This is a genomic window from Fontimonas thermophila, assembly GCF_900113085.1.
GTDB lineage: Bacteria > Pseudomonadota > Gammaproteobacteria > Nevskiales > Nevskiaceae > Solimonas > Solimonas thermophila.
In genome coordinates this window covers 1-57,038 of sequence record NZ_FOOC01000013.1, presented here as the reverse complement: position 1 = coordinate 57,038, position 57,038 = coordinate 1, and the positions used below count along the sequence as shown (strand labels likewise).

At 64.6% G+C, this 57,038-nt stretch carries 46 protein-coding genes, 2 tRNA genes, 1 other RNA gene and 2 pseudogenes; 27 read left to right on the top strand and 24 right to left on the bottom strand.

Translation table 11 applies throughout. From position 1 onward, the window contains the following. Window positions 1-306, top strand: a 306-nt coding sequence (locus BMZ48_RS11250) for an integrase core domain-containing protein (protein ID WP_143383688.1), incomplete at its 5' end; no start/stop codon positions are given. Window positions 307-358: 52 nt separating this feature from the next. Then, window positions 359-446: transfer RNA gene (locus tag BMZ48_RS11245), tRNA-Ser, on the top strand. 310 nt (window positions 447-756) lie between these two features. Here BMZ48_RS11245 and BMZ48_RS11240 read toward each other — a convergent pair. Next, window positions 757-832 (bottom strand) — tRNA-Ala (locus BMZ48_RS11240). A 59-nt stretch (window positions 833-891) separates the two neighbouring features. On the opposite strand from BMZ48_RS11240, the gene BMZ48_RS11235 reads away from it, so the two are divergent. Both BMZ48_RS11235 and BMZ48_RS11230 read left to right on the top strand, forming a co-directional pair. Further along, complete coding sequence (locus BMZ48_RS11235; RefSeq protein ID WP_091535210.1) at window positions 892-3,102, top strand: S8 family peptidase; 2,211 nt, start codon at window positions 892-894, stop codon at window positions 3,100-3,102. A gap of 120 nt (window positions 3,103-3,222) precedes the next feature. After that, window positions 3,223-3,450: a hypothetical protein gene (locus tag BMZ48_RS11230; RefSeq protein ID WP_091535208.1), complete on the top strand. Its 228-nt coding sequence runs from the start codon at window positions 3,223-3,225 to the stop codon at window positions 3,448-3,450. A gap of 56 nt (window positions 3,451-3,506) precedes the next feature. Here the strand turns inward: BMZ48_RS11230 and BMZ48_RS11225 are convergent, their stop codons facing one another. From BMZ48_RS11225 to BMZ48_RS11210, 4 genes are all read right to left on the bottom strand, one after another. After that, entirely contained in the window at window positions 3,507-5,648 is a 2,142-nt protein-coding gene (locus tag BMZ48_RS11225; protein ID WP_091535203.1) for a DUF1631 family protein, read from the bottom strand. Between the two features lie 172 nt (window positions 5,649-5,820). Beyond that, window positions 5,821-6,384: an HNH endonuclease gene (locus BMZ48_RS11220; protein ID WP_091535198.1), complete on the bottom strand. Its 564-nt coding sequence runs from the start codon at window positions 6,382-6,384 to the stop codon at window positions 5,821-5,823. Between the two features lie 156 nt (window positions 6,385-6,540). Next, a complete protein-coding gene (locus BMZ48_RS11215; RefSeq protein ID WP_091535196.1) occupies window positions 6,541-7,698 on the bottom strand; it encodes an undecaprenyl-phosphate glucose phosphotransferase in 1,158 nt (385 codons plus the stop codon). Then, window positions 7,699-7,923, bottom strand: coding sequence for a hypothetical protein (locus tag BMZ48_RS11210; protein WP_143383687.1), 225 nt, complete (start codon window positions 7,921-7,923; stop codon window positions 7,699-7,701). Between the two features lie 312 nt (window positions 7,924-8,235). Between BMZ48_RS11210 and clpB the strand changes: the two genes are divergently transcribed. Beyond that, window positions 8,236-10,839, top strand: coding sequence for an ATP-dependent chaperone ClpB (gene clpB, locus BMZ48_RS11205; protein WP_091535191.1), 2,604 nt, complete (start codon window positions 8,236-8,238; stop codon window positions 10,837-10,839). Between the two features lie 191 nt (window positions 10,840-11,030). Here the strand turns inward: clpB and BMZ48_RS11200 are convergent, their stop codons facing one another. Beyond that, the gene (locus BMZ48_RS11200; RefSeq protein WP_234981622.1) at window positions 11,031-12,941 is read right to left on the bottom strand and encodes a cytochrome c/FTR1 family iron permease; all 1,911 of its coding nucleotides are present in this window, start codon (window positions 12,939-12,941) and stop codon (window positions 11,031-11,033) included. Between the two features lie 185 nt (window positions 12,942-13,126). Here BMZ48_RS11200 and mfd point away from each other — a divergent pair, with 185 nt between their 5' ends. The 11 genes from mfd to BMZ48_RS11145 all read left to right on the top strand — a co-directional run bounded on the left by mfd (window position 13,127) and on the right by BMZ48_RS11145 (window position 26,894). After that, on the top strand, window positions 13,127-16,579 hold the full coding sequence (mfd, locus tag BMZ48_RS11195; protein ID WP_436198147.1) for a transcription-repair coupling factor: 3,453 nt from the start codon (window positions 13,127-13,129) through the stop codon (window positions 16,577-16,579). Window positions 16,580-16,597: 18 nt separating this feature from the next. Next, window positions 16,598-17,203 (top strand): CsiV family protein, encoded by a 606-nt coding sequence (locus tag BMZ48_RS11190; RefSeq protein ID WP_091535187.1) that lies wholly within the window; start codon window positions 16,598-16,600, stop codon window positions 17,201-17,203. Continuing rightward, entirely contained in the window at window positions 17,200-17,721 is a 522-nt protein-coding gene (locus BMZ48_RS11185; RefSeq protein ID WP_091535184.1) for a hypothetical protein, read from the top strand. Before BMZ48_RS11190 ends, BMZ48_RS11185 begins: the two co-directional genes overlap by 4 nt. A gap of 64 nt (window positions 17,722-17,785) precedes the next feature. After that, window positions 17,786-18,436 carry a TetR/AcrR family transcriptional regulator gene (locus BMZ48_RS11180; RefSeq protein WP_159431162.1) on the top strand — a complete coding sequence of 217 codons (651 nt, stop codon included), beginning with the start codon at window positions 17,786-17,788 and terminating at the stop codon, window positions 18,434-18,436. Then, a complete protein-coding gene (locus BMZ48_RS11175; RefSeq protein ID WP_091535179.1) occupies window positions 18,433-19,449 on the top strand; it encodes a 3-oxoacyl-ACP synthase in 1,017 nt (338 codons plus the stop codon). Before BMZ48_RS11180 ends, BMZ48_RS11175 begins: the two co-directional genes overlap by 4 nt. 125 nt (window positions 19,450-19,574) lie before the next feature. After that, window positions 19,575-21,062 carry an acyl-CoA synthetase gene (locus BMZ48_RS11170; RefSeq protein ID WP_091535176.1) on the top strand — a complete coding sequence of 496 codons (1,488 nt, stop codon included), beginning with the start codon at window positions 19,575-19,577 and terminating at the stop codon, window positions 21,060-21,062. Continuing rightward, on the top strand, window positions 21,050-22,273 hold the full coding sequence (locus BMZ48_RS11165; protein WP_091535173.1) for a transporter: 1,224 nt from the start codon (window positions 21,050-21,052) through the stop codon (window positions 22,271-22,273). The genes BMZ48_RS11170 and BMZ48_RS11165 overlap by 13 nt, the downstream gene beginning before the upstream one ends. After that, entirely contained in the window at window positions 22,252-23,457 is a 1,206-nt protein-coding gene (locus BMZ48_RS11160; protein ID WP_091535170.1) for a transporter, read from the top strand. The genes BMZ48_RS11165 and BMZ48_RS11160 overlap by 22 nt, the downstream gene beginning before the upstream one ends. Continuing rightward, window positions 23,454-24,911, top strand: a complete 1,458-nt coding sequence (locus BMZ48_RS11155) for a chitobiase/beta-hexosaminidase C-terminal domain-containing protein (RefSeq protein ID WP_091535168.1) — start codon at window positions 23,454-23,456, stop codon at window positions 24,909-24,911. The genes BMZ48_RS11160 and BMZ48_RS11155 overlap by 4 nt, the downstream gene beginning before the upstream one ends. Then, the gene (gene phbB, locus BMZ48_RS11150) at window positions 24,908-25,672 is read left to right on the top strand and encodes an acetoacetyl-CoA reductase (protein ID WP_091535165.1); all 765 of its coding nucleotides are present in this window, start codon (window positions 24,908-24,910) and stop codon (window positions 25,670-25,672) included. The genes BMZ48_RS11155 and phbB overlap by 4 nt, the downstream gene beginning before the upstream one ends. Before the next feature lie 4 nt (window positions 25,673-25,676). After that, window positions 25,677-26,894, top strand: coding sequence for an MFS transporter (locus BMZ48_RS11145; protein WP_091535162.1), 1,218 nt, complete (start codon window positions 25,677-25,679; stop codon window positions 26,892-26,894). Window positions 26,895-26,980: 86 nt separating this feature from the next. Here the strand turns inward: BMZ48_RS11145 and BMZ48_RS11140 are convergent, their stop codons facing one another. From BMZ48_RS11140 to cysM, 9 genes are all read right to left on the bottom strand, one after another. Beyond that, window positions 26,981-28,345 (bottom strand): DUF1329 domain-containing protein, encoded by a 1,365-nt coding sequence (locus BMZ48_RS11140; protein ID WP_091535212.1) that lies wholly within the window; start codon window positions 28,343-28,345, stop codon window positions 26,981-26,983. A gap of 185 nt (window positions 28,346-28,530) precedes the next feature. Beyond that, complete coding sequence (locus BMZ48_RS11135; RefSeq protein WP_234981620.1) at window positions 28,531-29,316, bottom strand: S-methyl-5'-thioinosine phosphorylase; 786 nt, start codon at window positions 29,314-29,316, stop codon at window positions 28,531-28,533. Next, a complete protein-coding gene (locus BMZ48_RS11130; RefSeq protein WP_091535157.1) occupies window positions 29,313-29,870 on the bottom strand; it encodes a hypoxanthine-guanine phosphoribosyltransferase in 558 nt (185 codons plus the stop codon). Before BMZ48_RS11130 ends, BMZ48_RS11135 begins: the two co-directional genes overlap by 4 nt. 13 nt (window positions 29,871-29,883) lie before the next feature. Beyond that, entirely contained in the window at window positions 29,884-30,864 is a 981-nt protein-coding gene (gene nagZ / locus BMZ48_RS11125; protein WP_234981619.1) for a beta-N-acetylhexosaminidase, read from the bottom strand. Continuing rightward, window positions 30,848-31,324 (bottom strand): L,D-transpeptidase, encoded by a 477-nt coding sequence (locus tag BMZ48_RS11120; protein ID WP_091535152.1) that lies wholly within the window; start codon window positions 31,322-31,324, stop codon window positions 30,848-30,850. The genes nagZ and BMZ48_RS11120 overlap by 17 nt, the downstream gene beginning before the upstream one ends. Beyond that, entirely contained in the window at window positions 31,314-31,793 is a 480-nt protein-coding gene (locus tag BMZ48_RS11115) for a CYTH domain-containing protein (RefSeq protein ID WP_091535149.1), read from the bottom strand. Before BMZ48_RS11115 ends, BMZ48_RS11120 begins: the two co-directional genes overlap by 11 nt. Before the next feature lie 38 nt (window positions 31,794-31,831). Continuing rightward, window positions 31,832-33,151, bottom strand: a complete 1,320-nt coding sequence (gene rlmD / locus BMZ48_RS11110) for a 23S rRNA (uracil(1939)-C(5))-methyltransferase RlmD (protein ID WP_091535146.1) — start codon at window positions 33,149-33,151, stop codon at window positions 31,832-31,834. Further along, window positions 33,151-33,930 carry a 3'-5' exonuclease gene (locus BMZ48_RS11105; RefSeq protein ID WP_091535144.1) on the bottom strand — a complete coding sequence of 260 codons (780 nt, stop codon included), beginning with the start codon at window positions 33,928-33,930 and terminating at the stop codon, window positions 33,151-33,153. The genes rlmD and BMZ48_RS11105 overlap by 1 nt, the downstream gene beginning before the upstream one ends. A gap of 8 nt (window positions 33,931-33,938) precedes the next feature. Beyond that, window positions 33,939-34,829, bottom strand: coding sequence for a cysteine synthase CysM (gene cysM / locus BMZ48_RS11100; protein ID WP_091535142.1), 891 nt, complete (start codon window positions 34,827-34,829; stop codon window positions 33,939-33,941). Window positions 34,830-34,862: 33 nt separating this feature from the next. On the opposite strand from cysM, the gene BMZ48_RS11095 reads away from it, so the two are divergent. From BMZ48_RS11095 to BMZ48_RS11085, 3 genes are all read left to right on the top strand, one after another. After that, window positions 34,863-37,136, top strand: a complete 2,274-nt coding sequence (locus BMZ48_RS11095) for a hybrid sensor histidine kinase/response regulator (RefSeq protein WP_091535140.1) — start codon at window positions 34,863-34,865, stop codon at window positions 37,134-37,136. Window positions 37,137-37,267: 131 nt separating this feature from the next. After that, window positions 37,268-39,007: an acyl-CoA dehydrogenase family protein gene (locus BMZ48_RS11090; protein WP_091535137.1), complete on the top strand. Its 1,740-nt coding sequence runs from the start codon at window positions 37,268-37,270 to the stop codon at window positions 39,005-39,007. Between the two features lie 34 nt (window positions 39,008-39,041). Next, window positions 39,042-39,521, top strand: coding sequence for a glutathione peroxidase (locus BMZ48_RS11085; protein ID WP_091535134.1), 480 nt, complete (start codon window positions 39,042-39,044; stop codon window positions 39,519-39,521). A gap of 71 nt (window positions 39,522-39,592) precedes the next feature. Here BMZ48_RS11085 and cysC read toward each other — a convergent pair whose 3' ends face one another. Further along, window positions 39,593-40,201 carry an adenylyl-sulfate kinase gene (gene cysC, locus BMZ48_RS11080; protein ID WP_091535132.1) on the bottom strand — a complete coding sequence of 203 codons (609 nt, stop codon included), beginning with the start codon at window positions 40,199-40,201 and terminating at the stop codon, window positions 39,593-39,595. 87 nt (window positions 40,202-40,288) lie between these two features. Further along, window positions 40,289-40,933 carry a TetR/AcrR family transcriptional regulator gene (locus tag BMZ48_RS11075; protein ID WP_091535130.1) on the bottom strand — a complete coding sequence of 215 codons (645 nt, stop codon included), beginning with the start codon at window positions 40,931-40,933 and terminating at the stop codon, window positions 40,289-40,291. An 80-nt stretch (window positions 40,934-41,013) separates the two neighbouring features. Between BMZ48_RS11075 and BMZ48_RS11070 the strand changes: the two genes are divergently transcribed. The 3 genes and pseudogenes from BMZ48_RS11070 (at window position 41,014) to ggpS (ending at window position 47,642) form a co-directional block, all read left to right on the top strand. Further along, on the top strand, window positions 41,014-43,431 hold the full coding sequence (locus BMZ48_RS11070; protein ID WP_159431161.1) for a glycerophosphodiester phosphodiesterase: 2,418 nt from the start codon (window positions 41,014-41,016) through the stop codon (window positions 43,429-43,431). 111 nt (window positions 43,432-43,542) lie between these two features. Further along, complete coding sequence (locus BMZ48_RS11065; RefSeq protein ID WP_091535125.1) at window positions 43,543-45,069, top strand: flavin monoamine oxidase family protein; 1,527 nt, start codon at window positions 43,543-43,545, stop codon at window positions 45,067-45,069. Window positions 45,070-45,382: 313 nt separating this feature from the next. Next, window positions 45,383-47,642: pseudogene (ggpS, locus tag BMZ48_RS11060) on the top strand (glucosylglycerol-phosphate synthase). Between the two features lie 171 nt (window positions 47,643-47,813). Here ggpS and BMZ48_RS13305 read toward each other — a convergent pair. Genes BMZ48_RS13305 through BMZ48_RS11050 form a run of 3 tightly spaced genes read right to left on the bottom strand, consistent with a single transcriptional unit; the run spans window position 47,814 to window position 49,241 of the window. Next, window positions 47,814-48,146 (bottom strand): sodium:solute symporter family transporter, encoded by a 333-nt coding sequence (locus BMZ48_RS13305; protein WP_091535123.1) that lies wholly within the window; start codon window positions 48,144-48,146, stop codon window positions 47,814-47,816. Further along, entirely contained in the window at window positions 48,131-48,325 is a 195-nt protein-coding gene (locus BMZ48_RS13395; protein WP_366450616.1) for a sodium:solute symporter family transporter, read from the bottom strand. Before BMZ48_RS13395 ends, BMZ48_RS13305 begins: the two co-directional genes overlap by 16 nt. Then, window positions 48,234-49,241: a sodium:solute symporter family transporter gene (locus BMZ48_RS11050; RefSeq protein WP_091535121.1), complete on the bottom strand. Its 1,008-nt coding sequence runs from the start codon at window positions 49,239-49,241 to the stop codon at window positions 48,234-48,236. Before BMZ48_RS11050 ends, BMZ48_RS13395 begins: the two co-directional genes overlap by 92 nt. 47 nt (window positions 49,242-49,288) lie before the next feature. Here BMZ48_RS11050 and BMZ48_RS13085 point away from each other — a divergent pair, with 47 nt between their 5' ends. Continuing rightward, window positions 49,289-49,645 (top strand): hypothetical protein, encoded by a 357-nt coding sequence (locus BMZ48_RS13085; RefSeq protein WP_200769604.1) that lies wholly within the window; start codon window positions 49,289-49,291, stop codon window positions 49,643-49,645. Window positions 49,646-49,663: 18 nt separating this feature from the next. Then, on the top strand, window positions 49,664-50,632 hold the full coding sequence (locus tag BMZ48_RS11045) for an MFS transporter (RefSeq protein ID WP_200769603.1): 969 nt from the start codon (window positions 49,664-49,666) through the stop codon (window positions 50,630-50,632). A gap of 55 nt (window positions 50,633-50,687) precedes the next feature. On the opposite strand, the gene tgt is transcribed toward BMZ48_RS11045, so the two are convergent. From tgt to BMZ48_RS11025, 4 genes are all read right to left on the bottom strand, one after another. Then, window positions 50,688-51,824: a tRNA guanosine(34) transglycosylase Tgt gene (tgt, locus tag BMZ48_RS11040; RefSeq protein ID WP_091535118.1), complete on the bottom strand. Its 1,137-nt coding sequence runs from the start codon at window positions 51,822-51,824 to the stop codon at window positions 50,688-50,690. Window positions 51,825-51,909: 85 nt separating this feature from the next. Further along, complete coding sequence (queA, locus tag BMZ48_RS11035; RefSeq protein ID WP_091535116.1) at window positions 51,910-52,944, bottom strand: tRNA preQ1(34) S-adenosylmethionine ribosyltransferase-isomerase QueA; 1,035 nt, start codon at window positions 52,942-52,944, stop codon at window positions 51,910-51,912. A 33-nt stretch (window positions 52,945-52,977) separates the two neighbouring features. Next, a complete protein-coding gene (locus BMZ48_RS11030; protein WP_091535114.1) occupies window positions 52,978-53,280 on the bottom strand; it encodes an RnfH family protein in 303 nt (100 codons plus the stop codon). Window positions 53,281-53,367: 87 nt separating this feature from the next. Then, window positions 53,368-54,756, bottom strand: a complete 1,389-nt coding sequence (locus BMZ48_RS11025; protein ID WP_091535111.1) for a sodium-dependent transporter — start codon at window positions 54,754-54,756, stop codon at window positions 53,368-53,370. Window positions 54,757-54,885: 129 nt separating this feature from the next. Here BMZ48_RS11025 and smpB point away from each other — a divergent pair, with 129 nt between their 5' ends. The 3 genes and pseudogenes from smpB to BMZ48_RS11010 all read left to right on the top strand — a co-directional run. Next, window positions 54,886-55,365: an SsrA-binding protein SmpB gene (gene smpB, locus BMZ48_RS11020; RefSeq protein WP_091535109.1), complete on the top strand. Its 480-nt coding sequence runs from the start codon at window positions 54,886-54,888 to the stop codon at window positions 55,363-55,365. 101 nt (window positions 55,366-55,466) lie between these two features. Beyond that, window positions 55,467-55,821: a transfer-messenger RNA gene (gene ssrA / locus BMZ48_RS11015) on the top strand. 264 nt (window positions 55,822-56,085) lie between these two features. Then, window positions 56,086-57,038 (top strand): annotated as a pseudogene (locus BMZ48_RS11010) (IS3 family transposase); the annotation flags it as partial.

Here is a 57,038-nt window from a genome sequence, read left to right as displayed (position 1 = left end):
ACCGACAACGGCAAAGAGTTCTGCGGCAAGGCCATGGTCGCCTGGGCGCACGCGCGTGGCGTGCAGCTGCGTCTGATCCAACCAGGCAAACCGAACCAGAACGCCTACGTCGAGTCGTTCAACGGCCGCCTGCGCGACGAGTGCCTGAACGAGCATTGGTTCACCCACCTGCTGCACGCCCGTGCCGTGATCGAAGCCTGGCGCCGGGAATACAACGAGGAGCGGCCGAAGCAGGCATTGGGCGGGCTGACACCGAGCGCCTATGCCAGGCAACTGGCATCGGCTACCATCCAACCCGGACTCTAGATCGAACCGCTACTGAAGGTGGGGGGATGTCGGGCCCTCCACAAAATCTTCCGGAGGCGTGGCAGAGTGGTTGATTGCACCGGTCTTGAAAACCGGCAACGGGCAACCGTTCGTGAGTTCGAATCTCACCGCCTCCGCCAAAACGCGCGCACAAAGCATGTGGGGCGTGAAATGCCAGCCGCCGCACCCACAGCCGGCGGTGCGCTAAAAGCGACTGCGTACCCCGCCGACGATCGTATCAATCTAACTGCCGGGGTTCGACCTGCCGAGGTTCAACACGTTTGTGCAGTGCACTGCGACTGAGGGGGCCGCGACAGGGTTTGCTGCGGTCGGTGATTTATCGCGGATCCGGGACGATGAGGATCAGATTCACACCGTCCACCCAACCCGCTGCGGCCAGCCCTGCGCGGGGCGATAAAAAAGCCAGCGCGTAACCAGCCTTGCAGTGAGTGGTGGAGCGGAGGAGGATCGAACTCCCGACCTTCGCATTGCGAACGCGACGCTCTCCCAGCTGAGCTACCGCCCCACGCGAGGCCGGCTATTCTACCGATCACGGCGTAAAACGCCAGCGGCGAGGAACCGGGCATGAACACTCAGACTTTGATGCGCCATCCGACCGACATGCTCCTGGTCATGGCCGTGGTGGCATTGCCGATCGGGTTTGCCGAGGCAGCGCAGTACGCACCGTATCAGGGCTATGTGCCTGACGAGGTCATCGTCCAGTATCGCGATGGCGCAAACATGCTGCACGCGAAATCGGCACGACAGAGGCTGGGTTTGCGGGTCCGGCGCACGCTGGCGCAGGGGCAGATCGAATTGCTCGAAGTCCCAGCTTTCACCGATGTCCCTGGCGTGATCGCGGCCTTGCGCCAGCAAGCGGAGGTCGCATGGGCCGAACCCAATTACATCCGCAAACGGCATGCGGCATTTCCGAATGATCCGCTCTTTACCCATCAGTGGGGGTTACACAGCACCGGCCAGGCGAATTTCGCGACCGACGACCCCGAGTTGGCGAGCATCGTCGGCGCCGACATGAATCTCCCCCAGGCCTGGGATCGCGATGGCGATGACGTGGCCGACCGCACCGGCAATGGCAACGTCATCGTTGCCATCATCGATGATGCGATCGATACCGGACATCCCGATCTGGCCGCGAACATCGTGCCCGGCGCCGATCTCGCCGGAGATGACGCCGATCCGAACCCCGAAAACCCGATCCTGGACCACGGCACGCTGGTCACCGGCGCGCTTGGCGCCATCGGTGACAATGGCATCGGCGTCGCCGGCGTAGCCTGGAACGTCAAGCTGATGCCGCTCAAAGTCGGACGCATCCGGGATGGCGAGGTGATCCTCGACTCGGCTTCGATTCTCGCCGCCTACGATTACGCACGCACCCACGGCGCGCGCATCATCAATGCCAGTTATGGCGGCCCGGATTTCTCGCAGGCCGAGTTCGACGCGATCCGCAGGCTGGAGCAAGCCGGTGTGCTGCTGGTGACCTCAGCCGGCAATTCCGATTCCAATCTGGACTATTCGGTCGCTGCCTACCCGGCGAATTACGATGCCTCCAACATCGTGACGGTGGCAGCGACGAACCGTCAGGACAATATCGCCAGCTTCAGTCAGTACGGACCGATCGCCACCGACGTCGCTGCGCCCGGCTTACAGATCGTGACGACCACCGTCGGGGGCGGCTGGAGCACGCCAAACGACTGCATGAACGGCGGCAGTTGTGGCGTCAGTGGCACCTCGTTCGCCTCGCCATACACGGCCGGAGTCGCCGCCCTCATCGCGATGACACATCCCACTGCCACCTACCGCGAGATCAAGGCCCGTCTGATCGAGGGCGCGGAGGATGGCGTCAACGGCGGTGATGCCGGCCTGCTGACGGCCGGCGGACGGATCGATGCCGACAATAGCCTGGATCTCACCCCTGGGCCGTCCCTGGTGGTGCACGCGGTCCGGCTCATCGACGATGGCAACCACCGGCTGGACCCTGGCGAATCGCTGACGCTCGAAATCGACATCGAGAATCTGTGGCAACCAGCCACGAACATCGAAGCGACCCTGTCGGTGAGCGGCATTCCGGTGACCATCACGTCTGCACCACCCCCGCTCGCCGAGCTGGGAACCGGCGGGCGCGCCACGCTGAGATTTCCGGCGCGCGTCGGCACACCGACGGTACCCCATGCCGAGGGTGATTTCGCACTCGAGCTGCGCGCGAATGCCGGCGGCTACCAGACACAGCGGCATTTCCGCTTGGAACTGGCGAAACTCGCACTCGGCATGCCGCGATCGGCCCGGCTCTCCACCGGTCTGCATGATGAGTTCCACACCTATCACCTGGATCTCACCACCGTTCCCGCCGACAACCGTTTGGTGTTCTGCACCGCGGCACCCGCGGACATCGACATCCTGGTCAAGCGCGGCACACCGCCACAGTACAACATCGATCTCGGCGCACCACCCGAGGACGATCCCACTTACTTCACCGACGCGGATCACATCGGTGGCGCCGAAGACGGCGCCGAGCGCGTCGTCATCGATAGGCCCGTCGCCGGAACTTATTACGTCACCGTGCTCAACTATGCGCTCGAGGATCAGCTTGAGTACACGCTCGAGACCTTCCTTGCCCCGGCGGGGCAAGACGTGCGCGGTGCAACCTGCAGCGTCGAAGCCCAGCACCGCGGCAGCAGCAGCGGCGGCGGCGTGATCGGCTCCGGCGCACTGGTCTGGGCGATGGTCCTGCTCGCCGCACGGCTGCGCATGAGCCGCCGGAAAACCCGACAACCATGATGCATCTCCATGATTTTTAATATGTTTCATCAAGGGCTTCCCGTCGTCGGCAAAGCCTGCTAAAAACGCGCGCGAATGCTGGCGGCAGACGTCCGCCATTCGTCGAGGAAGTACGCAGCAATGCCGCGCAAACCCAAAAAAACGCAAACCCAGACCGAAGCTCCCAAAGCATTTGACGAGTTCGTCGACGAAGCCGAGACCGTAGACGAGGAAGTTCTGAGCGTCGAGGAACCGATCGCCAGTCCGGCGACGACCAAACTACGTGACTGGCGCGACGTCGAGAAATACAAAGAAGAACGCGAACTGCGCCGCCTGGTCGACGACGATCTCGACCTAGACGACCTGTAACTCAGGGACACGGGCCTGCCGATCTCGGCAGGCCGTGCATGGTCCGTTGTGGGCGGTTATACGGGACGCCCCTCAGCGGTCGTCCAGACGATGGAGTCTGTCGTTCGCTCGAACGGCAACTCCGCCAGGCGAGCGATGGCGCTCTGCAGCTCTGGCGAAGGATCGATGGCCGATGCGTGGCCCTCGACCAGAGCCGTCGCGAACGCCGTGGCCCGCATGCGCAGATACCGCTCTTCCATGTAGTGGCCGAACATGACATTGTCCTGCGCCGGGTAATAACCCCTGACCCGCACCCAGTGTTTGGTCTGTGCCGCGGGATCCCAGAGGGTGAACCAAGCACCCGGCACCAGGAGAATCGACAGCAAGCCCTGCAGTTCTTGTTCGAGCGGTAACTTCGGGGGCTCGGCGGAAGACGGACTCGTGACATCGGCCGCAGGCGCGGCTGGACGGGGCGGATGCTTGGCGAGTTCGAGATAAGCCTGCAGCAGGCCGGAAATGATTTCTTCCAGGCGTTCTTCGGAGAACCCGATGTTGGCGAGCCGGCGTGAGATCGTGGCCACGATCTCGGCCTCCTCGGCCGCACGTGCTTCGGCCGTGGCGTGCGTCGGCTCCAGGCTTGCGAGCACGCGGTCCACCAAACGCATGGTCTGGGTCCACGATGCCCCCTCGATGCCATTGCGGATGTAATCGAGGCACAGCAGCGGGCCGAAACCGGACAGCATGAGCCGCATCACGCCTGGCGCGATCCGGCGGTCGCCGATACGGCGTTTGAGTTCATACGACACGATCCGGCGCACACGCTCGATGCGTGCGCGGTTCTTTTTCTGCTGTTGTTCTTCCTGCTCGCGCAGGAAGCTTTCGGCCGTACGGTCATCGACCGGATCACGCGATTCGGCGCGCAGCCGCGCTGGGTCGAGATTGAAGGCCTGCCCGACGGCATCGACCAACCCCTGCAGTTCATTGACCATCTGCGGCGATGGTGCGGCCTCGGCGGCACCGAATTGCAGCAGCATCTCGAAGAGATCGTTGATCGTGCGCCGCGCCGGATGCTGGGGATCGGTAAAAAAGCGGGGATCGGCAAGCGCCATCTTCATCACCGGCATCTGCAGCTTGGCCAGCATCGGCTTGAGATTGTCGGGCAGCCGCGGATCCCGGTAATAACCGTCGAACATGCGCGCGACCAACGCGACATTCTCCGGCGGCAGCCATGCCGGCGCCTGCGGCCGCCGGCCCTGCGCATAAGCGCTGAGGATATGCGTGACCTCCTGAGCCAGGATGCCGTCCGTATAGGCGCCAGTGGATGTCGCCGGCGCAAACGCGGGCGCTGCTGCCCAGTTGCCTCCCGGCACGCCCAGGCTTCCATATGAAGTATCGGCGGCAACCCCGCCAGGCAGCGCGGCAAAACGGTTGATCATCGTGCTGTCGAAACCTGCCGCCCAGGCCGGCACCCCCGCCTCCGGCGGCAGGCTGCGCGCCTGCCGCGGCGGGAGCGGACGTGGGCGTGGTAGAGCATCGGCCTGCGGCTCGATCCCGTGTACGGCCAGTAACTGGTTGGCGCCGACAAACACTTCGGACAGCCGACCGACGACGACGCGGTCGAACAGCTTGTAGATCACGAGCTTGATCGGGAAATCGACGCTCAGATCACGCATCGAGTTCTGGAAGGCGCGAATGATGCGCGCCGGCGACATCGAATCGGGCGACAGCCCACCACCACTCAGATCGGCCAGACGCGCGAGCCGGCGTTGCAGCTCGACCAGCTCGTGCGCGTGCAGCGAAGCCGCCTTGGTCTGCATGTTGCTGACCGCAATGCGCTCCTCGAGGGCGTCACCGTCCTGCAACGACCATTGGCTGATGTCGTCAAGCCGCGCTGTTTCCTCGGCGTCGTCTGCGCTGTCCAGACCGGCGAGCGCGCTGCGCAGCGACTCCTGGAAGGCCTGGATGATCTTGTTGCGCTGGACACGCACGATCCGCATGGTGTCCAGGTACAGACGCTGCTCGTCGCTGGCACGGGCTTTTTCGGCCGAATCGAACAGAATGTCGTCGGCTTTTTCGAACATCTCGCGCAGCTGCTCGCTGAGCACCGAGACGGCCATCTCATGCAATGCTGCGATGATCGGGTTGGGCGTTCCCGTTGCGCCAGAACCCGGTTGCGACGCACTCCCCCCGGCGGTCTGCGTCTGCGCTTTTGCCATCATCGTTCTACCCCCATCGGTGCCGAGCGACGGCGCTGCCGCCGTTCTTCTGAAAAACTGTGCACCAGTTCACATCTCATGTCGAACGATACGTCACTTCTGGCACCGCCGCCTAGCCCATTCTGCCGATGTCGATGCCACAGCACCATTCCCCTGATCGGGTGGAAGCGGCCGTTCACAGCATGCGCGCATGCGTTGGCGCGTGGGCCAGCAGGAATTCCATCTGGTCGGCCAGAATGCGGCGATTGGACAGAATCAGATACTCGGCCAGATTCGGGGTATAGGGCACGGCCAGAAGCTTCATGTTGGCCTCCTCCGGCGTGCGGTTGTCCTTGCGCTGGTTACAGGCACGGCAGGCCGTGACGCAATTCTCCCAGACCGAACGCCCCCCACGCGAGGCGGGCACGACGTGGTCGCGCGTCAATTGGGCCGGTGGAAACTGCCGGCCGCAATACAGGCATAGATGGCGGTCGCGCTGGAACAGCGTGCGGTTGGTCAGCAGAGGAACCCCGCGCAGATGGCGATGGGAACGATCGGCCACGGCGATGATCGAGCCGATTTCGATGGACGACCGCCGGCCCGTGCGAGCATTGATGCCACCCCGGATCACGAAACGCTTCGCGCCGGCTTCCCAGCGCACACGCTCACGCGCATATAGCACGACCGCCGTCTGCCAGTGAATCCACGCCACCGGCATGCCACTGGCATCGACTTTCAGGATGGCCGGAAGATGATCCATCGGTCCGATTCGCATGCACGCGCCCCGCGACGTTCAGCCGCCGGCACCGCAATAGCCTTTCGTCAAGCTGACACGGCACTGACAATATCGCCGCAAGCCATTGGCTGGCAAGGAGAGAACGAGTTTGACAGCGCCAATCGCGCGGACCCCAGCCCGCTAGAACGCGTTGCGATCACGCAGAATCATCAGCAGGGTCATGAAGATGATTTTGATGTCCAGCCAAGGCGTCCAGCGGCGGATGTAGTCGAGATCGTAGCGCAAGCGCTCTTCCATGCTGGCCAGTTCCGCGGTCGGCCCCCGCAAGCCGTTGACCTGGGCCCAGCCGGTCAGGCCCGGCTTGACCTTGTGGCGCAGCATGTAGCGCTTGACAGCCTTGCGGTAGTACTCGTTGTGCTGCACGGCGTGCGGGCGTGGCCCGACCAGGCTCATGTCGCCGCGCACGACGTTCCACAACTGTGGCAGCTCGTCGATGGATGTGCGCCGGAGAAAACGCCCGACCCGGGTCACCCGCGGATCGTCACGCGACACCTGAACGATTCGATCCTCCGGATCGTTGATGCGCATCGTCCGGAATTTATAGACGACGAATTCCTGGCCGTTGAGCCCGTAGCGTTTCTGTCGGTAGAGAACCGGCCCTGGTGAATCCAGGCGCACCGCGAGTGCCACGAGCAAAAAGACCGGCGAGAGCACCAGCAGACCGAAGAAAGCCGCGGTGAAGTCGAAGACATGCTTGTACAGCCCATCGACGCCGAACAGCGGCGTCTCCGCCACCTTCAGGACCGGCACTCCCTCGATCTCGGAGAGCTCGGCACCGAGAATGTCGTACATTGCGAAGTTGGGCACGAAATAAACCGAGGCCGTGGTATCGCCAAGCTCGTCTGCGATTTCCAGCGCCCGTCCGATCCCCTGCTCCGGCAACATCACGAACACGACATCGATACCTTTGGCGCGGATGTATGGCGTGAGATCCGCGATTCTGCCGAGGTGTGGTGCCATGCGTGATGCCACCCCGATGCGGGCATCGCCGCGGTCATCGAAAAATCCTTCGAGCCGGTAGAAGTCCGATTCCTGCAGACTGCGTGCGAGTAGCTGCGCCGACTCATTGGCAAAGACGATCACCGCGCTGCGCTGGGCGATCGCATGCGGCACGAACCGGCGTGCGAAGCCACGCGCAAGCAGATTCAGAGCGGCAAGCGCGGCCGGTGTCATCACGATCCAGGCGGTCATGATCACACGCGAAAAGTAGCTCGAATACTTGGCGACGTAGGCGATAAACAGCAGCAGACCGACGATCACCGCCCAGGTGTAGAGCACCTATGTACCAATCGAGCCGGGGCGCCCCATGTGCCAGGCGGCGAGCAGATCGAACCGCCCCAGCATCAAGAACGAAAACGCAGCAGCGAGCAGAGCCAGTACCCGGTACGGGGTCGATAGCTGTTCACCGTAGGCGCGGACGATCAATACGAGCAAACCGGTGACCACACCGCTGTACAGCAAGCCCTGAAACAGGGTCGCCGCCGTCCCACTCCTTGCCGTCACTGCCGATGTTCCGCGAATCCCAACACCCGACCACGCTTCGCTCACGTACCGATCCTCCACCATGCGTATCCCGGTCACAACCGCTCCGGGGGGCGGGAGCAGTGGTCTTTCCTCGATTGATCGGCCCTCCGCGGGGCCCCGTTATTCTGGTCATGCCGCACAGGGTGCCGACTCTTTTAGCGGCAAATCCCATACGGTACCGCCTGACTGTACGCCTTTCCGCGCACGCCGACAATTTGGCCCGGTCATACTTGAATTGCCGCCGCCCACCCGCATCTGTCGGGGCAAGATTGGTTTTTACGGAAACTCCCCATGCGAATGGACAAACTCACCCACCGCTTCCAGCAGGCGCTGGCCGATGCGCAGTCGCTGGCCGTTGGTCGCGATCATCCGGCGATCGAGCCGGTGCATCTGCTCACCGCCCTGCTCCAGCAGGACGGGGGTTCGACGTTGCCGCTGCTGCAGAACGCAGGCGTCAACATCGACCTGCTGCGCACACGCCTGGCCCAGGCTCTGGAACATCTGCCCCGGCTCGGCGAGGCCACGGGCGAGGTCACGATCTCACCCGAGCTCGCGCGGCTGCTCAATCTCACCGACAAGCTCGCGCAGCAGCGCAAGGATCAGTTCATCTCCACCGAGCTGTTCGTGCTCGCGGCCGTCGATGACAAAGGCCCGGCGGGCGAGGCCCTGCGCGCGGCTGGTGCGCGCAAGGAACTGATCCTCAAAGCCATCGAAACCGTGCGCGGCGGCCAGAGAGTGGACAGCCAGAATGCCGAGGAGCAGCGGCAGGCCCTCGATAAATACACCATCGACCTGACCGCGCGCGCCGCCAGCGGCAAGCTCGATCCGGTGATCGGGCGCGACGAGGAAATCCGGCGCGTCATCCAGGTGCTGTCCCGTCGCACCAAAAACAACCCGGCTTTGATCGGCGAACCCGGCGTTGGCAAGACGGCGATCGTCGAGGGTCTGGCCCAACGCATCGTCAACGGCGAGGTACCGGAGTCCCTCAAAAACAAGCGCCTGCTGTCGCTCGACCTGGGCGCACTGATCGCCGGCGCCAAGTTCCGTGGCGAGTTCGAGGAGCGCTTGAAAGCCGTACTCTCCGACCTCGCCAAGCAGGAAGGCAACGTCATTCTGTTCATCGACGAGATCCATACGCTCGTCGGCGCCGGCAAGGCAGAAGGCGCGATGGACGCGGGCAACATGCTCAAACCCGCGCTCGCGCGCGGCGAGCTGCACTGCATCGGTGCCACCACGCTCGATGAGTACCGCAAATACATCGAAAAAGACGCCGCGCTCGAACGCCGCTTCCAGAAAGTGTTCGTCGGCGAGCCGAGCGTGGAAGACACGATTGCGATTCTGCGCGGCTTAAAAGAGCGCTACGAAGTCCATCACGGCGTCGACATCACCGACGGTGCACTGGTTGCGGCGGCCAAGCTCTCGCACCGTTACATCACCGATCGCAACCTGCCGGACAAGGCCATCGACCTCGTCGATGAGGCGGCATCGCGTATCCGCATCGAGATCGACTCCAAACCGGAGGCGCTGGACCGGCTGCATCGCAAACTCATCCAGCTCAAGATCGAGCGCGAAGCACTCAAAAAAGAATCCGATGAGGGCGCCAAACGCTCGCTCGCCGCGCTGGAAGAGGAAATCGCCAAACTCGAACGCGAGTACGCCGATCTCGAGGAGAAATGGAAGGCCGAGAAAGCCCAGGTAGCCGGCAGCGCCGGCGTCAAGGAAGAGCTCGAGCGCGCGCGCATCGAGCTCGAGGCGGCGCGCCGCGGCGGCGATCTCGCGCGCATGGCCGAGCTGCAATATGGCCGTATCCCGGAGCTCGAGAAGCGCCTGGCGCAAAGCAGCAGCAATGGTGCGCCCAAACCCAAATTCGAACTGCTGCGCAACAGCGTAACCGAGGACGAGATCGCCGAGGTCGTCTCGCGCTGGACCGGCATCCCGGTTTCCAAGCTCATGGAGGGCGAGCGCGAGAAACTGTTACGGATGGAGAGTGCGCTGCACGAGCGGGTGATCGCCCAGGACGAGGCGATCACCGCCGTTTCCAACGCGATCCGGCGTTCGCGCGCGGGGCTCTCCGACCCCAACCGGCCGATCGGCTCCTTCCTGTTCCTCGGCCCCACGGGCGTGGGCAAGACCGAGCTGTGCAAGGCACTCGCCGCTTTTTTGTTCGACAGCGAAGATGCAATGGTGCGCATCGACATGTCGGAATACGGCGAGCGGCACAGCGTGGCCCGGCTGATCGGCGCGCCACCCGGCTATGTGGGCTACGAGGAAGGCGGCCAGTTGACCGAGGCCGTACGCCGTCGGCCGTACTCCGTCATCCTGCTCGACGAAGTCGAAAAGGCGCATCCGGAAGTGTTCAACGTGCTGCTCCAGGTGCTCGACGACGGCCGTCTGACCGACGGTCAAGGTCGCACTGTGGACTTCCGCAACACCGTCATCGTGATGACGTCGAACCTCGGCTCGCAGCTCATTCAGGAGATGATGAGCCGCGATGACCGTGACTACGCGGCGATCAAGGAAGCGGTGATGGGCGCGGTCTCGCAGCATTTCCGGCCGGAGTTCATCAACCGCATCGACGAGGTCGTGGTGTTCCACCCGCTGGGCTCGGCGCAGATCCGGCAGATCGCGCGTATCCAGACCCAGTACCTCGTGCGGCGGCTTGCCGAGCGCAACATCGACCTCCGCTTCACCGATGCGGCGCTCGACCGTCTCGCCCAGGCCGGCTTCGATCCGGTTTACGGCGCCCGCCCGCTCAAGCGCGCGATCCAGTCGCTGGTCGAAAATCCGCTTGCGCGGATGATCCTCGACGGCCGCTTCGCCGCCGGCGACCAGGTCGTCGTCGATGCGGTCGACGGCGAGCTGCGCTTCGAGCGCCAGCCGCAAAACCAGACGTAAGATCCGGTTGCGACGCCGGCATGCCGAGATCCCGGCATGCCGGCGTCATTCATCCTGCCTCGCAGACGCATGCGAGAACCAACCGAACCCACCACCTGCCCAAGCCCGCAAACGGCTTGCCTGATACGACGAGAGCGAGGTCCTGCGCGATCCAGGGCAGGAAAAGGGACCTGATCGCATCGATCAGGTTTTCAGGCGGTCCGTTGTGCCGCGATCCGCGCCGTATGGCGGTTCCAGGCAAACCCACCGATCAGCACAAGCACGACGGCGAGCTGTACGCCGATGCCCTGCCAGGTCGGATGGATGCCGAGCCAGTCGATACGCGGTGCATCGAGCGTGCGCACACCGATGACGCCAGCCTCTTGCAGCGCGGCGATACCCTTGCCGGCGAGCACGACGGTCAGCACCGCGACCAGCGCGGCACTGATGGCAAAAAACTGCGCGATCGGCAAACGCCGTGACCAGCGCAGCATGGCCCAGGCGATCGCCACGAGCAGCAGGGCCGCGGTCGTGGCACCGGCGACGATCGCGCGGTGCCCGCCCTGCGTCCACATCGCGGCGTAGAACAGGATCGTTTCGAACACCTCGCGATAAACGACGACGAAGGCCAGCAGTGCCAGAAACCAGGCCGAACGCTTCGACAAGGCTTGCGACAGCTTCTGCCGGACATACCGCTGCCAGGCGCCGGCCTGACTCTTGCCATGCATCCAGATGCCGACGAACAGCAACACCGCCGCGGCGAATAAGGCAGCGATACCCTCGGTCAGCTCGCGGCCGGCGCCGCTGATGCTGACGAGGTACGTCGCCACACCCCAGGTCGCCACACCCGCAGCCAGTGCCCCGATCCAGCCAATGTGCACGTAGGGCAGCACTTCGCTGCGCTCGGCTTTGCGCAGAAAAGCGACGATGGCCACGACGATCAGCAGCGCCTCCAACCCCTCGCGCAGCAGAATCGTCAAAGCCCCGAGGAAAGTCGAAAAGGCCTGCGCGCCATCGGCTGCATTCGCACCAAGGACGCGCTCGGTCTCGTCGAACAATCCAGCGACGGTTTGTGCCTGCGCTTCGACCTCGGAGGGCGCCGCGCCGCGGGCGATCCGTGCACGCAGCTCGGTCATCGCGGCTTCCACACGCGTGCGCAGTGCTGAATCGCGCGTGGCCAGCAAGGGTTCGATCGGCTCGAAACCATCGAGATAGGCCGACAGCGCCGCATCCGCCGCGGCGCGGCGATCACCGCTCGCATAGGCCTTGCGCATCCGATCGAGCCGCTCGCGGGCGATGGCCAGCCATTGACTACTGCCGGCGATGACGGCATCCGGTGAATGGCGCAGATAGGCCATCAGCGCCGTTGCCGGCTCAGGGCCCAGTGCGGTGGCGAGCGCAGCCGGCGTGGTCGCGCTCAGCGTCTTCAGATCGGGCAGCAGGCTGCGCCCGATCCCTTCGCGCCACAACGCGGCACCGCGCTGCGCCTGCTCTGGAGAAAAGGCAAGCCCGCCGACATAAAACGCCAGCGCCCAGCGGTCTTCCGCGGAGAGATGGGCAAAACTCGGCATCGCCGTACCGTCGAGGCCCTGCGTCGTCACCTGGTAAAGCGCCAGCAGGCTGCGTTCGGATGCGCGTTCGGCGTCGGTGAAGGCAATCGGTGGCGGATCCATGCCAGCGGCAAGCGGTCCGTCGCCAGCGCCCCGTGCACCGTGACAAGCTGCGCAGTGCTCGGCATAAAGCGCCTGTCCGCGGGCGAGATCCGGCGGCGCGGCTGGCGCCAGCACGATCGGGTAAGCCACGATCAGATCATCCGCCAGACTGCGCGCAGCTTGAGCGATGTGCTGCGGTTTGTGACGCGCATCGATCGCTGCGACCAGAGCCGCCGCCTGCGCCTGCAACTGCGGCGCAGCCTCAATCGCAGGCAGTGCCGCCAGCCGCTCGGCGACGGTGCGCGCGAACTCTTGCATCTCGGCGTATTCACCGGCATCGATGACGGCTCCCTGCTCATCGACCGCTCCGCGATAATCCACGGCGATGTAATCGAGCAGCCGCCAGATGGTCGCAACCGAGTCGGCAGAGGCGCTGGCATGGGCAGCGCCGGCGGAAAGCCACACGACCATCAAGATAAGAACCCACAGGACTCCCTGGAGCCGGCGCGCGAACGGATGCATCAATCGATATCCATGAGGCAAATGAGAATTAATTTCCATTTTATAGCCGGGAATTTCCCGATGCACGTCAACTGTCCCCATCAGCCCGGCACACCAAACCGCGCATGAGATAATCCGCCCCCTTTTCGTGCTCCATGCCGCAACGGCGGCGCGGCCCGCAATCCGCAATCACCGTGCGTTTCTCACCTTTGCATCCTCCACTGCCGTCGGTCGGTGCCCTCACCTGGCCCGCGCTCAGCGGCGCACCGGCCGCGCTCGCCGCCGCGATGGCGGCCCTGCGTCATCCCGGGCCCTGCGTCGTCCTCGTCGCCAACGAGCAACATGCCTACCGTCTCGAGCAGGAGCTGCGTTTTTTCTTGCCGGCCGAGCTGCCGCTGGTGCACTTGCCGGATACGGAGGTATTGCCCTACGACCAGTTCTCACCCCATCAAGAGATCCTGTCACAACGGCTGAGCGCGCTCTCACGCTTGCCGATGATGCGACGCGGAGTGCTGCTGACCACGGCCGACCAGCTGATCCAGCGCCTGCCGCCGCGACACTGGCTCGACAGCCGCAGCTTCGAACTGCGCGTTGGCGACACGCTCGACCCCATCGCCTTCCGCGAACGGCTCGTCGCCGCTGGCTACCAATCGGTGTCCGAAGTGCAGACCCAAGGCGAATTCGCCGTGCGCGGCGCACTCATCGATCTGTTTCCGATGGGCAGCGAGGCGGCGTACCGCATCGACTTGTTCGACGATACGATCGAAACGATCCGCACCTTCGATCCGGAAACCCAGCGTAGCCAGGACAAGGTCAGCGCGATACGGCTGCTGCCGGCGCGTGAATTCCCGACCGACAAGGTAGGCATCGAAACCTTCCGCGGTAACTATCGTGAAACCTTCGCCGGCGACCCCGCACGCTCGCGCATCTACAGCGAGGTGAGCAAGGGTTTGATGCCCGGCGGCATCGAAGCCTGGCTGCCGCTGTTCTTCGAAAACCGCACAACGGCCGCACTGACCGATTATCTGCCCGAGGATGCCCTGCTCATCGCGCTGGACGATCTCTCCGCCGCGCTGGCGGAAGACTGGCGGCAGATCGAAGAGCGCTACGAACGCTACCGCGGCGATCTGGAACGCCCGCTCCTCAAACCCGCGGAGCTGCTCCGAACGCCGGCGCAGGCGCTCGCCGATCTCGAGCGCTTCGCACGGATCACGGTCGCAACCACCGACGGCAGTGACGACAGCGGCGTGAGCCTGCTCGAACGCGGCGCCGATGCAACACGTGCGCTGTTGCGCACATCCGAAGATCGCGTGCTGTTCGTCGCCGAATCACCGGGGCGACGCGAGGCGCTGCTGGCCTGGCTCAAGCCGCTGGGCATTCTGCCGCGCGACTATCCCGACTGGGCGGCCTTTGTCAGCGACGGCAAGCGCTACGGCCTCACTCTCGGCCCGATCCAGGACGGTTTTCGCCTAACCGCGGCCGGCATCTGCGTGGTGACAGAGGCGCAGATCTTCGGGCTGCATGCACCCACGCAACTGCCCCGCCGCCGCGCCCGCGTGCGCGATCCGGACACGATACTGCGCGATTTATCGGCGCTGGTGCCCGGTGCACCCGTCGTCCACGTGCAGCACGGCATCGGCCGCTATCGCGGATTGCAGAAACTCGATGCCGGCGGCATCGAGGCCGAATACCTGGTCCTGGAATACGCCAACGACGGCAAGCTGTATGTGCCGGTTGCCTCGCTCAACCTGATCCACCGCTATACCGGCGGCGAAGCGGAAACGGCGCCGTTGCACAGCCTGGGATCGGACCGCTGGGCCAAGGCCAAGGCACGCGCCCGCGAGAAAGCGCACGATGTCGCCGCCGAGCTGCTGCAGATCCAGGCGCGGCGCATGGCCAAACCCGGCCTGGCGCTGACATTCGATGCGGCCGAGTACCAGCGCTTCTGCGCAGGCTTTCCGTTCACGCCCACGCCGGATCAGCAGAGCGCGATCGATGCTGTGCTCGACGACCTACGCGCGCCCAAGACCATGGACCGCGTCGTCTGTGGCGACGTCGGCTTTGGCAAGACCGAAGTCGCGCTGCGCGCCGCCTTCGTCGCCGCCAGCGGCGGCCGTCAGGTCTGCGTGCTGGCGCCGACGACGCTCCTGGTCGAGCAGCACGCCAAGAATTTTTCCGACCGTTTCGCTGGATTTGCGGTGCGCATCGCCGCGCTCTCGCGCCTGCGCTCGAGCAAGGAACAGGGCGAGATCCTCAGGCAGCTCGCCGACGGCACGATCGATATCGTCATCGGCACGCACCGCCTGCTGCAAGACGACGTGCAGTTCAAAAACCTCGGGCTCGTCATCGTCGACGAAGAGCACCGCTTCGGGGTGCGGCACAAGGAACGGCTGAAGAATCTGCGCGCCGAAGTCGATCTGCTCACGCTGACCGCAACACCGATCCCGCGCACGCTCAACATGTCGCTCGCCGGGTTGCGCGACCTGTCGATCATCGCCACACCCCCAGCCTCGCGCCTGGCGATCAAGACGCAGGTCTGCGAGTGGAACAACGCGCTGGTGCAGGAGGCCTGCCTGCGCGAGCTGCGGCGCGGCGGCCAGGTCTACATCCTGCACAACGAGGTGAGCGACATCGACAACTTCGCGCGCAAGATCCAGGAGCTGGTACCCGAGGGCAGCGTCCGCTACGCCCATGGCCAGATGCGCGAGCGCGAACTCGAGCAGGTCATGCTCGATTTTTATCATCAGCGCTTCAACATCCTGGTGTGCTCGACGATCATCGAATCGGGCATCGACGTACCCAGCGCCAATACCATCATCATCGACCGCGCCGACCGCTTCGGCCTGGCGCAGCTCCACCAACTGCGTGGCCGCGTCGGCCGCAGCCATCACCGCGGCTATGCCTATCTGATGATCCCGAGCCGGCGCGCACTCACTCCCGATGCGGCACGTCGTCTGGAAGCGATCGAAACGCTCGGCGATCTCGGCTCGGGTTTTGCGCTGGCCACCCACGACCTCGAGATCCGCGGCGCCGGCGAGCTGCTCGGCGCCGAGCAGTCCGGACAGATCGAAGAAATTGGCTTTACGCTCTATGCCGAGCTGCTCGGCCGTGCGGTCAAGGCGATCAAGACCGGCAAACTCGACGATGCGCCATTCGGCGAAACCGAATGCGAAGTGGATCTCGGCGCTGCCGCGCTGATCCCCGACGACTACATCCCCGACGTGCACATGCGATTGACGCTGTACAAGCGCATGGCCGAGGCCCGCAGCGAGGATGCACTCTCCGAGCTCAAGGTTGAAATGATCGACCGGTTCGGCAATCTGCCGCCGGCCACCGAGCGCATGTTCGAGGCGGCATCCCTGCGTATCGCCGCGCATCAACTCGGCCTGTTGCGTCTGCGCGCAACCAGCCGGGTGATCACGCTGGAATTCGGCAAGGAGGTGCGCATCGACACGGTCAAGCTGATTCGCCTGATCCAGAGCCAGCCGAAAACCTACAAGCTGGAAGGCCAAGCACGTCTGCACTGTTACGGCGATTTCGAACGTGTCGAGACCCGTGCACCGCGCGCTGCCGAGCTGTTGGCTACACTGCGCCCGCAAGCGCCGTGACCGCATGAAGGAAGACGCATGAAACGCTGGATCGCCAAGAGCCTGCTCGTGCTGCTGGCGGCATCGAGCCTGCCCGCCGCCGCCGACACCTACCGCGTCGATCTGATCGTCTTTCTCGACAAATCCGCCACGACCGAAGCCGGTATGGCAGCGCAGGCGCCCTCCACCGATAATGCAATTGCGCTCGATGACCGCGCAACGCTTGCGGCTTTTGGCATCCGCATCCTGCCGGACAGCGAATTCGGTCTGCAGGAGCAGTGGAACCGGCTGCGTAACGCCGCCCGTTTCCAGCCGCTTGTGCGTCTGGCCTGGACCCAGACCGACCCACCATCGGAACGCGGGCCGGCCCTGCAGATCCGTCATGGCCAGAGCTTCGCCGCCACCGACGCACAAAACCTCAGCAGCTATCTGACTGCGCCGGTCGAGGGCAGCGTCGCGCTGCTGCTCAACCGCTACCTGCAACTCGATGCCGACCTGCGCTACACCGTACCGACCGCGCAAGGCCTTCGGGTCTATCGGTTGCAGGAACGGCGGCGCATGCGGCGTGACGAACTGCACCATCTCGACAGTCCCAAACTGGGCATACTGGCGCGGGTGCAACGCGTGGAGGAAACCCGCCGATGAAACTGCGCGTGCCCGTGCTGTGGATCGTCCTCGTGCTGACGGGCTGCGCGACTGACGCGGTCCAGACGGCCACGCCAGCAGATCCCTACCCGCCGGATGCCTGCCGCATCGCCGATGCCGACGTCGCCGTCCTCGAACTCGCGCCGACACCGGCGTCTGCGCCGGACGACCCGGCCGCGTTTGCCCGGAGTCTGCCGATCGACCGCAGCCTGACCCGCGCCGCGCGCTGGCAGCACCAGGCGCAAGGCTGGTCCTCCCTGACCTTGATCCTGCAATCCGCGGGAGCCCGATCCCTGTCGCTGCATCTGAGCGACCTGAAGCTGCCGCCGCGCACGCAGATCTGGTTCTGCTCGCCCGACGGCCGTCTGCGCCACGGCCCTTACCGCGAAGCCGCCGGTAGCGAGCTGTGGACGCCCATAGTCCCCGGCGAACGCGCCCTGCTGCAAATCTGGACCCCGACCGCAGCGCACCGTCAGCTTACGGGCCGGCTCGCCGACGCCCAGGGCGGATACCGCTGAACCACCTCTGCGCTTGACGCAGACACGAACCCGTGACCAAGATATGAGACATGACTCATCTGTCATGTTTGACCCTGCGATGACCGCCGGCGCTTCAGCGGCTGCCCCCAAGGCCAAACCCGCGACCGCGCGCGGCGAGGCCACCCTGCGTCGCCTGCTCGATGCCGCCGAGGCCGAATTCGGCGAGCGCGGCTTTCATGCCGCCTCGGTCAGCTCGATCACCGCCCGCGCCAAGGTCAGCCAGGGCACGTTCTATATCTACTTCCCGAGCAAGGAGGCGATCTTCGGCGCCGTCGTCCGTGCAATCGGCCATGCCTTGCGCAAGCACATGGCCCAGGCCAGTGCCCGGCACGCCGATCGCCTCCACGCCCAGCGCGCCGGACTCGAGGCGTTTCTGGAATTCGTGCAACGCCACCCCGGGCTATATCGCATCGTGCAGGAGGCGCAGTTCGTCGACGAAGCCGCGTTCCGCGAGTACTACGAGCGCCTTGCCGAAGGCTATGCACGCAGCCTCGCCCGTGACGCCGCAGCAGGAGCGCTCGCGCCCGGGGATGCCGAGGTGCGCGCCTGGGCGATCATGGGCCTGGGCCACTTCCTCGGCCTGCGCCATTGCCTGTGGCGCAATAGCCTGCCGCCGCCCCAGGTTCTCGATGCGGCGATGGACTTCATCTGCTCGGGCATCGCCCCGCGCCCGGCCCAGACCGATCGGCCATGATCCTGCGCGGACTCGGGATTTATCTGCCCGCGACACGCTGGACCGCCGCGGACATCGCCCTGCGAAGCGGCGTGCCGGAAGCGATCGTGCGCGACAAACTCGGCATCCACGGCAAAACCGTGCCGGGGCCGGATGACCACAGCAATGCCATGGGCATCCGCGCGGCACGCGCGGCGCTCGCCGATGCCGACATTGGCGCCGCACAGATCGATGTGCTGATCTCGATCACCGAGGAGTACAAGGAATACCCGGTCTGGACAGCCGGCATCCATGCCGCCCACGCGCTCGGTGCACACCGCGCCTATGCATATGACCTTGGTCAGAAATGCGGCACCGCCGTGCTCGCCCTCAAGCTCGCACGCGACACGCTCGCGGCCAATCCCGATCTGAATCACATCCTGATCGCCGGCGGTTACCGCAACGGCGATCTCGTCGACTACCGCGATCCCGCCACCCGTTTTCTCAACAACCTTGCGGCCGGCGGTGGCGCTGCCGTCGTATCGCGCGACGGCCCCGGCTTCGAGATTCTGGGCGCCGCCTTCCACACCGACGGCAGTTTCGCCGAAGACGTGATCATCCCGGTCGGCGGTACGCGCGAGGTGCTGCGCGCAGACAATCTCGCGCGTTACCGCTTCCACGTCCCCGACCCGGCGGGCATGAAGGCGCGCCTGGAGCAACGCTCGCTCGACAACTTCGTCCACGTGATCGAGCAGGCCTGTGCGCGCAGCGGCATTGCCCCGCATGCGCTTGCCTACGTTGCGATGCTGCACATGAAGCGTAGCGCGCACGAAGCCGTGCTCGAGCGCATCGGCGTCGATGCCGGGCGCTCGATCTACCTCGCCGACTACGGACACATCGGCCAGATCGATCCGCTGCTCTCGCTCAAGCTCGCACGCGACCAGCAGCGCCTGCGCGACGGCGATGTCGCCGTGCTTTGTGCGGCCGGCATCGGCTACGTGTGGAACGCCATCTGCGTGCGCTATCGGAGAAATGCCCCGGTGCCGATGGCTTAAGCCACAGTCCCACAAAACCCAAACCGCGAACGCACACCGTGCGTATGGAGGATCGATGAACAAAACCACACCCGCTGCCCGAGCACGACGCCCTCGCGCTGGATCTGCGGTGGGCTGAGGCAACCATGAACCCCGACATCGCCGCTGCCCGCGCGCGGTTGACGCCGCAACGCCCCGCCCTGCAGTTTCGCGGGCGCTGGTACTGCTACGCCGAACTCGACCACCGCGCACAAAAGCTCGCCGTACGTCTGCATGCGGCCGGGGTGCGCCGGGGCGACCGTGTCGCGATCATGGCGACCAACCATATCGCCCACGTCGATCTGCTGCTGGCAGCGCCGCGGCTCGGGTATATCGCGACCCCCTTCAACACCCGCCTGTCGGCCGACGAGCAAACCCGCCTCGCCCGCTATGTCGAACCCGTGCTCATGCTGCACGACCACGCCTGTGCGTCGCTCGCCGCTGCCACCGGTGTACCGCTGCGCGCGCTCGACGACTACGAGGACTGGCTGGCCACGGCCGAGGACCGGGCGCTGCCCGATGCAGGCATCGGCGGCGAGGATCCGGCGATGCTGCTGTTCACCGGCGGCAGCACCGGATTACCCAAGGGCGCACTGATTCCACATCGCCAGTTGTTCTACAACGCCGTCAATACCTGCTTTTCGTGGGGCGTCGGCGAACACGATTGCGCGATCCAGGCCACACCGGCCTTTCATGCCGCATTCAACGTGCTGACCACGCCGCTTTTGCACGCCGGCGGACGCGTCATCCTCCAGGAAGGTTTCGAGGCCGGCGAGTACCTGCGTCTGGTCGAGCGCGAGCGCGTGACCCTGATGTTCCTCGTGCCGACCATGTTCCAGATGCTCGCGGAACACGCCGACTTCGCCACCACCGATTTCTCCAGCGTGCGTTGGACGATCTCCGGCGGCGCGCCCTGCCCGGAGCCTGTGCAACAAGCGTTCCGCGCCCGTGGGGTGCGTTTCAAACAGGGGTACGGAATGACCGAAGCAGGCGTCAATTGCTTTGCGATCGATGTCGAGGAGGCGCAACGCCGTCCCGACTCTGTCGGCAAACCCGTCCTGCACGCACAGGCCGTCATCCGCGCAGCGGATGGCCAACCCGTGGCGCGCGGCGAGATCGGCGAGCTGACATTGGCCGGGCCGCATCTGATGCTGGGCTATTTCCGCCGCCCCGAGGAAACGGCGCAAACGCTGCGCGACGGCTGGCTGTGGACCGGCGATCTCGCGCGCGAGGACGCCGACGGTTTTTTCTACATCGTCGGCCGGCGCAAGGACATGTACATCTCCGGCGGCGAGAACGTCTATCCGGCGGAAGTCGAAGCGGCACTCGCGCAATGCGCCGGCGTCGCCGAATGCGCCGTCGTCGGCGTCCCCGATTCGCGCTGGGGCGAGGTCGGGCTGGCCGCCGTGCGTCTCGCCCCCGGCGTGCAGATGGACGCGCAAACCCTGCGCGCCGCGCTCAAGCAGCGCCTGGCCGGTTACAAGGTGCCCAAACACGTGCTGTTTCTCGAAAGTCTGCCCAAGAGCGGAGCCGGCAAGATCCTCAAATCGGAGATCCGCCGCTTGTTCGAACAGGAGAACGGATGCGTCCACTGAATCCATCGATGCGACGTCCGCGCAAATCATCGGGGTACCGGCAGGCGCTCGCCCTCGCCTGCCTGCTCGCGCTTCCTGCCGCACACGCCGAGGACGTCACGCTCGGCCGCTATCTGCCACTGTACCCCGGCTTGTATCTGGACCTCGGTCATCTGCGGGATGCGCGCGACCGGGTTTTTGATCAGAACGGCGACGAGCGCGACACCGCGCTGCCCACGCTCGCGGGCAAGACCGAGTTGCCTCTGCGCGAAACCTACGCGCGCTTTGCCTGGACCTTCCCGCTGTTCGAAAGTCAGGGCCTGCCGTTTTTCTCCTCGCGGCTGCACACCGCACGCGTGACGCTGCGCCATGTACAGACCCAGACAGACGGCGCACTCGCCGGCTACGTCGATGCGCAAGCCGACCTCAAGCGGGAAGGCAGCGGCGTTGGTGATACGACGCTCGAATTCGGCAGTTTTCTCTGGGGCAGCAGCAACTGGCGCAGCGAGGACAGCGTGCCTGGCAACGCCGGCCTGCTGTTGCTGGGGATCAACGTACCGACCGGGGTCTACGAGCACGAGGCGCCCACCAATGCCGGCAGCAATCATTGGGCCTTTCACGCCCGGCTGGGCACCGCCTGGCGCCCGTGGCAGAGCGCGATTCTCGAAGCTGGCGGGGGTTACCGCATCCACCTGCGCAACTACGAGCCCCAGTTCGGCGGACTCGCGCCGGCCGAGCAAGGCGATGAGGTCTGGGTTGATCTGAGCCTCGACCAGCGCTTGCGGCCGGGGCTGCACCTGACCCTGTCGCTCACTGAACGCCGCGGCGCCAACAACCGCTACGAGGATCCGCAGTTCGCACCCAATGCGCCAGAACCACCGAATGCGTCTTCGGACACCGTACCGACGCCGGGCACGTACACCGACAAAGGCACATCATTGCGCACGGCCACGATCGCACTCAGCGGCTTCATCGGTCAGCGCTGGCTGCTCAGCCTGAGCTGGACACACCCGCTGGCCGGCAAAAGCGGAGCTTTCGATCTGCCGTTCACCAACCGCCAGCCCGCCGGCTGTATCGAGGGCGCGGCGACCTGCAGCCAAACCCCCGGCGAAACGGTCACGGTCGATGGTCTGGGCCCTGCGCGCAGCTATGCCTCGGACCGCTTTGTGCTCAGTCTGCGCCACAACTTCGGACAAGGAGACGCGTTCCCATGCACCGGTTGCTCGCGCTGATCCTCGCCTTGAGCGTGCCAGGCCTCGCCCAGGCCGGCATCGTCTTCACCCCGCATCTCTCCGAGTACGCCCGGCTCGCACCGGGCCAGTACACCGAGTTCACGCTGATCACCACCGAAATCGAAGAGATCTACGACCGCAACGGCCGCAAGGTGCACACCGGCGCCCCTTTCATTCCGCCCGGCGACAGTGTCGATGCGACATTGCTGCTGCTCAAGTATTTGTGGATCGGCAACCTCTTCCGCGATTCGGAGATCGGCTTTTTACGCGACCGCCCGCAGTTCTGCCGCATCATCGGCACGCTCGGTCATCAACAGGCCACCGGCAATGCCGTCAGACGCGGGCTCACCGCCGGCCAGCACTCCGGTGCCAGTGGTCTGGGCGATCTGTTCGGGCTGTGCGGCATCTACGGCCTCGAACACCGCTACGGACCGCTGAAGTTCAACGGCTTGTTCGGCACGACGGTGAAGTTCCCAATCGGCCGCTACGACACCGACTCGCTGCTCAACACCGGCACCAACTACTGGAGTGTGATTCCACAGCTCGCCGTGCATGCCGAGCTGTTCGGCCGGATCTACCTGGACGGGACGGTCGCCTGGCAGTTCAACGGCGACAATGATGAGCCTGCGTTCGGTGGCCTGACCCCGACCGATCCGGCGGACGTGCGCAATCTCGAAGTCAATCTCGCCTGGAAATTCAGCGAGCACTGGTTTGCCGACATCGGCTGGTCATACCGCGAAACCATCGGCCCCAACCGCTACGACAAATTCACGCTCAATCTGCGCGACCAGCCGCTGCCACCGACGACGGCCTGCAACAGCACCCAGGCCCTGCTCGGTTTTTCGATCCCGGATGCGCTGTGCAACTCGCTCGAGTTCTTCTATCTCGAGCCACGGCCCGGTCCCTATCGTGACCGCGGCATCAAAGGCACCTTGCTGACTGCGGGCCTCTACTACATCTACCGCACCTCGACCGTCCTCAATCTGCGCGTCGCACAACCGATCTCTGGTCGTGGTGGCCAGATCGATGCCGTCTATGACGTCTACGCGATGCCGCCGGATTCGCCGGGCGCAGCACCGATCTCGCAACTGGTCTCGACACAGAACGCCGTGCAGGAAGCAGCCTCGGTCTCGGCCTCACCTTACCTCGAGCTGCGGCTCGTCTATCTGTTCTGGGCACCATGAACGCACATCATTTGCGGAAAACCGGCACAAGGCTTTTTGTCGCGCTGGCCGCGGGGTTCATACTCGCCGCGTGTGCGCCACGTGAGTGGCTGCTGCCGAAACTCGGCATCGAGCCGCCGCGTCTGCACGATTTCCCGGCGGACTACCAGCCTCCGATCTCGGCCCAGACCGGACAACCCATGCCGGGCTTCGGCGGCGGCGGAACGGCATTGCCGCAGACGCCGGTGATTTTCGTCCATGGCAACACCGTCTCGGCGCGCTACTGGCTGCCGGCACGGCGTTACTTTCTCGACGCCGGCTACCCGGTCAATGCGCTCTGGGCGCTCGGCTATGGCTGGGACAATGTGCGCTATTTCGACAGCAACGATCTGTCGGTTGACAGCATCGAGCGCATCGTCGACAGCGTCACCGCCTATCTGTCCAAGACCACGGGCCGCGAGATCCGGCAAGTGGACATCGTCGCGCACTCGCTCGGGGTGACGTTGGTGCGTCAATGGATGCTGCAGACCAACGGCTGGCACCGCGTGCGCAACTTCGTCGGTGCCTGCGGCGCCAACCACGGCGTCTGGACGGCGTGGCCCGATGCCCGTGGGCAGAACCGCGTCGTGTCCTTCGAGCTGGCGCCCGGCAGTCCCTGGCTTGCACAACTCAATCGCCACGGCGAAACGCCGGGCCATACCCGCTACATGATGCTCTACGACGGAACCGGCTGGGCCGATGTCCTGTTTCCCAAGCCCAGCGAGGACAGCCCGGCCCTCGATGGCGCCTACAACATCGCCTACAACCGCGAGCACGGCACGTACTACGACCATCTCGAACTGCCCCGCGTGCCGGAAACGATGCGCGCGATCGTGGACTTCCTGCGCGCTGCGGCGGAACCTCTGCCGCAGGCCGAACCGCCGACGATCGTCCGCGAGGGCAATGTGCTGCGTGCAAGTCAAGAAGATGCCCAGCTCCATTGCACCGATGACCGCCGCTATCCCAATGCCGCCATGCCACCGGTCCGCGAACAACCGCTCGCCGCGAACCGGCTCTACACCTGCTATGCGCACAACCCGCGTAGCGGGCTGTCGAGCCCGATGGCGCGCTACATGCGCAGCGATCCCGGCGAGATCCGTCGCAGCGCACCGAATCTGCGCGCAAGCCCGCCACCGGGAAGCTACGAACAGCCGCAGCGCATTCGCCTCGAAACCGACGATCCGCAGGCTTTCATCGTCTATAGCATCGCCGGGCCGCCGGAATCTGGCTCGCCGCTCTACACCGAGCCGATCTACATCGCCGGCCCGGTCCGGCTGCAGGCACTGGCGATCGCGCCGGACGGAAGCACCAGCGCACCCCTCGTGCTCGACTACGACATCAGCCTCGAGCTGATCGAGGCACGCCGCACTCTGCAACGCCAGCTCGAACCGGACACCCCCGTGCATTACACCGCCCAGCGCAGGAAAGGCCGATGACATCATTGCCCTCGCCCGCTTCGATGACCGCCATCGTCACCGGCGGCACCGGTGCCATCGGCACCGAGATCTGCAGGCAACTCGCCGCTGCCGGCCTGCGCGTCGTCGCGCTCGGCCATCCATCCGAGGCGGAGCGTATCCCGCAGTGGCAGCGCGCCTTATCCGAGGCCGGCTGCGACGTCGGCGTCGAGCTCGCCGACCTCGGCGATGCCGAGGCGGCCGCCGGTGCGATGCGTGCCGCACTGGACCGGCTGGGCAAAGCCGACGTGCTCGTCAATGCGGCCGGCATCACGCGCGACGCGCGTTTCGTGAAGATGACGCTGGATCAGTGGCGCGCCGTGCTGGCGAGCAACCTCGACAGCGTTTTCCACTGCACCAAGGCCGTCTTCGCGGACATGTGCGCGCGCGGCTTCGGCCGCATCGTCAACATCGCCTCGGTCAATGGTCAGAGGGGTCAGTTCGGCCAGACCAATTACGCCGCGGCCAAGGCCGGCATGCATGGCTTCACGATGGCCTTGGCCCAGGAAGGCGCGCGCTTTGGCGTGACCGTCAACACCGTGTCGCCCGGCTATGTGCGCACACCGATGACCGCAGCGATCAAACCCGAAGTCTTGCAGGGGATCGTCGCACAGATACCGGTCGGACGCATGGCCGAGCCCGCCGAGATCGCCCGCGTCGTCGCATTCCTGTGCGCACCGGAATCCGGCTACATCACCGGCGCCAATATTGCGGTGAACGGCGGCCTGTACATGTCGGCCTGACGCCATGACTCCACACGCAACCCGCACCCAGATTCTCGCCGTCATCGCATCGGCCCTCGGCTATTTCGTCGATCTCTACGACATCGTCATTTTTGGTGTCGTGCGCGTCGCCTCGCTCGCCGATCTCGGACTCACCGGCGATGACAGCACGCGCTGGGGCATCATCCTGTTGAACCTGCAGATGCTCGGCATGCTCGTCGGCGGAGTACTCTGGGGCGTGATCGCCGACCGCCTCGGCCGACGCTTCGCCCTACTCGCCACGATTACGCTGTATTCGCTTGCCAACCTCGCCAATGCCTTTGTCACCAGCGTCGAGCAGTATGCCTGGCTACGCCTGCTCGCCGGCATCGGACTTGCCGGCGAACTCGGCGCCGGCGTGACCCTGGTCGCCGAGCTGCTGCCTAAGCACCGGCGTGGCTACGGCACCACCGTCATCGCATTTTTGGGGCTGCTCGGCGCACTGACGGCCTCGTTCAGCGGTGATCAACTGCCGTGGCGCTGGGCCTATGCGCTCGGCGGCGGCCTGGGCCTGCTGGTGCTGGCCCTGCGGTGGCGGGTGCTCGAAGAATCGAGCATGTTCGAGGAACAACAGGCCCGCGGCGGCGGACAGGCGCAGCTGCTGCTGACCCGGCCGCGGCTGCTGCTGCGTTATCTGGCGGTGATCGCGGTCGGCGTGCCGATCTGGTACGCCTCGGCGTTGTTCGTGAACTTCGCACCGGAATACGGCCGTGCCCTGCAACTGCCGGCCCCGCTGACCGTCTCCGAAGTTCTGCGCTGGCAATCCGTGGGCCTTGCGCTCGGCAGCGCCATGTCCGGAATCATCAGCGAATGGCTGCACAGCCGCCGCCGCGTCATAGCCGCGAGCCTGGCCGCGATGGCCGTCTTGACGCTGATGCTGCTACTCGGTGACGGCCACAGCGTGCACAGTTATTGCGTGATCATGGGCCTGATGGGATTGGCGCAGGGCTACTGGACGGTCTTCCTCGCCTGCGGTGCCGAGCAATTCGGCACCAATGTACGCGCAACCGTGGCGACATCCGTGCCCAACTTCGTGCGGGCCGCGACGGTGCCGGTCACCCTGGCACTTGGCGCCCTGATGCCGACGCTGGGGATCGTGCCGGCGACGCTGGCGATCGGCGCGGTGGTCTTTGCGCTCGCATCGGTCGCGCTGATCGGTCTGCGTGAAACCTACGGTATCGATCTCGACTACGCCGAGAACTAAACCCCATCGAACCCGCCGGCACCAGGAGCACAGGGAAAGCCTCGGGTCGGCGCTGTGTACTCCTGTGGACGGCGGAGTCGACGGGCTTACTTGAACGTCCGTTTCATGACGTTGCTCGGATCGAAATAGCTCTCGTCGAAATCGCGCTCGATCGTCTCGGGCGACTCGTTGTTCATCGAGTAGGCGATGTAGCGTCCCGACTGCAGGTCGTAGGCCGTCTCCATCGCCGGCGGCGCGACGAATGGTTTGTCATAGGCCTGGAACGTATGCATCTCCTGCCAGCGCCACAACTGGTCACGGTTGTCATACAGATCGACGAGCACGATGCCCCAGCTGTCTTCGTCAACGTAAAACACGCGGCGCTTGAACATGTGGCTCGTGCCTGGCCGCAGCGTTCCCTCGACGACCCAGACGCGATGCAGTTCGTAGCGCGGCAGGGCCTGGTTGATGTGGCCCTTGAGGATGATGTCCTTGTACTTGTATTGATCGCTGTGCAGCTTGTATGAGTTGTACGGAATGATCATTTCCTTCTTGCCGAGCAGCTTCCAGGTGTAGCGATCGGTCGCACCGTTGTAACCGTCGAGCTGGTCGTTCGTGCGCAAGCCGTCGGACGCCGTGCTCGGATTGTCGTAAGCGACGTTCGGCGCGCGGCGGATGCGGCGCTGGCCCGGGCTGTACTGCCAGGCGCGGCGTGGCTCGCGCACCTGGTCCATGGTCTCGTGCACCAGCGTGATCTGGCCGGCGAGACGCGGCGGATTGCGCACGATCTGCAGGAAGTAAATGATGATGTTGCCGATCGACTCCGGCGTTGCGGTGCGCGAGGCGTACGGGAACTTCACGTCCTCGGTGATCTCGACCAGCGTATAAGCCCCCGACGGCGTCACCGCCGCCTGGTTGTTCCAGCGCGCACCGCCAACGCCGCGATAGCGCAGCTTGTGGTTCCAGATCACCTCTTGCGCGGACTTGGGAATCGGGAACGGAAACCCGAGAATCGCCCCCTTGAGCGACTCGCCCTCGAATTCGAGGGTCGCGTTCAGCGCATTGCGGCGCGTGGCTTCATAGACGAAATCCGGAAAGGCCGCGGTGCGCCGGGTCTGATACACCTCGAGCCGATAGGTCGAGGGGTATCTTTCAAGCATCGCCAGTTGTCCGGCAGACAGCTTGTCGCGGTACTTCGCAACGTTGTCCTTGGTGATCGTGTATAGCGGCCGGTCGTCCGGAAACGGGTCGCAGTAACGCGAACCCTCGCCGCGGTAACACGGCGGTGACTGGGTCAACCCACCCTCCCAGGGAGGGATCGTCCCGTCGGCATTGCCGGCACGCTCGGCGCCGACCGGCGTCAGATCGCGACCCAGGCGGGCGGCCTCTTCAGGACTGACCTTGGCCGAGACCACCGAAGCCGACGCCAGAATCACACAACCCGCCGCCAGTGCGGCCCTGAATACACGCATGGTCTCCTCCTCGATGCGGGGCTCGGACCGACGATGCATCGCACTTGACGATCGCCTCGCGGGTCTGCCCTGCGGAAATGGTGACGCGTAGTGCGGCGTTGGGCAAGCGCTGGCCACGTACCAGCCTTGGCTTGCCCCGACGGGCATACCATCGCCGCCGGGCGATGCATGCACGATTAGACGGCTCAGCCCGTGGCGGTGGACAGCATGGGCAGCACCTCGGACAGAACGGCCCGCACCTTGCGCATTCCGGTTTCGATCGACTGTTCGATCTCGGCATGGATGCTGCCCAGACCTTTGACACCGGCCGCCCAGTTCACCGATACGGCGAGACAGGCGTAGTCGATTCCAAGCTCGGCGGCGAGTGCCGCCTCGGGCATGCCGGTCATACCGACCATGTCGGCGCCGTCGCGGGCCAGCCGGCGGATCTCGGCCGCGGATTCCAGCCGCGGCCCCTGGGTCACCGCCATCACGCCTGCGCCGGCAACCGCAACACCAGCGCTGTCGGCGGCGGCCTGCAAGGCCGCGCGCACCCGCATGGCATAGGGCTGCGTGAACTCGACGTGACGCAATGCAGAACCGTCGCGGCCATCGGAATAGGTGTGCGCCCGACCCCAGGTGTAGTCGATGAGGTCTTCCGGGATCGCGATCGCGCCGGGCGCAAACCATTCCGCGATCGCACCCACCGCGGCGATCGCAACGATCGTGCGAACACCGGCATGGTGCAAAGCCCACAGATTGGCGCGGTAATTGATCGCATGCGGCGGCAGCTTGTGGCCCTCGCCGTGGCGCGCGAGAAACAGCACCGGAATGCTGCCAACGCGCCCCAGCACCAATGGCGCACTGGGCGCACCATATGGCGTATCGAGGACGAGCCACCGTTCAATACTGAGCCCCGGCCACTGGTTCATGCCGGTGCCGCCGATGACGGCAACAAGGGATGACGGGGTGTGTGGATCGGATGTCGTCACGCTGTTTTCACCGCATAGATGGCCGGCAGTTGCCGCCAGTATTCCTTGTAATCCATGCCGCAGCCAAAGACATAACGATCTTCAACGGCAAGACCGATGAATTCGGCATGCGCGCCGGGGGCGCGACGACCATGCCGTTTTTCGGCCAACACCGCGACAGCGAGCGATGCCGGCGAAAACCCCTGCAGCGCACTGCGGATCGCCACCAGGGTGTGACCCTCGTCGAGAATGTCGTCGATCACCAGCACGTCACGGCTCTCGATGCGCGCGACATCCGGCTGGCGTTTCCAGACCAGGCCGGCGCCCTGGGTGGCGCCGCGATAGCGCGTCGCATGCAGGTAGTCGAGTTCGAACGGAAACTGCAGACGCGTGGTGATCTGTGCAGTGGCATGCAACCCGCCAATCATCACGCACAGCAGCAGCGGATTGCGCCCGGCGTACGCCGCGGTGATCGACTGTGCGAGCCGATCGTAGGCCTGCGCCACCGCACGCTCGTCGTGCAGGCAGTCCGCGTTTGCGAGCACACGCTGCGCTTCTTCCGGCGTCACACCCATCGCAGATCCTCCGTCACGGAACCCGCCGGTACAGGCGCTGCAGGCGCTGCGATGCCGCCCTGGACGGCTTGAGCGTCTTGAGCGCATCGAGCAAGCCGATGACCGCGGCCCGGTCGTTACAGACCGGCAACATGTCGCATCCGGCGGCGAGCGCCAGGCGTGCGCGCGCCTCCATCGTGCCGGCAACCGCGGCGCCGCCCATCGACAAATCGTCGCAGAACACGGCGCCCGCAAACCCCAGCTCCTTGCGCAGGATGCCGCGAATCCACCTGCGCGAGAGCGAAGCCGGCATCTCGTCCACGGCATGGTAGCGCACGTGCGCCATCATGATGGACTCGAGGCCGTCGGCGATCAGCGCCTGGAACGGCCGCAGATCGGCCGCGCGCAGCTCCGCCTCGGCACGCCGGTCCACCGGCAGCTCGACATGCGAATCCGCGCGCACTGCACCGTGCCCGGGAAAATGTTTGCCGGTCGCCACGAGACCCGCCGCATTGAGCCCGGCACGGAACTCCCGCGCGAGTGCGATGACGAGATCGGGATGGTCGGCGAACGCACGGTCGCCGATGACTGCGCTGACGCCATGGTCGAGATCGAGCACCGGCGCAAAGCACAGATCGATGCCGAAGGCCGACAGCTCGCGGCCGATGGTGAATCCGCAGTCACGCACGCTGCGCAGCGCCGCCGCCGGATCTTCCGCGTAGTGGCTGCCGAAGGTGCGCATCGCCGGGATGCGGGTGAATCCGACACGGAAGCGTTGCACGCGCCCACCCTCGTGATCGACCGCGAGCAGCAGCCGTGGCCTGCGCAGCGACAGGATCGCATCGCACAGCGCCTTGAGCTGTTCGTGGTCGCGGTAATTGCGGGTGAACAAAATCACGCCGCCGACCAGAGGATGACGCAGGATCTCGCGGTCTTCGTCGGTGAGCTCGAGCCCGCCGACATCGACCATCAAAGGACCCAGCGGTTGCGCGGATTTCTTATTCGTGGAGATCAACTTCGGTTCTCGGGGGGACGAGTTCGAACAACTCGATGATGTCTTCGTTGCGCAGCCGCACGCAGCCCTTGGACTGCGGCGTACCGAGCGTCTCGGCATACGGCGTGCCGTGCAGATAAATATAGCGACGGAAGCTATCGACACAGCCCAGCCGGTTGCGTCCGGGTTCACAGCCGCACAGCCAGAGGATGCGCGACAGGATCCAATCACGGCCCGGATAGCGCGCGTGCAGCGCCGGCGTCCAGATTTCCCCGGTCCAGCGGCGTGCACGTAACACCGCCCCCGGCGGCAAACCGGCGCCGATTTTCGCACGGATGTAGTGACGGCCGCGCGGAGTGCAGCCAGACCCTGCGATCTCTCCGGGGCCGTTCGCGGCGGTCGAGACCGGGTATTCGCGCAGCACACGCGCGCCGTCGATCAGACGCAGCCGCTGGCTGCCGAGATCGATGTCAATCCGCATCCGGCCAGCTCCGGTACGGATGCAGCGCGAGATACTGGTTGTAGTAGCGCTGATCCTCGGTGACCTCACGCCCCAGCCACGGCGGCCGCACGAAGACCTGATCCAAAGACGCGAGCTCGACCTCGGCGACGACGAGGCCGGCATTGTCACCGCCGAACTCGTCGATCTCCCAGGTCAGACCATCGCATTCCACGTAGTGGCGGATCTTGTCGATCCGGCCCACGCACAGCGTATCGAGCATCTCCCGGCCGTCTGCGTAGGGAATGTCGTATTCGTATTCGGTACGCGCGCGGCCAACGACCGCGGCTTTGATGTTCAGCGATGCCGCATTCCCCTGCAGCCGCACGCGCACCGAGGCGCGTCCTCCCTCGCCGCCCAGATAACCCTGGCGGATCTCGACCGAGCGGCGCACCTGCGCGCGCCAGCCCTGCCCGACGACGAGAAACTTGCGTTCGATCTCCAGTGCCATCGCTCTTCAGCCTCGATCACCACCGCCCGGGCAAACCATCAGGCCGCCCGCTCGAACAAGGCCATACTCTCGACATGGCCGGTATGCGGGAACATATCCATCACCCCGACGCGCACGAGCCGATACCCATACTCGTGCACGAGAATGCCGGCGTCGCGCGCCAGTGTGCCGGGATGGCAGGACACATAAACGATGCGCGCCGGTCCTCGCGCAGCCACCAGCGGCAGGATCTCGCGCGCACCGGCGCGTGGCGGGTCGAGCAAAACCTTGTCGAATGCCGGCTGCAGCCAGACCGCATCGGCGCTGGTATTGAACAAGTCCGCTTTTTCAAAACGGATATCCAGACCATTGCGCCGTGCGTTCTCGCGCGCCCGGCACACCAGGGCGTCATCACCCTCGACCGCGGTGAGCCGCGCCCCCCGCCGTGCCAGCGGCAGCGAAAAATTGCCAAGACCACAAAACAGTTCGAGTACCCGGTCCTGGGACGCGATGCCCAGCCAGTCCAGGGCCTGGACGACCATGCGCTGGCTGATCACTCCATTGACCTGGATGAAATCGCAAGGCGCGAAGCGCAGACGTAGATCAGACCCATCCGGGCTGTACTCGAGCGCCGGAGTTGGCGACACCAGCGGCTCGATGCTGTCGATACCGGCGGGCTGCAGATAGATGTCGAACCCCTCCCGCACACCGAACTCGGTGAGTCGCGCGCGGTCGGATGCGCTCGGCGGCGCAAGCACGCGAAACACGAGCGCCACCGTCTCGGCGCAGGCGACTTCCACCTGGGGTATCCGGTCGCGGATCGACATCTGGCCGATCAACTCGCCCAGCTGGCGCAGCTTGCTTCCGATGCGCGGATCGAGCACCGGGCAGGTCTCCAGCGCAGCGAGAAAATGGGATTCGCGCTCGCGAAAACCGACCAGCACGCCGCCTTTTTTGGGCACGAACTTGACGCCCAGGCGCGCGCGCCGGCGGTAGCCCCAGATCGGACCGGTCAGGGGCGCTGCGATTTCCGACGGCACCACCTTGCCGATCCGCGCGAGCTGATCGAGCAACTGCTTTTGCTTGAACAGGATCTGCTGCTCCGGTGCCAGATGCTGCATCGAGCAGCCGCCGCAGCGCCCGAAATGCGCACACACCGGCGTAACACGGTAGGGACTCGCCTGCTCGAGTCCGACACACTGGCCTTCGTCCGCATCCTTGCCGATGCGCCGGTATTTGAAGCGCACACGCTCGCCGGGAAGCGCATCGGCAATGAACGTCGCCTTGCCTTGGATGCGGGCGATGCCGCGACCCTCGTGATCGAGATCGAGGATCTCGGCCACGAACTCGCCATCCGGCACAGACTTGCGTCTGCCCATCAGCACACCCAGCCGTGCAAGAACTCCGCCCAGTGCGCGGCCTCGCTGGCCTCGAGGAAGCGGCGCACGCGCCCTTCTTCCTCGGCAAGCGCCTCGCGATTAAGCCGCCCCCGCATCCGCTCAAAGCGCAGGTACACCAGATAGGTGTTGAGCACGTCGGTTTCGCAATAGGCACGGATGTCGCGCAGACGGCCTGCGCGGTAGGCCTCGAACACCTTGGAGCCATCCATGCCGAGCTTGCCCGGCAAGCCGAGCAGGAGGGCAATCTCGTGCAAAGGAGCATTGTTGCGGCCCGAGTAGAGGGCGAGCACGTCCATCAGGTCGGTATGGCGGAATTGGTAACGCCCCAGATAGTTGTCCCACTTCGCATCACGGTCGAAATGACCAGTGTCCCAGTAACGTGGCGCAACACACCCGTGCAGCAGACCGCGGTAGTGCAATACCGGCAGGTCAAAGCCGCCGCCGTTCCAGGACACCAGCAGCGGACGGTATTTTTCGATGCCGTCGAAGAAGCGCTGCACCAGCTCGCCTTCCGACGCCTGCTCGTCACCGATCGACCAGACCCTGAAACCGTCGTCGCCATGGCGCAGCGCAACGGCAATCGCCACCACACGCTGCAGGTGCGGCGGCATGAAGTCGCTACCCCGCTCGGCCTGGCGCAGCGTCTTCATCGCGGCCCAGACTTCGGCGTCGTTCATGCCGTCCAGCCCGAGCACGCGCCGGCCACCGTCGAGGTCGGGCACGGTTTCGATGTCAAAGACGAGGACGGTTTCGCGCATTGCCGTGCTCAGGCGGGAAAGACGCCGGTGGAGATATAACGATCTCCGCGGTCGCAGATGATGGTGACGATGGTGGCGTTCTCCACCTGCCGGCACAGCTGTAACGCCGCCCACAGCGCGCCACCGGAGCTCGGGCCGCAGAACAAGCCCTCGACACGCCCCACCAGGCGCATCGTTTCCTCGGCGTCGGCGGCGCTAACCTCGATGATGCGGTCGACACGCTCGGGCTCGAAAATCTTCGGCAGATAGGCCTCTGGCCACTTGCGGATGCCGGGAATGGACGACTCGCCGTCGGGCTGGACACCGACAATCTGGACCTGCGGATTCTGTTCCTTGAAGTAGCGCGAGCACCCCATGATGGTGCCGGTGGTGCCCATGGAGGAGACGAAATGCGTGATGCGCCCCTGCGTCGCACGCCAGATCTCCGGCGCGGTGCCCTCGTAATGGGCGCGGGGGTTGTCCGGATTGGCGAACTGATCCAGCACCTTGCCGCGGCCCTCGGCCTGCATGCGCAACGCCAGATCGCGCGCGCCTTCCATGCCCGCCTGCTGGCTGACCAGGATCAGCTCGGCACCGAACGCCTTCATGACCGCACGCCGCTCCACCGACAGGTGTTCGGGCATGATCAGCACCATCTTGTAGCCTTTCACCGCCGCCGCCATTGCCAGCGCGATGCCGGTGTTACCGCTGGTCGCCTCGATCAGCACGTCGCCCGGCCTGATCTCGCCGCGCTCCTCGGCGCGACGGATCATCGAATACGCCGGCCGGTCCTTGACCGAACCGGCCGGGTTGTTGCCTTCGAGCTTTGCCAGTAGCGTGTTGCTGCCGATGCCCGGCAGCCGGCGCAACTGGACTAAAGGGGTGTTGCCGATGCAATCGGCGAGCGTGGGGTAAGTCATTGGCGAATTTTACCGGGCACGGAGCCTGAAACGGTGAAACGAGTGCACACAGACCCGACTCCGCGACGCTGGCCACCGGGCGGCGCGGTCCTGCTGCTGCTGGGCCTGCTTGCCGCGGTGCTGGGCCTGCTCGCCGCGTTTGCGGATGCGCCAATCGACACGCCCGTGCGCATCGTCGCCGGCGCGCTCGGCCTGGGTGCGCTGGCAACGGCGCTGTGGACGCTGCGTCGGCAGTGGCAGCTCTTCGATGCGCTGATCGTCGGCCTGCGCGCGCTCGGTCACGGTCGCAGCGAGACCCGGCTGCCGGAAGATCTGCCCGGCGCGTTTGGCGAGCTCGCCCGCGCCGCCAACCGGCTGGGCGCCCAGCTCGCCACGCTCTCCGCCGGACTCGAACAGCGCGTGGAGGAACACACCCGGCGGCTGCGCGAGGAGCGCGACGCCCTGGCGCAGGCCAATCAACACTTGCGCACAGCCGCCAACCAGGCACAGGACGAGGCACGCGCACAGAGTGAGCTGTTGTCGAGCCTCTCGCACGAATTGCGCACACCGCTGACCGGCATCCTCGGGTATGCCGACCTGCTGCGCCGCTCGGGACTTGATGCCGAGCAGTCACAGCAGCTCGACATGCTCGAAAAATCGGCACGCTCGCTGCTGACGATGATCAACGACCTGCTCGACTGGAGCCGGATCGAGGCCGGACGGCTGCGCCTGAACGAGGAAACGCTCGACGTCATCGATCTGGTCGAAGACACCTGCACACTGCTCGCACCGCTGGCCTACGACAAGGACCTGGAGCTGGTGCGCATCGTCTACCACGACGTGCCGCGCCAAGTGCGCGGGGACGCGCAGCGCCTGCGCCAGATCCTGACCAACCTGCTGTCGAACGCGATCAAGTTCACCGAAACCGGCGAGGTCGTCGTGCGCGTGATGCGCGAGCGCGAAGACGCCGGCCGCACCTGGTTGCGCTTCTCGGTCACCGATACCGGTATCGGGATCTCCGAAGAACAGCAGGCGCGGCTGTTCCAGCCTTTCCGTCAGGTTGGGCGATCCGCCCAGGGCGGCAGCGGACTGGGGCTGTCGATCACACGCAAGCTCACCGAGTTAATGGGCGGTGAAATCAGCCTGCAAAGCACGCCGGGCAAGGGCTCGACGTTCAGCGTACTGCTGCCGTGCAAGCTCATCGCCGAGGCCGAATCTTCGCCGTCGTACGATCGGCGTCTGGCCGACCGCAGCGTGTGGCTGTTCGAGGCGCATGCCACGGCAAGGCTCGCCCTCGTCCACTGGCTGCAGTTCTGGGGCATGCAGGTCAGAAGCTTCACCGATGCCGAAGCGCTCGCCGAGGCGCTGCGCACGGCCGCACCGTCGGCCAAACCCGATCTCGTGATCCTCGGACTCAAGCCCGGAGACCGCGGACTGCCGCCGTTTCGCGCCACGCTGGCCGCCTGTGCCGAACACCAGCCGCCGCTGCTCGCGCTGGTCGCCTCGGCCGCGCTGAGCGTGCATGAAAGCCTGCGCGATGCCGGCGCCGCCGCCTGCCACCCCAAATCCATCGGACGTCAGCGGCTGCACGACGAAATCCTGCGCCTGACCACGGCTCCCGATGCAGTCCCCGCACCGGAGACACCTGCCCGCTGTGCCCTCGTCGCCGACAACAACGTCACCAACCGCCGCTACATCAGTGCGCTGTGCCGCCGTCTCGGCATCGAGACCCTGGAAGCCGGGGACGGCCGCACCGCCCTGGAGCTGTGGCGACGTGCGCGTCCGCAGATCGTGCTGCTCGATGCCCACATGCCGGGAGTGGACGGACCCGGCTGCGCGCGCCAGATCCGCGCCGAGGAGACTGGCGACAACCGCTGCCGCATCCTCGCCATCAGCGCCCACCTGGAACCGGAGGAACGTGCCGAATTCCTGCGTGCCGGCGCCGATGCCATCCTCATCAAACCCTTCGACGAGCAAACCCTGCGGCGCCATCTCGATCCGCCGCGGGGCAGTGTGCAGCCCGCCACCGCGCGCCTGGCTGCCGATCCCGAGCTGCTCGCGCTGCTGCGCGAGGAACTGCCGCAACAGCTCCGCGAACTGGAACGCGCTTTTGACCACCGCGACCTTGCCGCTGCGCGCGAGGCCGCGCACACGCTGCGCGGTACTGCCGCGTTCTACCACCTCGCCAGTCTGCGTCAGACGGCATCGGCGCTGGAGGAATGGTTGCGGCGCACCTCCAGCCTGCCGGTCGGGGCACCCAACCGGCGTGAGCTGGACAATGTGCGCCGCGCCGTCGACGAAACCCTCGCCGCGATACAAAAGCCGTAGAGTCCCATCGACACGGGTATCCCCACACCTGGCGGATTTGCGCAACGCGTCCGACATTTCTCTTGCCATCTGGCGTGTGCGCATCCTCCCTGTGCTAGCCTTACGCCCCCTTTTCCGTGACATAGGCAACGATGGCCAGCTACCAGGCACCCTTGCGCGAAATCGGCTTCGTCCTCAATGACGTGCTCGACATAGCCCGGCTGACGCAAATTCCCGGATTCGGCGAGGCGACACCGGAGACCCTCACCGGCCTGATCGAAGAAGCGGCGAAACTGATCGAAGACAAGCTCGCACCCCTCAACAGCGTTTCGGACCAGCAGGGTTGCAAGCTGCAAGACGGTGAAGTCACCGTGCCCGATGGATTCACCGAGTTCTACCGGATCTACCGCGAGGCCGGCTGGATCGGCATCTCGCAAAAAACCGAATACGGCGGCGCCGGGCTGCCTTACACGCTGGGCAAGGTGATCGAAGAGCTGCTGTGCTCGGCCAACGTCGCGTTTGCCCTTTATCCGGGCCTGACCCAGGGCTGCTTCGAGGCGCTCGAAGCCTCGGCCTCGGACGAGATCAAGCGGATCTATCTGCCGCGGCTTGCGACCGGCGAGTGGTCCGGCACGATGTGCATCACCGAACCGCAGGCCGGCTCCGACGTCGGTGCGGCGCGCACGCGGGCAACACCCAACGGCGACGGCAGCTACCGCATCGATGGCGGCAAGATCTTCATCACCTCCGGCGAACACCGCATGGCCGACAACATCGTGCACTTCGTGCTCGCCCGTTTACCGGACTCACCGCCCGGGGTCAAGGGTCTGTCCACCTTCGTCGTGCCCAAATATCTGGTCAACCCCGATGGCACGCTCGGAGCGCGCAACGGTGTGCGCGTGCAGTCGATCGAGCACAAAATGGGTATCAACGGCTCGGTCACCTGCGTGCTGAACTTCGACAACGCCCGCGGCTGGATCGTCGGCGCGCCCAACCAGGGCATCCAGAACATGTTCGTGATGATGAACCTGGCGCGCATCATGGTCGGCTTCCAGGGCCTGGGTCAGTGCGAGCTGGCGACGCAGAACGCGATCCGTTACGCGCGCGAGCGCAAGCAGGGCAAGGCCTTCAACGGCAAGTCCGAGATCATCGAACACCCGGACGTGCGCCGCATGCTGCTGCAGATGAAGGCGACGACCGAGGGTGCGCGCGTGCTCGCCTACGAAACCGCGATGTACGTCGATCTGGCTCGCCATCATCCGGATGCGCGCGTGCGTGAAGCTGCGCAGGACTGGGTCGATCTGAACACACCGCTGGTCAAGGCCTTCTGCACCGACTCGGCCTTCGAGCTCGGTTCGCTCGCCATCCAGGTCTATGGCGGCCATGGCTACATCAAGGAGCATGGCATCGAGCAAATCGTGCGCGACTCGAAAATCCTGTGCCTGTACGAGGGCACCAACGGTATCCAGGCGATGGATCTGGTGCGGCGCAAACTGATGCTGCACAACGGCCGTCTGCCGAATCGCTTCTTCGATGCGGTCCGAACCGATCTCGGTCGGGGGCCGGAAACCCTGACCGCCCCGCTCGCGCGCGCACTCGATGCGCTGGAGCGAACGACGCGCTGGGTGCAGGATAACTACAAGTCCAATCCCGACGACGCCGCCTTCGGCAGCTGCGACTATCTACGCGCTTTTGCGCTCACCTATCTGGGCTGGAACTGGCTGCGCATGGTGCGCGCGGCAGATGCCAGAAACGATACCGCGCTGGCCCATGCCAAGCGCGCCACCGCACACTACTTCGCGACGCGGATGCTGTCGCAGGTGCCGGCCTTGCTGGACAATGTCCGGCAGGATGCCGCCCCGCTGATGGCACTCGACGCCGGGCATTTCTGAACCGCCCCACGATCGGTCACCACGGAGAGCGCAGATGACGACGGTCTATGACTTCGAAGCCAAAACCATCGACGGACAGATGCAGAAACTCGATGCCTACAAAGGCAAGGTCCTGCTGATCGTCAACGTCGCCAGCAAATGCGGCTTCACGCCGCAGTACAAGGGCCTGGAAGCCCTGTGGCGCAAATACAAGGACAAGGGGTTGGTGATTCTCGGCTTTCCCTGCGATCAGTTCGGTCACCAGGAGCCGGGCGACGAAAACGAGATCAAGAACTTCTGTTCGCTCAACTACGACGTCACCTTCCCGCTCTACGCCAAGATCGAAGTCAACGGCGCCAACGCCCATCCGCTCTACAAGCACCTCAAGGCCGAGGCTCCCGGCGTGCTCGGCAGCGAGGCCATCAAGTGGAATTTCACCAAGTTCCTGGTCGGCCGCGACGGCAAGGTGGTCAAGCGCTACGGCTCGATGGACACACCGGAAAAGATCGAGGCCGACATCGCCCGGCTGTTGTAAGCCCCATCTTTGGCCGTAAACGGAAAAGGCCGCGCGCCCAGCGCGGCCTTTTTGCATTCAGACCGAACGGATCACAGTCGGCCACGCTCCTTGAGGAAGGCCAGCAGCTTTTGCACCGACTGTTCGACCGTCAGCTCGCCAGTGTTGATCGTCAACTCCGGATTCTCCGGCGCTTCGTAGGGCGAGTCGATGCCGGTGAAATTCTTGATCTGGCCGGCGCGCGCCTTCTTGTACAGCCCTTTGGGATCGCGGCTTTCGCACAGATCCAGCGGCGCGTGCACATAGACCTCGAAGAATTCTCCGGGCGGCATGATTTTGCGGATCATCTCGCGATCCGCGCGAAACGGCGAAATGAACGCGGTGAGTACGATCAGGCCGGCATCGGCGAACAGCTTGGCGACCTCACCGATGCGCCGGATATTTTCGACCCGGTCGGCATCGGAAAAACCCAGGTCCTTGTTGAGGCCGTGGCGGATGTTGTCGCCGTCGAGCAGGTAGCTGTGATAGCCGCGTCGGTAGAGCTCGCCTTCGAGCGCGTTGGCGATGGTCGATTTGCCGGCGCCAGAAAGCCCGGTAAACCAGATCACACAGGGCTTTTGTTTCTTTTGCGCGGCGCGCTCCTCGCGCGAAACGTGGTGCGGATGCCAGACGACGTTGGTGGCTTTGACGGTCGTTTCCAAGTGCGTGATTCCGGTTCAGGTGGACGAGCGTAAATGAAGATTACGGATATGGGACGGATTTGAACAGCATCGGGCAAACGACGCAGGCTATGCCGCGAGCCGCAGCACGACAGCGAGCATGCGCTCGAGCAGCTGTTCCGCCGATGCAGACCACGGATACTCGGGGACGGTGATCAGGCAGTGGGCGATGCCCTGCAAGCCGCAGACCAGCGTCTCGGCGAGTCGTCGCGGATCGCCGGGCCAGGCCATACCCTCGGCCTGGGCCGCGGCGACGAGATCGGAAAAACACCCGTAGCGCTCGACGATTGCCGACGATTCGACGTAGTAGCGCTCGCCAGGTCCCACCCGATCTTCATTGAGAAACACCATGCGGTAGCGGTCCGGATGCGCGATCCAGTAATCGAGATAGATCGTGCAGACACGGCGCAGGCGCAGATGCGCCGGACCTTCGGTACCGACACTGGCGATACGCGCGAACAACTCGTCGAAGAACACCGCCCAGATATAGCGCAGGATCTCGTTCTTGCTGTGGAAATACCCATACAGCGTCATCGGCGCACAGCCGGCCGACGCGGCGATGCGGCGCATGCTCACGGCCTCGAAGCCCTCTTCGGCAAACAAGCGGCGCGCCACTTCGATGACGCGCGCGCGTACCTCGGCCGACTGATCCGGCGTGCGCCGCGGACGGCCGATGCGCGATGCACGGGAAACTCGAGCGGATGATCGGGACATTTCAGACCACGACAAGGTTTGACCGGTCAAAGGCGTCCACCTAATTTATACGCGTACGATAAACGATGTGGGGACGGGGCATGGGCATTGGGCGGGACCGCGGCTTGTGGCGCATCGGCGCTGGTGTCCTTGCAGCCGCGCTGCTGGGTTGTGGATCGTCGCAGCGGCCGCAGATACAGGCCGGGGCCTGCACGCTGCACAGCAGTGGTGGCTTCGTTTCGGCGCATCGCGGCGGTGCGGCCTATGCCCCGGAGAACACCCTGCTGGCCTTTGCCAACGCTGTCCGCCTGGGGGTCGATGAAATCGAACTCGACGTCCAGCTCACCGCCGACGGCGAACTCGTGGTGATCCACGACGACACCCTCGACCGCACCACCGATTGCAGCGGCACCGTCGGCGCGTGGACGCTGGCACAGATCCGCGCCTGCGATGCGGCTTACTGGTTTGCGCCCGGACAGGCGACGACCGCGCCCGACACCGGGCTGGCGCATCCGTTGCGGGGCACCGGCGTGCGGATACCGAGCTTGCGCGAGGTGCTGGACTGGCACGCAACCCTGCCCTGCCCGCCACGGCTGTCGATCGAAATCAAGAACATTCCGGGCGAAACCAACTTCGATCCGGTCGGCACACGCAGCGCCGACGTGCTGCTGCCCTTGCTGGAAGCCTACGCTCTTGCCGAACGCATCGTCGTGCAATCGTTCTGGCCGCCGACGCTGGATGCGGTCAAACGCCGTAATCCCGCAATCCGCACACAGTTGCTGACCACCAGCAGTACCGGCCAGACGGCAACGATGAATCTCGCCTACACGACTGCCGGCGGTCACGACATCAGTGCCCCGAATTTCGACGCACCCGATTTCGACGCTGCGTTCGTCGCACTCGCGCACGCAGCAGGCAAGGCCGTGGTGCCCTATACCGTCGATACCGCGCGCGATCAGCAGACGACGCTTGCACTGGGCGTGGACGGGCTGATCACCAATTACCCGGGCTGCGCCCTGCATCTGCGACAACGCCCCTTGCCGGACAAACTCACGCCCGACGGCGTGCCGCCGCTGCCGGCCTGTCCGCCGTCGCCCGGCAATCCGCTGCCGGGCATGCCCGACCGGCCCAGCCCGGAGGTGTGCGCCGCGCTACGGCCGGCGCGCTGGCAACCGGCCAGCGGTGCTGCAGCACCCCACGCCAGACTGCGCGTCGTCGGTATCCAGTTCAAGCACGACGTCCGCCACGTCGAAAGCTATGCGAGCTTTCGGACCAAGATGCGCTGCCTGATGGAAGATCACGCCGTGCCCTTGATGCAACCGGGTCTGCCGATGCTGGTCGTGTTCAACGAAGACATCGGCCTGATGACGCTGGCCACCGGCTCGCGCGGAGCGCTGGTGCGCGAACAGGCGCAAACCCCGCTGCGTGCGCCGGCCGGCGATGCGGCGCCACTGGGCATCGTCGCCGCACTGGGCTTGCTCAACACATCCTACGCACCGCAGATCGCCGCTTATCAGGCCATGTTCGGGCCGGTCGATCCGCGCAAACAGGTGCTGCTCGCCGCCACCGATACGTTCGCGCGCGCTTATTCGCAGACCTTCTCCGACATCGCGCGTGACTATGGCGTCTATGTCGTCGCCTCCAACAACATGGCGCGGTACCGTGCCTCGCGCGACCCACTCGACATCGCGCTGTTCAAAGATCCAGACCTGGATTCCGTCGACGAGGTGTACATCGCCACCGAACCGGTGGTCACCAACCAGACCGCGATCTGGGGGCCGGTGGACATCCATCCCGAGGCGCCCAAGGGCGAAACCAATCTGCTGTTCCGCAACCACAAGGTGCCGCTGACCGACATCGAGCTGACCGTGCTCGCACTCGACGAAGGTCCCGCCGAGGGCGATGCCGCACTGGCCAACGCCGCGGGCATCGAGATCGAAGGTTTCCGCCTCGGATTTGCCACCTCGCTGCCGGCTTTTCAGTGGGGCTATGACTTCGGTCAGCGCCCGGCAGACTTCCAGCCCTGCGCCGACGTGCGCGCCCGCTACATGCCGTGCATGGATGCGCTCGGCGTCGACGTGGTGATCCAGGCCGAGGCCAATCCCGGACGCTGGGCCACGAACCAGGCGGGAGGCTGGCAACCGCTGGAATGGATGCTGTCGACCTGGCGCACCGTCGCCGACCCAACGGTGCGCTTCCGCTACAACGTCACCCCGCATCTGGTCGGCAATCTGCTGGATCTGGTCTTCGACGGGCAGTCGGCCATCACCGCCCGCGGTGCGCAGGCGCCGCTACGGCATTACGTCGGCAACCTGGAATTCGAACCCGGCGTTGATCTCGAGGCCTATCGCGTATTCCAGGGTGAAAAGCGCGAATTCATCGCACTGGCACCATGGGTCGTCCCCGATGCGCCGCGCGCCGAGCTGCGCGCCGTCGCGGCCGCACTCGCACCCGGCAGCGGCGATGCATTGGAGAACGACTATCTGGAGACCGCGGTGTGGGCCGATTTCACCCGCTGATCCGCGGCAGCCCACGAAGCGCGGATCGCGGCCGTACATCCCGCACGCTCCGGCAGCACACCGAACACGCACCGCGCCCATGAAACCTTCCATGAAACCGAGGAAGAACCAATGACCGACATTGATCACACCCGCCGCCGCCTGCTTGCCGGCGCCACCCTTCTCGGCACCGGTGCTGCCTTGACCGGCTGCGGTGACAGCAGTCCGCTCGCGGCAGCCCATGCCGCCGACACGGCCAGCGGCGATCACACAACCGACGTCGTCATCGTCGGCGCCGGTCTGGCCGGTCTGACCGCGGCTCGCCGCCTCACGGCATCGGGTGTGCGCACGCTGGTCGTTGAAGCACGCGACCGCGTCGGCGGGCGCGCCCTCAATCACCCGCTGGCCGCTCCGGCCCGGCCAGGGACGATCGTTGAAGTCGGTGGCCAATGGGTCGGACCGACGCAGGACCGCGTCCTCGCGTTGATCGCGGAATTGGGCCTGGAAACGTTCAAGACCTGGGACATCGGCGATTACCTTGATTATCGCAATGGCCAGCTCGTCCCCTACGGCCACCTCTTTCCGGCCGATCCGCTGAACCTCGGACTCAACCGTATCCCCCCGACGGATCCGGCTGGCGCCGCAGAAGCCGCCGTCGCCATCCAGCAGCTCAACGACATGGCTGCGCGCGTACCCCTTGAGGCACCATGGACCGCCACCGATGCCATAGCCTGGGACAGCCAAACCTTCCAGTCGTGGGTGGATGCGAATCTGTTCACGCCGGGAGGGCGTGATCTGCTGCAACTCGCGATCGAGGCCGTCTTCAGCGCCCAGCCCCGCGATCTATCCCTGCTGCATGTGCTGTTCTACATCCATTCGGCCGGCAGCCTCGACCACCTGATCAATACCACCGGCGGGGCCCAGGAATCACGCATCGTCGGCGGCTCGCAACGCATCGCATTGCGCATGGCCGAAGAACTGGGAGACCGAGTACTGCTCAACGCGCCGGTGACCCAGATCGCGTACGATGCCCGATCGGTGACAGTACGCGGCGAGCGTTTCAGCGTCCGCGCACAGCGCGCGATCATCGCAATCCCGCCGACCCTGGCCGGCCGCATCCGCTACTCGCCCGCACTCGACGGATTGCGCGATCAACTCACCCAGCGCGTGCCCATGGGCACGGTGATCAAAGTACAGTGCGTCTATCCAACCCCGTTCTGGCGCGATTCCGGCCTCAACGGCCAGGTCACCAGCGACACTGGCCCGGTGAAAATCACGTTCGACAACTCACCGCCGGATGCGCACGTCGGCGTGATGATGGGCTTCATCGAGGGCGAGGATGGCCGTCGTGCACTCCGCCAGAGCCGCGAGGAGCGACGGCAGGGCGTGATCGACAGCTTCGTGCGCTACTTCGGCGAGCAGGCGGCCGAACCGCTCGACTACATCGAAAAGAACTGGGCTGCCGAGGAATGGACGCGCGGCTGCTACGCCGGCTACATGCCCCCGGGCGTCTGGCTCGATTACGGCGAGGCCCTGCGGGCCCCGATCGGACGGCTGCACTGGGCCGGAACCGAAACCGCGGAAGTCTGGAACGGCTATTTCGACGGCGCCGTGCGCTCGGGCGAACGCGCCGCCGAAGAAGTCCTTGCCCTGCTCTGAAGCTACTGCAAACACCCATCGGATCGCCGGCCAGCCTCTTACAGCAGCGGGCCTCTGCCGACCCGCGGGTGCATCTTCGACCGGCGCCTCCTGCCCTGTTGTTTTTCGACCAAGAATCAGAAAATTTTAATTGACTCCTCATTTTTGAAAAATATCTGCGATAAAAACAAGCATTGCATGGCAATTAAGTATATACGAATAAGAATACGAATTTGTTTAAAATCATGTATTTATTGATTTATTAATATATAATGTGAGTCAATGCGCGTCTGCTCATCTCGTGGCGCTCCTATTTTCACGTGGAGACCGCGCCATGCTGCTCGCGACTGATTTGGACGGCACATTCCTGGCCGGCACCCCCCGAGGATCGCCTCCGCCTGTACCGGCTGATCAACACCCACCCCGACATTCGGCTCGTCTATGTCACTGGCCGCGGCCTGGAATCGGTATTGCCACTGCTGTCGGACCCCACGCTGCCGGTCCCGGACTACGTCATCTGCGACGTCGGCGCGACGATAGTCGAGGGAGCCACCCAGCAAGCGGTGCAACCGTTACAGGCCGCCATCGACGCACGATGGTCGGGTGAGCAAGCCGTTGCCTCGGCGCTCGAGGGATTCGTCGGTCTAGAGCGCCAGGACGTCCCGCAGGAGCGACGCTGCTCATACTTCTGTACGTCGGCTGCAATCACTCCAGCGCTGACGCATACCGTACGTTCGCTTGGCTGCGATTTGCTCTACTCCGCCGGTCGCTATCTCGACATCCTCCCCTCCGGGGTCAACAAGGGATCGACCTTGCGCGCACTGGTCGAGCATCTGGGGATCGACGAAAACGAGGTCCTCGTCGCCGGCGACACGCTCAACGATCCTTCGATGTTCGAACAAGGCTTCAAAGGGGTTTGCGTCGGTCAGTCCGAAAAAGGGCTGCTCAAGGCCACTCAGGGCCGCGCGCACGTGCTGCATGCCTCGCGTCGGGGATGCGGCGGCATCCTGGAGGCCATCGAGCACTTCGGCTTGCTCGACACGAGCGGCATCCCGCCGCATCACTCGCCAGCGCACGAGTCCGGAAAATCGGATCTGCTGATCGTCTATCACCGGCTACCGTACGAGGAAATCATCGAGAAGGGACAGATCAAACGGCGTCGGCCATCCTCGCCCAACGGCATCATTCCGACGCTGCTGAGCTTTTTCGATGGTGGCTGCACCGGCACCTGGGTGGCCTGGTCGATCCGCGCCCCCCGCATGGATTTCGAGGATTACACGCAGTTCGATGGCGACCGCCACCCGAATCTCACGGTATCGCGCATACCGATGAGCAAGCAGGAAGTGGATGTGTTCTACAAAAGCTTCTCCAAGGAAGCGTTCTGGCCACTGTTGCACACGTTCTGGGAGCGCGCACACTTCCGCGAGGATCACTGGCAGATCTTCCTGCGAGTCAACCGCGCCTTCGCAGAACGCATCGCGCGCGACGCTGCGCACGGTGCCACGGTATGGCTGCACGACTACAACCTGTGGATGATTCCGGCCGCCCTGCGTGAGCAACGGAACGACCTGAAGATCGCGTTCTTCCATCACACTTATTTCCCCTCGGCCGATGTATTCAACGTCGTGCCCTGGTGCCGGGCCATCGTCGGCAGCCTGCTGCAGTGCGACTACATCGGCTTTCACATCCCGCGCCAGGTCGAAAATTTCGTCGATGTGGTGCGCGGCGCGATGCCGGTGCGTGTACTTGAAGAAAGCTCGGCCGCACCACGCTTTCTCACTTATGGCTGCGCTGTCGGCCTCGACCGCTATGCAACCTGCATCGAAGCCGGGCACCGCATCGTGCGTCTGGGCGCCCATCCCGTGGGACTGGACGTGCAGCGTGTCAAGACAACCCTTGAACGCGAGGACGTCCGTCAACGGATGCAGCAACTGCGCAGCAGCCTCGCCGGCACCCGCATGCTGCTGTCGGTGGAACGCCTGGATTACACCAAGGGTACGCTCGAAAAACTGCAGGCCTTTGAGCGCATGCTCGAAGCTCATTCCGGACTCATCGGCAAAGTGACCCTGCTGACGATTTGCGTGCCCGCCGCACGCGAAATGACGGTCTACCGCCAACTGCAAACACAGATCGAGCAGGCCGTCGGCCGTATCAATGGTCGCTGGTCACGTGTCGGCTGGACGCCGGTGCAGTTCTTCTTCCGCTCACTGCCGTTCGAAGAACTGGTTGCCTACTACGCGATGGCCGATCTGACGTGGATCACTCCGCTACGCGATGGACTCAATCTCGTCGCCAAGGAATTCGGCGCCGTCCAGGGCCTGACAAATGGCCGCGGTGTCCTCGTCCTGTCGGAATTCGCTGGCGCCGCAGCCGAGCTCAAGGGCGCTGTATTGACCAACCCGCATGACATCGAAGATCTCGCGCAAGCCTGTTATCACGCACTCAACATCGGACAGGCCGAGGCGCGTGCACGGCTACGTCAACTCTTCGAGATCGTCTGCCACTACGACAACCGACGCTGGGCCGAAGAATTTCTTGGCGCCATCAATGCGTCATCACCACCAGCGGTGGCGACGATGCGCAAGGTTTCATGATGGGCGCAAGCCCATGCCGGTCTGCTACCGCCGCGCACATCGAAAATTCAGCGGAATAGCCAGACCATCACGGCCGTCACGGCAGCCAGTACCATCGCCCCCAATCGAACATCGGCACTTGCCTTGGGCGCTGAGCGCACGCGTGTTGCGAGCTGTGCATCGACGAGACCATCACGCGTACCCAGGATGACATGCCACGCGCCGCAAGCCACCACCGCCACGGCAAACAACAATCCGGCGACGATCGTAAAAGTGCACGTCATGCCATCCGGCCAGGCTGCCCACAAATGCGAGCACGCTGACCCCGTGCCCGCAAAACGTGCCGTACAGCGCGGCCCGCGCGCCGATGCGCGTGTACAAACCGAGCAGGAAAACGGCCACCAGCGGTGGCGTCACGTATGCGAACGTCTGCTGCAGGTATGCAAACAGACCAGGGAAACGGTCAATCATCGGCGCCCAGATCACTGCCAATGCAACCAGAATGAAAATCAGGATGCGCCCCAAACGCGCGAGTTGCTGCGGCCGGAGATCCGGCCCCTCGGCTGCACGAAATCTACGGTGATCAATGTCGACGCCGAATTGAGCGTCGAATCAACGCTCGACATGATCGCCGCGAGCAAGGCCGCAAGAATCAGCCCAGCCACCCCGACCGGGGCGTAGTCGGCAACGAGTCGTGGAAACACAGTATCGGGGCGCGCCAGATCGGTATATAGCGCCGTCGCCATCACACCCGGGAAGACCATGGAGGAACAGCGGCTGCAGCTTGAGTATCGCGGCCAGCAAAGCGCCGCGCCCGGCAGTGCGCGCATCGCGCGCCCCCAACAGTCGCTGCGACACGTACTGATTCATGGTCCAGTAGTAAAAACCCAAGACCGGCAAACCGATGAGGGTGCCGAACCATGGCAGCGCGGGATCAGCGAGCGGGCGGATCAGCAATAACTTTTCCGGGTCGACGCGATCGACCACCGCCGACCACGAGTATCCGAATTCCCCGAAAACCAGAATAGCCAGTATCAACGATCCGACGAGAAGCACGAGCGCCTGCACTACATCGGTGTAAGCCACCGCGCGCAGCCCACCTGCTGCGGTGTACAAACCGGCAAATAACGCAATCGCCGCGCACGTGGGTGCAAGCTGCAGATCCGGAAAAAACAGCTTGAGCACCAGTGCGCCGGCATAGAGACTGCCGGCCGTATCCAGGACGAGACTGAGAAACAGCGTCACCACCGACAAGTAGGCACGCATCGCCGGGCTGAAGCGGCGTCCGAACAACTCGGGAATGGTTGTCACCTGCGCCTGTATCATCAGCGGCGCGATGAAAACCGCGATGAAGGCAAGCACGAGGGCAGCCATCCACTCATAGTTCGCGCCGGAAATGCCGCTCGCCCACGCTGCACCGGGCAATCCAATCATCGTCGTCGACGAAATATTCGATGCGAACAAGGACAGCCCCACGACGCCGACACCGAGCGAGCGGCCCGCGAGAAACAGTTCCTCCGAATCAGGAGATGCCGCGACACCCGCGCGGCGACGATGATCACGACGAGCACGTACGCGGCGAGGATTGCGTAATCGAAGGCATGCAAGGACGCCATCCATAACTCTCCGCCGTCAGCTTCCCGCACAGAAGGCCATCGATCCATACGATGGTCAAGGCGTGCGGACTGCGGCACCATGCGCTGCATATCGAGATTGCTCACTGCTTGCTTGCGATGCTCGCCGTCTTTGCTTCGATTTCTTCAATCCTGTTGGGTGCGGCACTGCTATTGATCGGCAATGGGCTGATCGGCACGCTGCTCGCACTGCGTGCGTCGAGCGAGGGTTACACGGACGGCGTGATCGGATTGATCATGTCGGCCTATTTCTGTGGTTTCTTGGTCGGCACCTTTATCGCGCCGCGCATCGTGATGCGTGTCGGCCACATCCGTGCATTTGCACTGTTCGCAGCAATAGCGTCGGCCATCGCGATCCAGCACGCGCTCATCATCCATCCGGTCTCCTGAGCTGCGCTGCGCGTTCTCATGGGAATCTGCCTGGTCAGTCTCTACACGGTGATCGAGAGCTGGCTCAATGCACTCGCACCCGGCGAAAGGCGCGGTAAAGTGTTCGCGGCTTATATGGCTGTGAATTTCGCTGCGCTGGCGCTCGGTCAGAACCTGATCCGGTTGTATTCCCCCAACGGTCTGGAACTATTCGGCATCGTCGCGATGCTGCTGTCGTTGTCGCTGGTACCGATTGCGCTCACGCGCATCGAGCAACCCACCCCAGTGCAACAACCTCGCGTCGGATTAAGACGCCTGTACGCCGCCTCGCCATCCGGCATCGCCGGCGCCTTCGGCTCTGGACTTGCGATGAGTGCGTTCTGGGGCATGGGTCCGGTGATGGCGCGGCACCTGAACTTCGACGAGGCCGGCATCGCCGCATTCATGACCGCCACCATCCTGGGAGGCGCGCTGATCCAGTGGCCCGTAGGCTACTGGTCTGACCGCCACGACCGCCGCGCCGTGCTCGCTACCGTAACGGCAGGAGCATGCTTCAGCGCATTGATTGCGGTCGTGTTCAGCCTGCTCGGGCAATCGACGCTGCTGGCCGCGATGTTTGTGTTTGGCGGGCTTGCCTTTGCCGTGTATCCGGTCAGCATTGCGCTCACCAATGATTTTTTGTCCCGCGACGAGATGCTGCAGGGTGCCAGCAGCATGCTGCTGATCCATGGCCTCGGCGCCTCGGTTGGTCCGAGCCTTGCCGGTCTGCTGATGGAATGGATGGGACCGTTCGGGTTGCTGCTGCATTTCGCCTGGATTTTCGCGGTGCTTGCGGCCTTTGTGTGGCTGCGACTGCGGCGTTCCGGATATACGACACTGCCGCATACCGCCTATGCGCCGATGGTGCGGACCTCCCCCGTGGCACTCGAATTGCTGGCACCGGAACCGGCGACACCCGCACCGCCGCAACCCACCGAGTCCGAGGCAGCCGATCTGGGACGCTCCTAGTGAACCCACGGGCGCCCCTCGTCCGATCTCATCAGGCCGCCGCTTCTCAGCGCTCCTACACCTGCGGCTCTTGTTGCATCCTGCTGCGGCTGGGCGCGCCGGCCGGGCTTGCGAGAAAGGCCTCGGCGAATTCGGCGTAACGGTTTTCCTCGATGGCGGCGCGGATCGCGCGCATGTGGTTTTGGTAGTAGCGCAGATTGTGGATCGTGTTCAGCCGCGCGCCGAGGATTTCGTTGCAGCGATCGAGATGGTGCAAATAAGCGCGCGAATAATTGCGGCAGGTATAGCAGTCGCAGGCCGGATCCAGCGGCCGCGGGTCCTCGCGGTGAACGGCGTTGCGAATCTTGACTACGCCCTGACTGGTGAACAAATGCCCGTTGCGCGCATTGCGCGTCGGCATCACGCAGTCGAACATGTCGATCCCGCGCGCAACGGCCAGAACCAGATCGCGCGGCGTCCCCACACCCATCAGGTAACGCGGACTTTCATGCGGCAGCTCGGGTGCCAGCGCATCGAGCACGGCAAGCCGCTCGGACTCCGCCTCGCCGACCGAAAGCCCGCCGACGGCATAGCCATCGAAGCCGATCGCGCGCAAGCGGCGCAAAGATTCCAAGCGCAATTCGGGATACATGCCTCCCTGGACGATGCCGAACAGCGCGCCGGGATGATCGCCATGCGCCGCCTTGCAGCGCTCGGCCCAGCGCGCCGACAGTTCCATCGACTTGCGCGCCTGCTTCGCCGTCGCCGGGTACGGCGTGCACTCGTCGAACTGCATGATGACATCGGAGCCCAGGGCGTGCTGGATCTCGATCGCCCGCTCCGGGGACAGAAAAATCCGGTCGCCGTTCACCGGGGAAGCAAACTTCACCCCTTCCTCGGTGATCTTGCGCAAGCCTGACAGGCTCCAGACCTGGAAACCACCGGAATCGGTGAGGATGGGACCATCCCAATTCATGAACCGGTGCAACCCGCCGAGCGCGCGGATCGTACGCTCGCCCGGACGCAGCATCAGATGAAAGGTGTTGCCGAGCACGATTTCGGCACCGATCGCGCGCAGCTCCTCCGGCGTCATCGTCTTGACGGTTCCGTAGGTGCCGACCGGCATGAACGCGGGAGTCTCGACGGTGCCACGTTCGAAGACGAGGCGCCCACGACGGGCGGCACCACAGGTGGCGAGCAGTTGAAAATTCACGGCAGGTTGTACGCAATCAGCACGAAACGCGGGTCGATTGTCCCATGCGACCTTGCAGGATGCAGCGGCCAAGGTCGGATTCCGATCAGACCGGATCGATCAGCATCGCATCGCCGTAGCTGAAGAAGCGGTACCGCTGCGCAACGGCATGGTCGTAGGCACGCAGCATGCGCTCACGGCCGCCAAAAGCGCAGACCAGCATGAGCAGCGTCGATTGCGGCAGATGAAAATTGGTCAGCAGCCGATCGATGATGCGGAACCGGAACCCCGGCGTGATGAACAACCGGGTTTCGCCGGATATCGGCGCGACGGTGCGCTCACGCCCCTGCTCCAGCGCGGCCGACTCGAGCGCCCGCGTCACCGTGGTGCCGACCGCGACGACGCGCCCGCCGCGCGCACGCGCGGCCTCGATGGCCGCGCACAGCGGTGCATCGATACGGTACCACTCGGCATGCATGCGGTGCTCGGAGATGTTCTCGACGCGCACCGGTTGAAACGTGCCGGCACCGATGTGCAGCGTCAGCGTCGCCGTCGCGATGCCGCGTGCGCGCAGCGCCTCCAGCAGCGGGGTGTCGAAATGCAGCCCGGCAGTCGGTGCCGCAACCGCGCCCGGTTCGCGTGCGAAGATGGTCTGGTAACGTTCGCGGTCCTCGGCACTCGGTGCGTGCGCGATGTACGGCGGCAGCGGCATCTGCCCGGCGCGTTCGAGAAAGGCCATGACCCCGTCGGCGCCTTCGTAACGCAGGCGAAACAAGTCATCCTCGCGGCCCATGACCGTGAGCCGCTCATCTGCCCCGACCAGAATCTGGCTGCCCGGCTTGGGCTTCTTGCTTGCGCCCAGCTGCGCGAGAAATTCCTGCGCATCGAGCACGCGCTCGACCAGAATCTCCACCCGGCCACCGGTTGGCTTGATTCCGAACACACGGGCGGGAATGACGCGGGTGTCGTTGAAAACGAGCAAATCGCCGGGCGCGAGCAGATCCGGCAAATCGGTCATCTGCCGGTCGTCGAGAACATCGCCTGGGCCGACGTGTAAAAGCCGGCTCGCCGAGCGGCGCTCGGCCGGATGCTGGGCAATCAGCTCGGGTGGAAGGACATAGTCGAAATCGGAGCGGCGCATGGGCAGGATCACATCAAAAACGGCAGGCAAGCATCATTGAGACCGCATCTTGCCCTGCGATGCGCGCCGGCGACGCACCTCCTTGGGATCAGCGATCAGCGGACGGTAAATCTCGATGCGGTCTCCAGAGCGAACGACATCGTCGAGCGCAGCGAGATGGCCCCAGCACCCGACCTTGTTGCGGGAGAGATCGATCTCGGGAAAGCGCGCGAGTATCCCGGAGCGCTCGATCGCCGCACGAATCGTCGTCCCCGGCGCAACGTCGACCTTGAGAATCCATTGCTCGGCGGGTAGCGCGTAGGCCACCTCGACCTGAATCAGATCACCCTCGACCATCGCGCACCTGTGCGTCGTGGGCCGACATCATGGGACGAAGGCGCCCGGCCGGAGGCGTCAACACCGCAAGGCGATCGCACAGCGGCATCAATCCGAAACCCAGAACCCGACCAGCCATTCCAGCAAACCCGTTGCATACAGGAGCACGATGATCAATCCAATGCGCGCCGGATAACGCAGCGCCAGAAACCAGACCGGGTACAGCCAGCGGTCACGCTCACCCCAGAGCGAGGCCACCAGCTCGCGCGGCATGATACTGACGACGAACACGCAGACCAACAGCCCCGTCGCCGGCGCCAGCCAGCTCGCCGTGATGAACTGCACCCACTCGAAGAAATTACGATTCCACAGCGTGAAATCCTCGATCACGCTGAAGGACAGCAGACTCCCCAGACCCAGGTACCAGATCCCCACAGCCGCGCTGGTCGCGGCAAAAACCCGCGTCCACCGCAGACGGTCGATCAAATACCGGGTCAGCGGCTCCAGCAGCACGGTCGCCGAACTCAACGTCACCAGAAACAGAATCAGGAAGAAAGCCACGCCAAACGCCGTACCGCCGGCGCTCGCCGGCAGGCTGCGCGGCAGCACATCGAAGATCATTGCAAGCCCTGGTGAGGGCGTAAGACCAGCCGCGAACACCATCGTGAACAGGGCGATTCCGGCGACGAGACTGACGCTCACATCCAGCAACAGCAGCGCCAGCGCCAGCCGCTTCACCGGTGCCGCGGCCGGCAAATAGACACCGAGATTCGCCATCACCCCGATGCCCAGGCTCATCGTGAAAAAAGCCTGGTGCATGGCTTCGATGACGCCGCGCCAGCCCAGACGGCCGAAATCCGGCGTGAGCAGAAAAGTCAGTGCCGGCCGCACATCGGCCGTCGCCACCGCGTAAAAACACAGCGCCACGAGCAGCACCGCCGCCACCGGCAGCAACCGCACCGCCGCGCGCTCGATCCCCTCGCGAAAACCGTGGGCCACCACGATGCACACGACCACCATGAACAGCGTGTGCCAGGACAGACTACGCTCCGGATCGCGCGCCAGGTCATGAAACACCTCGGCCGCCGTCTCGGCGCTCACGCCGGCCAGCGCGCCGCCGGCCATGCGAAACGCATACGCCATACTCCAACCAGCAATCACGCTGTAATACGACAGAATCAGCACCGCGCCGGACAAAGCCATGACGCCGACGATGCGCCAGGCCGCCCGCACCTGCGCCGCAGCGGCAAGACGACCGAAACCAGCGACGAGATCGTCGCGCGTCCAGCGGCCAATCATCCATTCCGCGGCCAGCAGCGGCGCCGCGATCAACAGCAGCGAAAGAAAGTACGCCAGCAAAAACGCCGAACCGCCGTACTCCCCCATCAGGTACGGCACACGCGTGAGATTACCGATCCCGATCGTGGCACCTGCGGCCACCAGCAAAAAGCTGCGGGAAGAGCTCCAGTAACCGTGGCTGCTCTCACGGATATTCATCCGGCGGCGATCCTGTGCGATGCAAACGGCAAAACGGCCATCTCATCCTCCTTGCTCCCCTGGCCGTGCGCCGACGCTTTCGGCCGGCACGGAAAAATCTTAGTCTAGCCGCGCTTCTATAATCCGCGAATGAGCCGCACCGACGAAGAACAAACACCCTCGCGCATGATCGCCGTCAACCGGCGTGCGCGTCACGACTACCACATCGAAGAACGCTACGAAGCCGGCCTTGCCCTTCAGGGCTGGGAAGTCAAAAGCCTGCGCGCCGGACGTGCGCAGATCACCGAAGCATACGTCACGCTCAAAAACGGCGAAGCCTTCCTCATCGGCGCCCACATCACCCCGCTCAAACAGACCTGCACCCACGAAATCGCCGACGCCACACGCACCCGCAAGCTTTTGCTCAAGCGCAAGCAACTGAACACCCTCATCGGCAAGGTTGAACGCGCCGGCTACACCCTCATCCCGCTCGACCTCCACTGGACCCGTGGCCGCGCCAAGCTCGAAATCGGCCTTGCCAAAGGCAAAAAACAGCACGACAAGCGCGCCGACATCAAAGAACGCGACTGGCAGCGACAAAAAGAACGCATCCTGCGCCACGAGGCATGAGCACGTCCACATCGGTGGCCATCCCCTCGCACCCGCGCGGCCCAGCCGTGGATTGAACTTTCTGCGCTTGGCCCCATCTACTGGTACACTCCCATCACTTCGGGGCTGACCGGTTTCGACGCGGGTCGCGGAATCCGAGGTGCATGCCGAGGCGTCACGTCCTCGTAAAACCCGTGGCAACCAAGCTAGTTGCGAACGACGCCAACTACGCCCTCGCCGCCTAATTCCGGCGAGCGTTTCACTCTCTGGGTCCGATGCCGGAGAACTGAAACGTCGACTCTCATCGGATCGCGGGCAGGCCCGCCCTTGGCCTGATCCGTCAGACCCCTAAGGGGATAAGCGGTGGCGCTCCGTGCCGATCCGGGAACCACCGCCGACAACCCAAGACCGGCTAAGCATGTAGAGCCAAGGCCTACGGACCAGCGGACGCGGGTTCAATTCCCGCCAGCTCCACCATTTCGTGCGCCCTGTCCGCTAACAGGCCGTTGAAAAAGTGCTCGCTGCAGCCGTTGTGCTGCGGTTTTTCGTTGCTCCGCTAGCCGCACAAGGCGCTTTGCGCGGCTTTTGCAGTCGCCTGGCAGGCCCCGTTGCGGCCTTTTGGCCCATTTTGGGCGCACTGCGGCCCTGCATTACACATGATGCGCCTCCCACTGATCTGCCCCCCAAGAAACAGTGCCGATCTGATCTTAGCTAGAGTCCGTTCATTGATCAGGAGCGGACATGAAGAAGCGGTTCACGGAAGAGCAGATCATCGGGTTTCTGAAGGAGGCTGAGGGCGGAGTCCCGGTCAAGGATCTCTGTCGCAAGCATGGGTTCAGCGACGCCTCGTTCTACACCTGGCGCACGAAATTCGGGGGCATGGACGTATCGGATGCCCGGCGGCTGAAGGCGTTGGAAAGCGAGAACGCCCGGCCGAAGAAGTTGCTGGCCGAAGCGATGCTCGACAACGAGGCTCTGAAGGTCGTCGTGCGGGGAAAATTCTGAGCCCACAGGCGAAGCGCGGTGCGGTCGCGGCGATGCAGGAGAATACGGTGATCTCCGAGCGCCGGGCCTGCCGCCTGCTGGGCTTATCCCGCACAGTGCTGCACTACATGCCGGCGCCACGGTCGGACAATGAATTGCTGCGACAGCGGCTGATGGCGTTGGCCGATGAGCGCAGCCGTTTCGGCTACCGCCGCCTGCATGCTTTGCTGCGCCGGGAAGGGATTCAGGCCAACCACAAGCGGGTACACCGCATCTATCAATCGGCCGGGCTGGCCGTCCGCCGCCGACGCAAGCGTCACGGCGTAGCCGTGGACCGGGAGCCGCTGGTGCGGCCCACGTCACCGAATGAGGTGTGGTCGATGGATTTCGTCTTTGATGCCCTGGCCTGCGGTCGACGTCTGAAGTGTCTGACCATCGTCGACGATTACACCAAGGAGGCGGTGGACATTGTCGTGGATCGCGGCATCGGCGGGCAGTACGTCACCCGTATCCTGGATCGGGCTGCGTTCTTCCGGGGCTATCCCAAAGCCATTCGAACGGACCAGGGCCCGGAATTCACGGGCTAGGCACTTGATCAGTGGGCCTATGCCCACGGTGTCCAGATCAAGCTGATCCAGGCGGGCAAACCGACCCAGAACGCTTACATCGAAAGCTTCAACGGCAAATTCAGGGACGAGTGCCTGAACGAT

Excerpts from the sequence above, each read along its gene's own strand:
- BMZ48_RS11235 (WP_091535210.1), top strand. The coding sequence starts at position 892 with ATGAACACTCAGACTTTGATGCGCCATCCGACCGACATGCTCCTGGTC.
- BMZ48_RS11230 (WP_091535208.1), top strand. The coding sequence starts at position 3,223 with ATGCCGCGCAAACCCAAAAAAACGCAAACCCAGACCGAAGCTCCCAAA.
- BMZ48_RS11225 (WP_091535203.1), bottom strand. The coding sequence starts at position 5,648 with ATGATGGCAAAAGCGCAGACGCAGACCGCCGGGGGGAGTGCGTCGCAA.
- BMZ48_RS11220 (WP_091535198.1), bottom strand. The coding sequence starts at position 6,384 with ATGGATCATCTTCCGGCCATCCTGAAAGTCGATGCCAGTGGCATGCCG.
- clpB (WP_091535191.1), top strand. The coding sequence starts at position 8,236 with ATGCGAATGGACAAACTCACCCACCGCTTCCAGCAGGCGCTGGCCGAT.
- BMZ48_RS11200 (WP_234981622.1), bottom strand. The coding sequence starts at position 12,941 with ATGGTCGTGTGGCTTTCCGCCGGCGCTGCCCATGCCAGCGCCTCTGCC.
- mfd (WP_436198147.1), top strand. The coding sequence starts at position 13,127 with ATGCCGCAACGGCGGCGCGGCCCGCAATCCGCAATCACCGTGCGTTTC.
- BMZ48_RS11190 (WP_091535187.1), top strand. The coding sequence starts at position 16,598 with ATGAAACGCTGGATCGCCAAGAGCCTGCTCGTGCTGCTGGCGGCATCG.
- BMZ48_RS11185 (WP_091535184.1), top strand. The coding sequence starts at position 17,200 with ATGAAACTGCGCGTGCCCGTGCTGTGGATCGTCCTCGTGCTGACGGGC.
- BMZ48_RS11180 (WP_159431162.1), top strand. The coding sequence starts at position 17,786 with ATGTTTGACCCTGCGATGACCGCCGGCGCTTCAGCGGCTGCCCCCAAG.
- BMZ48_RS11175 (WP_091535179.1), top strand. The coding sequence starts at position 18,433 with ATGATCCTGCGCGGACTCGGGATTTATCTGCCCGCGACACGCTGGACC.
- BMZ48_RS11170 (WP_091535176.1), top strand. The coding sequence starts at position 19,575 with ATGAACCCCGACATCGCCGCTGCCCGCGCGCGGTTGACGCCGCAACGC.
- BMZ48_RS11165 (WP_091535173.1), top strand. The coding sequence starts at position 21,050 with ATGCGTCCACTGAATCCATCGATGCGACGTCCGCGCAAATCATCGGGG.
- BMZ48_RS11160 (WP_091535170.1), top strand. The coding sequence starts at position 22,252 with ATGCACCGGTTGCTCGCGCTGATCCTCGCCTTGAGCGTGCCAGGCCTC.
- BMZ48_RS11155 (WP_091535168.1), top strand. The coding sequence starts at position 23,454 with ATGAACGCACATCATTTGCGGAAAACCGGCACAAGGCTTTTTGTCGCG.
- phbB (WP_091535165.1), top strand. The coding sequence starts at position 24,908 with ATGACATCATTGCCCTCGCCCGCTTCGATGACCGCCATCGTCACCGGC.
- BMZ48_RS11145 (WP_091535162.1), top strand. The coding sequence starts at position 25,677 with ATGACTCCACACGCAACCCGCACCCAGATTCTCGCCGTCATCGCATCG.
- BMZ48_RS11140 (WP_091535212.1), bottom strand. The coding sequence starts at position 28,345 with ATGCGTGTATTCAGGGCCGCACTGGCGGCGGGTTGTGTGATTCTGGCG.
- BMZ48_RS11130 (WP_091535157.1), bottom strand. The coding sequence starts at position 29,870 with ATGGGTGTGACGCCGGAAGAAGCGCAGCGTGTGCTCGCAAACGCGGAC.
- BMZ48_RS11120 (WP_091535152.1), bottom strand. The coding sequence starts at position 31,324 with ATGCGGATTGACATCGATCTCGGCAGCCAGCGGCTGCGTCTGATCGAC.
- BMZ48_RS11115 (WP_091535149.1), bottom strand. The coding sequence starts at position 31,793 with ATGGCACTGGAGATCGAACGCAAGTTTCTCGTCGTCGGGCAGGGCTGG.
- rlmD (WP_091535146.1), bottom strand. The coding sequence starts at position 33,151 with ATGGGCAGACGCAAGTCTGTGCCGGATGGCGAGTTCGTGGCCGAGATC.
- BMZ48_RS11105 (WP_091535144.1), bottom strand. The coding sequence starts at position 33,930 with ATGCGCGAAACCGTCCTCGTCTTTGACATCGAAACCGTGCCCGACCTC.
- cysM (WP_091535142.1), bottom strand. The coding sequence starts at position 34,829 with ATGACTTACCCCACGCTCGCCGATTGCATCGGCAACACCCCTTTAGTC.
- BMZ48_RS11090 (WP_091535137.1), top strand. The coding sequence starts at position 37,268 with ATGGCCAGCTACCAGGCACCCTTGCGCGAAATCGGCTTCGTCCTCAAT.
- BMZ48_RS11085 (WP_091535134.1), top strand. The coding sequence starts at position 39,042 with ATGACGACGGTCTATGACTTCGAAGCCAAAACCATCGACGGACAGATG.
- BMZ48_RS11075 (WP_091535130.1), bottom strand. The coding sequence starts at position 40,933 with ATGTCCCGATCATCCGCTCGAGTTTCCCGTGCATCGCGCATCGGCCGT.
- BMZ48_RS11070 (WP_159431161.1), top strand. The coding sequence starts at position 41,014 with ATGGGCATTGGGCGGGACCGCGGCTTGTGGCGCATCGGCGCTGGTGTC.
- BMZ48_RS11065 (WP_091535125.1), top strand. The coding sequence starts at position 43,543 with ATGACCGACATTGATCACACCCGCCGCCGCCTGCTTGCCGGCGCCACC.
- BMZ48_RS11050 (WP_091535121.1), bottom strand. The coding sequence starts at position 49,241 with ATGGATGGCGTCCTTGCATGCCTTCGATTACGCAATCCTCGCCGCGTA.
- BMZ48_RS13085 (WP_200769604.1), top strand. The coding sequence starts at position 49,289 with ATGGTCAAGGCGTGCGGACTGCGGCACCATGCGCTGCATATCGAGATT.
- BMZ48_RS11045 (WP_200769603.1), top strand. The coding sequence starts at position 49,664 with ATGGGAATCTGCCTGGTCAGTCTCTACACGGTGATCGAGAGCTGGCTC.
- queA (WP_091535116.1), bottom strand. The coding sequence starts at position 52,944 with ATGCGCCGCTCCGATTTCGACTATGTCCTTCCACCCGAGCTGATTGCC.
- BMZ48_RS11030 (WP_091535114.1), bottom strand. The coding sequence starts at position 53,280 with ATGGTCGAGGGTGATCTGATTCAGGTCGAGGTGGCCTACGCGCTACCC.
- BMZ48_RS11025 (WP_091535111.1), bottom strand. The coding sequence starts at position 54,756 with ATGAATATCCGTGAGAGCAGCCACGGTTACTGGAGCTCTTCCCGCAGC.
- smpB (WP_091535109.1), top strand. The coding sequence starts at position 54,886 with ATGAGCCGCACCGACGAAGAACAAACACCCTCGCGCATGATCGCCGTC.